Here is a 54927-nt window from a genome sequence, read left to right as displayed (position 1 = left end):
GCGGGGGCTGCCCTACCTCGTGACGGGGCGGGGGCTGCCCTACCTCGTGACGGGGCGGGGGCTGCCCTACCTCGTGACGGGGCGGACCGCGAAGTCCCCGCGGGCCACCGTCACCCGCAGCACCTCCTCGGCGTCGACCTCCTCCCGGTCGCGCACGATGGTGCCGTCGCCGTGGCGCACCACGGCATACCCCCGCTCCAGGGTGTGCTGCGGCGAGACCGCCCGCAGGTGGCGCAGCAGCTGGTCGCTGCGGTCCCGCTCGCGCTCGAGCCGGGAGGTCAGGGCCGTCCGGCCGCGGGCGTGCAGCTCGGTGACGTCGCGGCGGTGCTGCGCGACGATGGCGGCGCGGTCGGCCATGACCGGGCGGGCCATGAGGTCCTGCAGCCGCTCGCGCTCGCGGGCGAGCCGGCTGAGCAGGGCGCGCCGGCTGCGGGCGGTCACGGTGCGCAGCCCGGCGAGCTCGTCGGCCACGTCGGGGACCACCGCCGCGGCGGCGTGCGTGGGGGTCGACGCTCGCAGGTCGGCCACGAAGTCCAGCAGCGGGGTGTCGCTCTCGTGGCCGATCGCCGACACCACCGGGGTGCGGGCCGCGGCGACGGCGCGGACCAGCGCCTCGTTGGAGAAGGGGAGCAGGTCCTCGAAGGAGCCTCCGCCGCGGGCGATGACGACGACCTCGACGTGGGGGTCGGCATCGAGCTCGCGCAGCGCGGCCGTGACCGCGGTGACCGTCTCGGCGCCCTGCACCGGCACCTGGCGCACCTCCACGACGGCCGCCGGCCAGCGGCGCGCCACGCCGGCCAGGACGTCCCGCTCGGCGGCGGTCGCGCGGCCGGTGATGAGACCGATGCGGCGGGGGAGGAAGGGCAGCGGCCGCTTCCGGGAGGCGTCGAAGACGCCCTCGCTGCGCAGCAGCTGACGCAGGTGCTCGAGCCGGGCGAGGAGCTCGCCCACCCCGACGTGGCGCATCTGCCGCGCCTCCATCTGCAGGCTCCCTCGCTTGGTCCAGAACGTGGGCTTGGCGTGCACGACGACCCGCGCCCCCGTCTCGGCCGGTGCCGGCATGGCGTCGAGCGCCCCGGTCGGGATGGCGACCGACAGCGACATGTCGACGTCGGTGTCGCGCAGGGTCAGGAAGGCGGTGGCCATGCCCGGGCGACGGTTGAGCTGCACGATCTGCCCCTCGACCCAGAGCGGGGACATCTTGTCGACGTAGTCGCTGATCTTCATCGACAGGGTCCGCACCGGCCACGGGGAGGAGGCGGTCGTCTCCCTGGCGGTCTGCGGCAGCTCGGGTGGGGGCACCGCCTCAGGGTATGCCGCGCGCCACGCTGACCGTGGAGGTGCGGCCGAGCGCGCGCCGGCCGGTCACCCAGCGGGCGTCCGGGTGGGAGGGGCAGACTCCCGCCATGGACGCGAGCGAGCCCGGGTCACCGTCACGACCCGCCCTGGTGCTGGTCCACGGCACCCGCATGAGCGCGGCGCAGTGGGAGCCCTACCGGGCCCTGCTCCCCGACGTGGAGCTCGTCACGGTCGACCTGCCCGGCCACGGGGACCGGGTCGGGGAGGAGTTCACCGCGGAGTCCGCGCTCGCGACGATCGACGGGGCCGTGCGGCGGGCGCGGGACGCGGCCGGCGGTGCGCCACCGGTCCTGTGCGGCCACAGCCTGGGCGGGTACCTGTCGATGATGTGGGCCGACCAGCACCCCGGGCAGGTCGGCGGGCTGGTCCTCCTGGGTGCGACGGCCGACCCGCGCAGCCGGCTGGCCGGGGTCTACCGCGGCTTCGCGCGGGTCCTGCCGCTGGTGGGTCCGGACCGGATGGCGCGGGCCGTCAACGCGGTCATGCGCGTGCTCGGGGCCCGGGGCGAGCACGCCCGGCTGCTCCCCGACGGCGCCGCCTACGCGGCCCTGCCCGCCGCCTGGGAGCTGGTGATGTCCACGGCCGGGCCGCAGCTGCTGGCGTCGGTCGACGTGCCGGTGACGCTGCTCAACGGCCAGTTCGACCAGATGCGCCTGCACGTCGACCGGTATGCCGCGGCGTGCCGCCAGGTGCGCGTCGTCACCGTCCCGCGAGCCTCGCACCTGCTCCCGGCCACCCACCCCGACCAGGTGGCGGAGGCGCTCCGCCGGGCGTGGGTGCAGGCCTCGTCGGGCTGACCCGGGGTTCGGGGAGCGTCCAGGGGGAGCACCTAGACTGAGTAGGTGACTTCTGCAACGCCCTCGACCCGACCGACCGAGGCGATCGACGTGCCGGCCGACGCCTCCGCCGCCACCAAGCGGGTGCTGCTGGCGGCGCCCCGTGGCTACTGCGCCGGGGTGGACCGTGCCGTCGTGACGGTGGAGAAGGCCCTGGAGCTCTACGGTCCGCCGGTCTACGTCCGCAAGGAGATCGTGCACAACAAGCACGTGGTGCGGACCCTGGAGAGGCGCGGGGCGATCTTCGTGGAGGAGACCGACGAGGTGCCCGAGGGCGCGCGAGTCATCTTCTCGGCGCACGGCGTCAGCCCCGCCGTGCACCAGGAGGCCGCCCGGCTCTCGTTGCGCACCATCGACGCGACCTGCCCGCTGGTCACCAAGGTGCACCGTGAGGCGGTCCGCTTCGCCGGTGACGACTACGACATCCTCCTCGTGGGCCACGAGGGGCACGAGGAGGTCGAGGGCACCGCCGGCGAGGCGCCCGAGCACATCACCGTCGTCGAGAGCCCCGACCACGTCGACGCGGTGGAGGTCCGGGACCCGGACAAGGTGGTGTGGCTCTCGCAGACCACGCTCAGCGTGGACGAGACCATGGAGACGGTCCGCCGGCTGCGGGAGAAGTTCCCCAACCTCCAGGACCCGCCCAGCGACGACATCTGCTACGCCACCCAGAACCGTCAGGTGGCCGTCAAGCAGATGGCGACCGACTGCGACCTCATGATCGTCGTCGGCTCGCAGAACTCCTCCAACTCCAAGCGGCTCGTCGAGGTCGCGCTGGAGTACGGCTCCCGGGACGGCCACCTCGTCGACTACGCCGACGAGATCGACGAGGCCTGGCTGGAGGGGGTCCGCACCGTGGGGGTCACCAGCGGGGCCAGCGTCCCCGAGGTGCTGGTCCGTGACGTCCTGGACTGGCTGGCCGACCGCGGCTTCGAGGACGTCCAGGCGGTGACCGCGGCCGAGGAGTCCGTCCTCTTCGCGCTGCCGACGGACATCCGTCGCGACCTCAAGGCCGCCGGCCAGGAGGTCAAGAAGGTGCAGCACGACCCCAGCTCGATCCCCAGCGGCCGCGAGGACTCGCTGCGCTGAACCGGGCGGTCACGTCACGGTTGGGTCACGATCCGGCCGTGGCCTCCTGGGTGGCGGCGCGGTCCCAACGCGCGCGTGCGTAGCAGCCGGAGGGTGGCTGGGCAAGCCGGTGCCGCCTCGCCCGTCGGGCAGGCAGGGGGTGCTTATGGTGGTCGGGTGCCCAGGTCCCGTCGGGGGAGACGGAGGGCCTGGCGTCCCGAGGGAGCGCGCAGACCGGCGGCTCCCGCTGAACCGATGAGGAGCTCGTCGTCATGACCGCATCCCGCACCACCCTCCTGGGCGCACTCGCCGCCGCCACCCTCGCCCTGTCCGCGTGTGGTGACGGTGGTGGGTCCGAGGCCGGGGGAGAGCCCCAGCTGGTCGAGGACGGCACCCTGGTCGTCGCCATGAGCGGTGAGTTCCAGCCGTTCAGCTACTTCGAGGGCAACGAGCTCACCGGGTTCGACTACGACATCGGCGCGGCGGTCGCCGAGGAGCTGGGCCTGGAGATGCAGTCCGAGACGGCCGCCTTCGCCTCCCTCATCGGGGGCGTCCAGGCCGACCGGTACGACGTCCTCATCGCCTCCATGACGCCCACGGAGGAGCGGGCGGAGGCGGTCGACTTCACCGGCGGCTACTACAGCTCGGGGGCCCAGGCCTTCGTCCCGACGGGCACCGAGTGCACCGAGATCTCGGAGATGGACGCCCCCACGGTCGGGGTCGCCACCGGCACCACCTACCAGGAGTACCTCGAGGAGGAGGGCGGCGACTGGGTCGGGGAGGTCCGCACCTTCGACTCCGACGTGGTGGCGCTGCGCGACCTCGGCACCGGTCGGCTGGACGCGGTGATGACCGACCGGCTGGTCGGGCTGCACCAGATCGAGGAGGCCGGGCTGGACGTCGTCGAGTGCGGCGACCCCCTCTACACCGAGGAGCCGGCCTTCGCCGTCAAGAAGGGCAACACCGCCCTGGTGGAGGACCTCGACGAGGCGCTCCAGACGATCATCGACGACGGCACCTACGCGGAGATCAGCGAGCGCTACTTCGGCCAGGACATCTCGGGCGACGTCGCCGGCTCGTCCGACGACTGAGGCAGGACCGTGGACTTCGTCTCCCTCTTCGTGGAGTACGCGCCGCTGTTCCTGGAGGCCACCTGGGTCACCCTCAGCCTGACCGCGGTGTCCCTGCTCCTGGCCATGGTGGCGGGAGCGGGCGTCGCCTGGCTGGCGATGAGCGCGGTGCGCCCGCTGCGGTGGCTCGCGACCGCCTACATCGGGCTGGTCCGCGGGACCCCGCTCATCACCCAGATCTTCATCATCTACTTCGGTCTCGCCTACGTGGTCACCCTCCCGGCCTTCTGGGCCGGCGCGCTGGCCCTGGCGTTCCACAACTCGGCCTACATCGCGGAGATCATCCGCTCTGGTTTCCAGGCGGTGCCGAAGGGGCTCACCGAGGCGGCCCGGTCGCTGGGGATGTCGCGGCTGAAGACCCTCAAGCGGGTGCAGGCGCCGCTGGCGCTGCGGACGACCCTGCCGGTGCTGGGGAACCAGTACATCATCGCGGTGAAGGACTCCTCCTTGGTCGCCTTCATCGGGATGACCGAGCTCTTCCGCACCTCGCAGAACATGGCGGCGTCCACCTACCAGCCGCTCACCTCCTACGTGGTGGTGGCCATCTACTACCTCGCCATCGTGCTGGTGCTCACCCTCCTGGTGAACACGCTGGAGGCGCGCCTGTCCAAGCACCGTCGGCCCGAGGTGCAGGCCAAGGCCAAGGTCAAGAGCGAAGGAGCATTCTCATGACGAGCGAGGACCGGACGGCGACGGGCGGGGAGCCCGTCGTGCGCCTGCGCGGCATCGTCAAGGCATTCGGGTCCACCACGGTGCTGGACGGGATCGACCTCGACGTGGCCCGGGGCGAGGTGGTCTGTCTCATCGGTCCCTCCGGTGCCGGGAAGTCGACCCTGCTGCGCTGCATCAACGGGCTCGAGCGGATCACCGGCGGCAGCATCGAGGTCGGTGGCGAGCGGCTGAGCTACGACGAGAAGCACCTGAACGGAATCCGGTCGCGGATCGGGATGGTCTTCCAGTCGTTCAACCTCTTCCCGCACATGACCGTGCGGGAGAACATCTGCGTCGCGCAGCGGGAGGTCCTCGGCCGCGGCGCGGCGGAGGCGCGAGACCGGGCGCACGCTCTCCTCGAGCGGGTCGGCCTGGACCACAAGGCGGAGGCCTACCCGGACAACCTGTCCGGCGGGCAGCAGCAGCGGGTGGCGATCGCCCGGGCGCTCGCCATGGACCCGGCGTTGATGCTCTTCGACGAGCCCACCTCGGCCCTGGACCCCGAGCTGGTGGGGGAGGTCCTCGCGGTGATGAAGGACCTGGCCTCCGAGGGGATGACCATGGTCGTGGTGACCCACGAGATGCGCTTCGCCCGCGACGCGGCCGACCGGGTGGTCCTCCTGGCCGACGGTGGCATCGCCGAGCAGGGGCCGCCCGAGAACGTCCTCCTGCGGCCCAGCAGCGCCCGGGGCCAGGCGTTCCTGCAGGAGATCGGTCAGGCGTAGCGGCTGCGCGGGGGCTCGCCCGCCACGCCGTGACCGGCGTCCGACGCGGAGGGCGGCAGCTCCTCCCGGCTCGGGGTGGCCTCCTCCAGCTCGCCGGCGAGCCACTCCGTGCCCGTCGGCCGGGGAGCGACCTCGACGACGGGCAACGGGTCGTGGGCCGCGTCCACCAGGCCGAGCTCGCTCATCCGTCGCGAGGTGACCATGACCCGGGCCTCCAGGGTGCCGACGAGCTGGTTGTAGGTCTCGACCGAGCGGCGCAGCGCGGAGCCCATCGCGCGGGTGTGCCGGCCCACGGTGCCCAGGCGCTGGTGCAGCTCGGTGCCCAGGGCGAGCAGCTCGCGGGCGTTGCCGGCGAGGGCGTCCTGCTGCCAGGCCAGGGCGGTGGCGCGCAGCACGGCCAGCAGCGTGGCGGGGGAGGCCAGCACCACCTTGCGCGACTGGGCGTGGTCGTAGAGGTCGGGCGCCGCCCGTAGCGCCGCCGCGAGCACGGCGTCGCTGGGCACGAAGCAGATGACCAGCTCGGGCGAGGTCGTGAACGCCGACCAGTAGTCCTTGGCCGCGAGCGCCTCGACGTGCCCGCGCAGCGCCGCGGCGTGGTCGCGCAGGAGGTCGTCGACCCGGTCGGGAGGGCACTCCGGCGCCTGGGCCCGCAGGAAGGCCGACAGCGGCGCCTTGCTGTCCACCACGAGGACCTTGTCCCCGGGCAGCCGGACGACCGCGTCGGGCCGCACCCGGGCGTCGTGCCGGCTCACGGCCCCCACCTGCTCGTCGAAGTCGCACCGGGCCAGCATGCCCGCGTGCTCCATGATTCGGCGCAGCTGCACCTCGCCCCAGGTGCCGCGGGTCCCGGACGCGGACAGCGCGCCGGAGAGGGCAGCCGTCTGCTCCTGCAGCGCCCGGGTCTGCGACACGACCTGGTCGAGGTGCTCGCCCACCTGCCCGAACTGCTCGAGACGGTCCCGCTCGAGGGTGCGCACCTGGCGCTCGACCCGCTCCAGGGCGCTGCGCAACGGCGCCAGCTCGGCGGCGGTGCGCCGGTCGGCCTCGCCCTCCTGCTCGGCGTCGACCAGCGCCTGCTCGAGCTCGGCGGCGCGGGAGCGCTCGCGGTCCCGGTCGGCGTGGGCCAGGGCGACCTCGGTGTCCGCGCGGGCCAGGCGCGCCCCGGTGCGCGAGGACCCGACGAGCCACCCGAGGGCGAGCCCGACGAGGAGGACCAGGACGAGGGGGAGGAGTCCCTGCACGGTGGTGCTCATGCGCACACCGTGGCACGCGGCGCCGACAGACCCGCCGACCGACCCGCGGCGGGCCGGTCGGCCCTGGTCCGGGGGGCCGGGCGGGCGGTGGCCCGGGCCGCCTCGTTGACAACGGGAGGCGGGCCGCACACCTTGAGCGAAACATGAATCACCTTTCATGTTGGCCCGCACGAAGGAGTGTCCGAGGTGTCCGCACGTCCCCTGATCGCCCTCATGTCCGCGACCGCCGTCCTCGCCGTGGCCGGGTGCGCGCCCTCGAGCCCCGAGGGGGGTGACGGAGGCGAGGCGGCCGGCGGGGAGGAGTCGTCGGGAGGCACCGCCTCGGTCGGCATCATCTACTCCGAGACCGGGCCGCTGGCCGCCTACGGCGAGCAGTACCGGCAGGGCCTGGAGGCCGGCATCGACCACGCCACCGACGGCACCGGCGAGGTCGACGGCACGACCATCGAGCTGGAGTACCGCGACGACGCGGGCAACCCCGACACCGCCGTGGCCGCCGCCAAGGACCTCATCGGCCAGGACTACCGCATCCTCGGGGGGACCGTGGTCTCGGGCATCGCGACGGCGATGGCCGAGCAGGCCGCCCAGAACGAGGTCCTCTACATCTCCGGTCCTGCGGCGACGGACGCCATCACGGGGGTCAACGAGTTCACCTTCCGCTCGGGGCGCCAGAGCTTCCAGGACGTCGCGACCGCGGGTGCCATGCTCGACGACGAGTCCGGCAGGGTGGTCGTCCTGGCCCAGGACAACGCCTTCGGCCAGGGCAACCTGGCCGCCGTGGAGGCCGTGCTGGGTGCCGAGGGTGCGGACGTGACCAGCGTGCTCGTCCCCGAGGACGCGACCGAGTTCACCGGCTTCGCCCGTCAGGTCGTCGACGAGGACCCCGACCTCATCTTCGTGGCGTGGGCGGGGGCCACCGCGGGCACCATGTGGCAGTCCCTCTCCCAGCAGGACGTCTTCGACGCGGCCCCGGTCGTCACCGGCCTGGCCGACTCGGCCACCTTCGCCGCCTACGGCGACGCGGGGGAGCAGATCTCCTTCCTGTCGCACTACTTCCCCTCGGCGACCGACAACGAGGTCAACCAGGCCCTCGTGGACCACGTGACCGAGGCCGGCGGCACCCCCGACCTGTTCACCGTGGACGGCTTCGTGGCCGGCCAGATGATCGTGCACGCCGTCGCCGAGGGCGGGGACGACGTCCAGGCCATGGTCGACGCGCTCGAGGGCTGGGAGTTCGAGGGCCCCAAGGGCACCACGACCGTCCGCGAGGGAGACCACGCGCTGGTCCAGGACATGTTCACGGCCCGCCTCGTGCAGGACGGGGACGCGTGGGTGCCCGAGGTCATCGACACGGTCCCCGCCGACGAGGTGGCGCCGCCGGAGGCCTCGGGCGAGTGAGCGCCCCCACCCGACCGGGTCCGGCGCCGGGGGCGGCGGACGGCGACGCGGCCCCCGCCCTGGAGGTCCGGGACCTCTCGCTGCGCATCGGTGGCGCGCAGATCCTGGAGGACATCACCTTCTCCGTCCCCACCGGGCAGATCGTGGGCGTCATCGGCCCCAACGGCGCCGGCAAGACGACGCTGTTCAACCTCGTCTCCGGCGTGCACCAGCCGACGTCCGGCCAGGTGCTGCTCGCCGGCCGGGACGTGACCCGCGTCAGCATCACCCGGCGTGCGGTGGCCGGCCTGGGCCGCACCTTTCAGACCTCCTCGATCTTCCCCGGCCTCACCGTGCACGAGAACGCCCGCCTGGCGGCGCAGGTGACCCGGGGTCGCGCGCTCTCGCTCGTCAGCCGGCCCCGCGCCGGGGACGCCGCCTCGCGGCGGGCCGACGAGCTCCTCGAGGAGGTGGGGCTGGCGCACCGGGCCGGGCACCGCGCCGCGGACCTGCCGCACGGCGACAAGCGCAAGCTCGAGATCGCCATGCTGCTGGCGACGGACCCGCAGGTGGTCCTGCTCGACGAGCCCATGGCGGGCGTGGCCTCCGGCGACGTGCCCGGCCTCACCGAGGTGATCCGCGGGCTGCACCGCGACCACGGCTGCACGGTGCTCATGGTCGAGCACCACATGGAGGTGCTGCTGGGCCTGGTCGAACGGGTCGCCGTCCTCCACTTCGGCCACCTCCTGGCCCTGGACACGCCGGAGGCGGTCATGGCCGACCCGACCGTCCAGAGCGCCTACCTCGGGGAGTCGGTATGACGAGCACGTCGCCCCGCGAGGACACCCGGGCGGGCACCCCGTCCACGGCCCACCCGGTCCTGCGGGTGCGCGACCTGAGCGCGCACGTGGCCGGCCAGCAGGTCGTCGAGCACGTCGACCTCGACGTCGCACCGGTCGACGTCACGGCGCTGCTGGGCCGCAACGGCGTGGGCAAGACCTCCACCATCAAGGCCGTCCTCGGCCTCGTCGGACGCTCCGGCACCGTCGAGCTGGACGGCACCGACCTCGTGACCCTGCCCACCCACCTCGTCGTCCGGCGCGGGGTCGGCTACGTCCCCGAGGACCGGGAGGTCTTCGCCGGGCTCACCGTCACCGACAACCTGCGGCTGGCCGAGCGGCGCGGCAGCGAGCACCGCTACGACCTCGTCTACGACCTCTTCCCCGAGCTGGAGCAGCGGGGCGCCCAGGCGGCCGGGACGCTGTCGGGCGGGCAGCAGCAGATGGTCTCCCTGGCCCGCGCCCTCCTCAACGAGAACCGGGTCCTGCTCGTCGACGAGCCGACCAAGGGGCTGGCGCCCCGGCTCGTCCAGGAGGTCAGCCGCGTGCTCGCCCGGGCCGCGCAGGTGGCCCCCATCCTGCTCGTGGAGCAGAACCTGCAGGTCGTCCGCGACCTGGCGGAGCACGCCGTGGTGCTGACCGACGGGCGCAGCGTCCACCACGGTCCCGCCGCCGACCTGCTGGCCGACGAGGAGCTCACCCAGCGCCTCCTCGGGGTCCACGCCGACACCGGTCCCGACAGCGCCCCGCGACGGGCCGACGACGAGGAGGGGCCCGCGTGAGCACCGTCGTCCTGCTGCTCTTCACGGGGGTGGGGCTGGGGGCCATCTACTTCCTGGTCGCCTCCGGGCTCTCCCTCATCTACGGCCTCATGCACGTCCTCAACTTCGCCCACGGCGTCTTCCTCTCGCTGGGCGCCTTCCTCGGCTTCGAGGTGGCCTCCCGGCTGGGAGCGACGACGTGGACCGGCTTCGCCGCGTCGCTGCTCGTCGGGGCCCTGGCCGGCGCCCTCTTCGCGGCGCTGACCGAGCGGCTGCTCGTGCAGCGCCTCTACGAGCGGCACATCGAGCAGGTGCTGGTCACCGTCGGGCTCGGCCTGGCCGCGGTCGCCCTCTTCGACGGCATCTGGGGTACCGACCCGAGGTTCATCACCGGGCCGTCCTGGATGGGCCGCACGACAGCCGTCCTCGGCGCCAACGTGCCCAACGACCGCTTCGTGGCGATCCTCGTCGCCGGGCTGGTGCTGCTCGGGATGGTGCTGTTCCTGCAGCGCACCCGCTACGGCATGATCATCCAAGCCGGGGTGGAGAACCGCGCGATGGTGACCGCCCTCGGCATCGACGTCCGCACCGCCTTCACCCTCGTCTTCACCATCGGCGGCATCGCCGCAGGCCTCGGGGGTGTCCTGGCCAGCCACTACTTCGGCTACGTCTCCCCGCTGCTCGGCCAGACCCTGCTCATCTTCGCCTTCATCGTCACCGTCATCGGCGGGCTCGGGAGCCTCACCGGCGCGGCGATCGCCTCCGTGCTGGTGGCGCTCCTGCAGCAGTTCGCCAACTACTACCTCTGGGGCACCGGCGACCTCGCCGTCGTCGTGCTGCTGGCCGTGGTGCTCCTGACCCGGCCCTCCGGACTGATGGGGAGGCGCGCATGAGCCCGTCGACACCCGCGAGCGGGACGGCATACCGGGGCGGCGCCCGCGCCTGGGCCGGCCGGCTGACGCCCCCCGCCCTCGTGCTGCTGCTCGCCTGCCTGCCGCTGCTCGACCTGCGCCTGCCAGGGGTGCTGCCCGGACCGACCTACACCCCGGGCACCCTGCACCTGCTGGCGCTCGCCATGGTCATGGCCGCCCTGGCGCTGTCCTACCACCTGCTGCTCGGGGTCGCCGGGCTGCTCTCCTTCGGCCACGCGCTCTACTTCGGGCTGGGGGCCTACCTGCTGGGCATCGTCATGTCCGAGCTGGAGCTGGGCCTCGTGCCGTCGGTCCTCGTGGTCCTGGTGGCCGGTGTCGTCATCTCCCTCCTCCTCGGCGCCGTCAGCCTGCGGATGACCGGCATCCCCTTCGCGATGGTCACCCTGGCCTTCGCCCAGGCCGGGTCGGTGCTGGTCCGCCGCGACCCCGGCCGGGTCACCGGCGGCGAGGAGGGGCTGCGGCTCCCGACCGAGCAGGTGCCGGACGCGCTGGTGGGCGTCGCCGACACGCGCAACCTCTACTGGCTCGCGCTGGCCGCCCTCGTGCTGGCCTTCCTGCTCGTCTCCTGGGTGCAGGGCAGCCGGGCCGGGCACGTGGCGGCGGCCGTGCGCGAGAACGAGCTGCGCGTCCGGGTGCTCGGGATGCGGCCGTTCCTCGTCAAGCTGGCCATCTTCGTGGCCGCGTCGGTCATCGCCGTCGGCATGGGCATGGTCCACCTGCTGCTCAACTCCGGCGCGGTCCCCCACATCGTCAGCGCCGAGCTCACCATCTCGCTGCTCCTCATGGTCGTCATCGGCGGCGTCGGCTCCCGGTGGGGCGCGGTCGCGGGGGCGGTCCTCTACGTCCTGCTCAACCAGCGCCTCACCGTGCTGGCCCAGGCGCCGTGGGTGCACGACCTCCCGGCGCCGCTGCGGATCCCGCTCTCGGAGCCGATGTTCGTCCTCGGCACCCTCTTCGTCCTCGTCGTCCTGTTCCTGCCCGGCGGCCTCGCCGGGACGGTCGCGCGGGTCCGCCGGTGGCGCGGTGCGGCCGGGTCTGGCGGGTCGACCGAGGGTGCTGACAGGCTGGAGGACGTGGACGACGAGCAGCAGGTGGCGACGGCCGGCGGTTCCCGCGCATGAGCGCGACGACGCCGGGGGGCGCACCGGCCGACGGGCAGCACACCCTGGGCCGCTGGCCGGCGGACCGGGCCCGCATCGCGCCGGCCCACCCGGCGATCGTCGACCGCGGGGTCGCGCTGAGCTACGGCGAGCTCGAGCACCGGGTGCAGCAGCTGGCCGCCCTCCTGCGCGGATCCGGGATCGGACGGGGGACGCGGGTGGCCACCCTCGTCGGCAACAGCGCGGACCACGTGGTCCTGCTCTTCGCCTGCGCCCGGGTCGGGGCCGCGCTCGCACCGCTGTCCTGGCGCCTGGCCCCGGTCGAGCTGGCCCGCCAGGTGCGCCTGCTCGACCCGGTCCTGCTCGTCGCCGAGGAGGAGACCGGGTCCCTGACCCGCGAGCTGGGTGCGTTGCTCTTGCAGCCGGTGCCCACGGCATACCTCACCGACCTGGCGCGCCCGGGGGTGCTGGACGCGCTCACCCGGCGTTCCCCGGCACCCGTGGAGCCGGTGCAGGACGAGGACGCGCTGCTCGTCGTCTTCACCTCGGGCAGCTCCAGCGAGCCCAAGGCCGCGGTCCTGTCCCACCGCACCTGCTGGTGGACCAACCTGTCCCTGTCACGGACGCTGGAGCTCACCGAGCGCGACGTCGTGCTGTCGGTGCTGCCGCAGTTCCACGCCGGGGGGTGGAACATCCAGCCGCTGCTCGCCTGGTGGACCGGCGCCACCGTCGTGCTGGAGCGCACCTTCGACCCCGGCCGCGTGCTGAGCCTCGTCCCCGAGCACCGGGTCAGCACGATGATGGGGGTGCCGACCCACTACCTCCTGCTCGCCGAGCACCCGGCCTTCGCCGACGCCGACCTCTCCAGCCTGCGCAGCGCCGTCGTGGGCGGTGCGCCGATGCCGCCACCCCTGCTGCGCACCTTCCACGCGCGCGGGGTCGCGCTCACGCAGGGCTACGGGCTGACCGAGGCCGGGCCCAACGTCCTGTGCCTGCCCCCGCACGAGGCCGCCCGGCGCGCCGGGTGGGCCGGCGTGGCCTACCCGCACGTCGAGGTCGCGCTCGCCGACCCGGCCACCGGGGAGCGGGTCGTGGGGGCGGGCACCGGCGAGTTGCTGGTGGCCGGGTCGGGGCTGTTCTCCGGCTACCTGCACGACGAGGAGGCCACCGCGGCGGTCCTGCACGACGGGTGGCTGTGGACCGGGGACGTCGCCACCCGGGACGAGGACGGCTACCTGCGGATCGTGGACCGGCTGCGCAACATCTACATCAGCGGCGGGGAGAACGTCGCCCCCGCGGAGGTGGAGGCCGCGCTGCGCCGGCACCCGGCGGTCGCTGCTGCGGCGGTCGTCGGCGTCCCGCACGAGCGCTGGGGCGAGGTCGGTGTCGCCGCGGTCGTCCTGCGACCCGGGGTCGCCACCGACGAGCACGACCTCGTCGAGCACTGCCGCGGCCTGCTGGCCTCGTTCAAGGTGCCCGACCGGGTCGTCGCGGTCCCCGGGCTGCCGACCGTTGGGATCGGCAAGACCGACCAGGGGGCGGTGCGCGCGCTCGTGGCGCACGCCCTGCGGCAGGAGGCGGACCGGTGAGCCTCGGGGAGACCACCCCGCGACCCGCCCCCCGCACCCCCCGGGGTGCCCGCACCCGGGCCAGGCTCCTGCAGGCCGCGGAGGACGTCTTCGCGACGGTCGGCTACCCGGACGCCTCGATCGTGCGCATCACCGAGCTGGCCGGAGTGGCGCTGGGCACGTTCTACGTCCACTTCACCGGCAAGAAGGAGATCTTCGACGAGGTCGTGCGCGACCTGTCCCGGCGGGTCCGCCAGGCGATGAGCGAGGCGTCCTCGGCGGCGCCGGACCGGCTGCAGGCCGAGCGCGCGGGCTTCCGCGCCTTCTTCGCCTTCACCGCGGAGCACCCGGCGCTCTACCGCATCATCCGGCAGGCCGAGTTCGTCTCGCCCGAGGTGATGCGCACGCACTACGACGACATCTGCTCGGGGTATGCCGCGGGCCTGGAGTCGGCGATGGGGCGCGGCGAGATCCGTGGTCTCGACCCGGAGGTGGCGGCCTGGGCGCTCATGGGCGCCGGCGAGCTCATCGGCATGCGCTGGGTGCTGTGGGAGCAGGACGGGCGGATCCCGGAGCCCGTCTTCGAGCAGCTCATGGCCTTGATCGAGGGCGCGCTGGCGCCAACCCCGACGACGGACGGAGAGCGGACATGACCCGGACAGCGATCGTGACCGGTGGGGCGAGCGGCATCGGTGCCGCGGTCGCCCGCCGGCTGGCGGCGGACGGCCTGGACGTCGTCGTCGCCGACCGGGACGAGCGGGGGGCGGCGGCGCTCGCCGAGGAGATCGGCGCCCGCCCCTGGACGGTGGACCTGTCGGACACCGCGACGCTGGAGTCGAGAGCCGTCGACTGCGACGTGCTCGTCAACAACGCCGGGGTGCAGCGGGTGGCACCGGTCCACGAGCTCGCACCCGAGGACTTCCGGCTGATCCACCGCCTCATGCTCGAGGCGCCCTTCCTGCTGGCGCGGGCCGCGCTGCCGGGGATGTATGCCCGGGGCTGGGGCCGGGTCGTCAACGTCTCCTCGGCGCACGGGCTGCGGGCCTCGGCGTTCAAGTCGGCCTACGTCTCGGCCAAGCACGGGCTCGAGGGGCTCTCCAAGGTCATCGCGCTGGAGGGGGCCGGGCACGGGGTGACGAGCAACTGCGTCAACCCGGGCTATGTCCGCACGCCGCTGGTGGAGGCGCAGATCGCCGACCAGGCGGCCACCCACGGGATCGGCGAGGACGAGGTGGTCGAGAAGATCATGCTGACCCGCTCCGCGGTCAAGCGCCTCGTCGAGCCGGAGGAGGTCGCCTCCCTGGTGGCCTACCTCGTCTCCGACGACGCGGCCATGGTCACGGGCACGTCATCCACCATGGACGGGGGGTGGACGGCCCAGTGAGCACCACGACCCAGCAGCTGCCGGAGAGCGTCTCCGCCGTCCTCGGCCCCCGCTACCGCGCGGTCGCGGTGCCGGTCGACGGGGGAGACCTGCACGTCGGCGTGTGGGAGCCCGAGGACGCTGCCGCCACGGGCGCGGCGACGCCCACCGCGGTGCTGACCCACGGCATCACCGCCTCCCACGTCTCCTGGGCGGCCCTCGCCCGGGCCCTGCCCGGGGTGCGCCTCGTCGCCCCCGACCTGCGGGGGCGGGGACGCTCCCGCGACCTCCCGGCGCCCTACGGCATGCCGCGGCACGCCGACGACGTGGCGGCCGCCCTCGACCACCTGGGTGTGCGCGACGCGGTCGCGGTCGGGCACTCGATGGGGGCCTTCGTCGCGCTCGTGCTGGCCGACCGGCACCCGCACCTGGTGCGCAGCCTGCACCTGGTCGACGGGGGTATGCCGTTGCTCCCGCCGCCGGGGGTCGCGCCGCAGGACGTGGCGGCCGCGGTGCTGGGGCCGGCCGCGGACCGGCTGCGGATGACCTTCCCCAGCCGCACGGCATACCGGGAGTTCTGGTCCGACCACCCGGCCCTGGGGCCGTACCGGGACGAGGTCGTCACGGCCTACGTCGACTACGACCTGGTGGGGGAGGAGCCGGAGCTCTCGCCCGCGACCCGGCCGGCGGCGCTGGAGGAGGACATCCGCGACCTCGTCGACGGCGCGTCCGTCCAGGCGTCGCTGCAGGGCGTCCCGGCGCGGCCGGTGACGTGGTACGTCGCGCCCCGCGGGCTCATGGACGAGGTGCCGCCGCTCTACCCGGACGCGGCCCGGGAGCGGTGGACGCGCGAGCTTCCCACGCTGCGGCTGGTGGCCGTCGACGACGTCAACCACTACACCGTCGTGCTCGGCGCGCACGGTGTGCGGCAGCTGCTGCCGCACCTGGAGGCGGACCTGCGGTGAGGCCGCAGGCCGACGTCACGGGTCTCCGGCCGGCGCTCGCGGTGGTGGCATGGGCCAGACTGGCCGGGTGGACGACCTCGAGGTGACCCCGGGCCCGGGTGCCCCGCAGGGTCTGCGGGTGCCCGCCGACGAGCTGGTCGAGCAGTTCTCCCGCTCTTCCGGGCCCGGAGGGCAGGGCGTCAACACCGCGGACACGAGGGTGCAGCTCAGCCTGGACCTGGCCACAACCACGGCGCTGGACGACGACCTGCGCGCGCGGGTCCTGGCCCGGCTGGCGAGCCGGCTGTCCGGCACCGTGCTCACCGTCACCGCGAGCGAGCACCGGACCCAGCTGCGCAACCGGGCCGCCGCCCGTCGGCGTCTCGCCGAGCTGCTGCGGGAGGCGGTGACCCCGCCGACCGTGCGGCGCCCGACCAGGCCCACCCGTGGCTCCCGGCGTCGACGCGCCGAGGCGAAGACGAGGCGCTCGCAGGTCAAGCAGCTGCGCCGTCGCCCCGGCGCGGAGTGAGCCCAGGTGGGCGACCGGCCGTCGGCCCGGGTCCGCCGGGCACGGTCCTGGCGGCCCGCCACGCCGACTAGACTCCTGTCCCCGTGGCACTCACCATCGGAATCGTCGGCCTGCCCAACGTGGGCAAGTCCACGCTCTTCAACGCGCTGACCAAGAACTCCGTGCTCGCGGCGAACTACCCGTTCGCCACGATCGAGCCCAACATCGGGGTGGTGCCGCTCAAGGACCCGCGCCTGGAGCGGCTGGCGCAGATCCACGGCAGCGCCAAGATCCTGCCCGCCACGGTGAGCTTCGTCGACATCGCCGGGATCGTGCGCGGCGCCAGCGAGGGGGAGGGGCTGGGCAACAAGTTCCTCGCCAACATCCGGGAGGCCGACGCGATCTGCCAGGTCGTCCGTGCCTTCCGTGACGACGACGTCGTGCACGTCGACGGCCGGATCAGCCCCGGCGACGACATCGAGACCATCAACACCGAGCTCGTCCTGGCGGACCTGCAGACGCTGGAGAACGCCATACCCCGCCTGGAGAAGGAGGTGAAGGGCAAGCGGACCGGCAAGGAGGTCCTCGACACCGCGCTCGCCGCCCAGCAGGTGCTCGAGCGCGGCGACACGCTGTATGCCGCGGGCGAGGCCGCCGGTGTCGACAGGTCGATCGCTCGCGGCCTCGGTCTGCTCACCACCAAGCCCTTCCTCTACGTCTTCAACCTCGACGAGGACGGCCTCACCGACGAGGCCCTCCACGCCGAGCTGGCGGCCACCGTCGCGCCGGCCGAGGCGATCTACCTGTCCGCCAAGCTGGAGGCCGACCTCGCCGAGCTCGAGGAGGACGAGGCGCGCGAGCTGCTGGAGTCGGTCGGCGTCACCGAGCCGGGGCTGGACCAGCTGGCCCGGGTCGGCTTCGACACCCTGGGCCTGCAGACCTACCTCACCGCCGGGCCCAAGGAGTCGAGGGCCTGGACGATCCGCCAGGGGTCGACCGCGCCGCAGGCCGCCGGGGTCATCCACACCGACTTCGAGCGCGGCTTCATCAAGGCCGAGGTCGTCAGCTTCGACGCGCTCGACGAGCTCGGCTCCATGGCGAAGGCCAAGGAGGCCGGCAAGGTGCGCATCGAGGGCAAGGACTACGTCATGGCCGACGGCGACGTGGTGGAGTTCCGCTTCAACGTCTGAGCCGCGCCTGCTGGAGCTCGGCCACCGTCACAGCGGGCCGAGGACGGTGCTCACCTCGGCGTCCAGCCGGAGCGTCTCGAGGACGGGCAGGAGCTGACGCTCCTCGTAGCGCAAGTGCGACTCCATGACGGCTGCGACGCCCTCGAGGTGGCGGTCGAGCTCGGAGGCGCCGGCGCGCTGGTCCACCGCCGTCTGCAGGGCACCCAGCAGGTGGGCGATCATCGAGTGGTCCTGCTCGAGGGAGCGCAGCGTGTCGCGCAGGTGCGGGTGGGCAGCGGCGACCGCGGGGAACAGCTCCCTGTCCTCACCGACGTGGTGCGCCGTGAGCGCCGTGCAGAAGCCGTGGGAGAACAGCAGCAGGTCCCGGGTGGCCGGCTCGCCCGGCACACCGGCAGCATGCCTGGCACGGTCTGCCACCGGCACGCGACGTCGCCGGCAGCCTACCCCTCAGACCGGGTGGGCAGAGGTGAGGATCTCGGGGCCGGCCTCGGTGATCGCGACCGTGTGCTCGCTGTGCGCGGTCCGGCAGCCGGTCGCGCTGCGCAGCGTCCACCCGTCGGGGTCGGTGACCAGGCGGTCGGTGTCCTCCATCACCCAGGGCTCCAGCGCGAGGAGCATGCCCGGCCGGAGACGGTAGCCACGACCGGGGCGCCCGTCGTTGGCGACGTGGGGGTCCTGGTGCATCGTCGTGCCGATGCCGTGCCCGCCGAACTCGAGGTTCACGGCATACCCCGCCTCGGCGAGGACCGTGCCGATGGCGTGCGAGACGTCGCCGGTCCGCGCGCCCACCGTGGCGGCCGCGACGGCCGCGGCGAGGGCGCGCTCGGTCGTCTCGATCATCCGCTCGTCCTGCGGGCGGGCAGACCCGCCCACCACGAAGCTCACCGCGGCGTCCGCGGCCACCCCGTCCAGGAGGAGTGCGAGGTCGAGGCTGACGAGGTCGCCGTCGACCAGGGTCTCGTCGTGCGGCAGGCCGTGCAGGACGGCGTCGTTGACCGAGGTGCAGAGGTAGTGACCGAAGGGGCCGCTCCCGAAGGACGGTGCGTAGTCGACGTAGCAGGACTCGGCGCCAGCGCCGCGGATCATCTCCTCGGCCCACCGGTCGATCTCCAGCAGGTTGGTGCCCGCGCGGGCTCGCTCGCGGACCGTCGCGAGGATCTCGCCGACGAGCCGGCCGGCCCCGCGCGCCCGGTCCAGCTGCTCAGGGGTGAGGATCTCCACCATACCGATAACTATACCGGTATGATCGTCCTACCATGGTCAGACTCCCGCTCACCGCCCAGGACCGCGAGCGAGGTCGGCGTCTGGGGCTCCTGCTGCGGCAGGCCCGCGGCGACCGGTCCGTGCTCGACGTCGCGCTGGCGGCCGGGATGTCCCCTGAGACGCTGCGCAAGATCGAGACAGGACGCATCGCCACGCCGTCCTTCCCCGTGGTGGCGGCCCTGGCGGTGGTGCTGGGGGTGTCCCTGGACCACCTGTGGGGCGAGGTCGAGGCGGCAGGGTCGGGCATCGACCCGGCCGGTGAGCGGCTCAGCCGCTGACCTGCTGCCGGCGCTCGCGGCGCACGGCGACGAACGAGCGGATGCCGAGGACGAGATAGGCGACCAGCAGCACGAAGGTGATGGTGCCGGCGACCACCGCCAGCGGGCGCTCGGCGTCCCCGGAGGCCAGGTCGGCCAGGCCCAGGACGTTGCGGATGGTCCCGAGGGCGCCGAGCAGGGCCACGACCAGGGCGGCGTGGATCCAGACCTTCGGGTTGCTGCGGCCCAGCAGGCCGCAGACCGCCAGCACCACGCCGAGGACGGCCGGGATGAGGGCGGTCCAGCTCGACATCCCCGCGGCGAGCCAGCCGACCACCCCCACGGCGACGAGCACGACCCCGAGGAGGATGGTGGTGCGCGGCATGGACGAGTTCTGCATGGTGCTCCTTCTCGGGTCGGTCGGGGCTCCAGGATATCGGGGTCTGCCGCCCCTACCCTCGGCCGGTTCGTCTACCCTCGGCCGGTTCGTCAACCGTCGTCCTCCTCGACGAGGCTGATGGATGACCTGGCGGTTGATGGTGGACCGGGCGGCTGATGGTCCAGGGCGACTGCCGGGCGCGCGCGTGGAGGAGCACGGCACGAGCCGGTGGGCGGGCATCCGCGTCGAGGGGCGGCTGTCGGTGGTGCCGCCTAGCATGGGTCGGTGACCTGGACGAGCACGACGTGACGGCTGACCGCACCTCCCGGACCGACACCACCCACGACCCCGATCCCGCCCGCTGGCGCATCCTGGCCGTCACCCTGGCGGTCGGCTTCATGTCGCTGCTGGACGTGACGATCGTCAACGTGGCCATCCCCTCGATGCGCGAGGGTCTGGACACCTCGGCGGCCTCCATCCAGTGGGTGGTGTCCGGGTATGCCCTCACCTTCGGCCTCATGCTCGTCACCGGCGGCCGGCTCGGGGACGCCTGGGGCCGGCGCCGGATCATGCTCGTGGGGCTGGCCGGGTTCGTGCTGGCCAGCGCGGCGTGCGGGCTGGCGCCGACGGCCGGCGTGCTCGTCGCGGCCCGGCTGGTGCAGGGGCTGTCGGCGGGGCTGTTGGCCCCGCAGAACACCGGCCTCATCCAGGACCTGTTCACCGGGGCCGAGCGGGGGCGCGCCTTCGGGCTGTTCGGCCTGGTGGTGTCGGTGGCCTCCGGCATCGGGCCGGTCCTCGGCGGGATCATCATCACCCTGGCGGGGGAGGAGGGCGGATGGCGCTGGGTGTTCCTCGTCAACGTCCCCATCGGTCTGGTCCTGCTCGTCGCCATCGCCCGGATCGTGCCGGACCTGCGCGGGAAGGAGTCGGACCCGCGGCTCGACCTCGTGGGCGCCCTGCTGCTGGGGGCCGCCGTCATGTGCCTGCTGCTCCCGGTCGTCGCCCTGGAGTCGGGGGACCTCTGGGCCCTGGTGCTCCTCGTCGGGGTCCCCGTCTTCGCCTGGGCGTTCCTGTCCTACGAGAAGCGGCTGGCCCGCACCGGGGGGATGCCGCTGCTCGACGTCGACCTGCTCCGCCGCACCCCGGGCTACGCCAACGGCATCGTCGTGGGCTCGCTCTACTTCACCGGCTTCACCGGCGTGTTCCTCGTCCTGTCCATCTTCCTGCAGGACGGCCTCGGCTACTCCACGCTCGTGACCGGTCTGCTGCTGACCCCCTTCGCCGTCGGCTCGGCGGTCTCCTCGCCGTGGGCCGGGCGGGCGGTGACCCGGGTCGGGCGGGTGCTGGTCGTGCGCGCCCTCCTGGTGATGATGAGCGGTCTGGTCGTGCTGGGGGTCCTCGTCGGCCCGGCGCAGGACAGCCCGTGGCTGTGGCTGGCGCTGGCGGCGCCGCTGCTCCTCGCCGGTCTGGGTGGTGGCGCCGTCGTCTCGCCCAACTTCACCCTCACCCTCGCGCAGGTCCCCCAGCGGATGGGCGGGGCCGCCGGGGGAGCCCTGCAGACCGGGCAGCGGGTGGGCTCGGCGATCGGTGCGGCCGTGCTGGTGACGGCCTACCAGGTCGGGGCCGGAAGCGGTGACGACGCGGCCACCGGGCTGCGGGCGGCACTGGGGACCGCGCTGGTGCTGCTCCTCGCGGCGCTCGCGGCGGCCGTCTGGGACGGTCGTCGTCGCGCGGAGGCCGCGGCGGCCGACGAGGAGGAGAGCGGCGTCCCGGGGTAGGGGTGACGTCCAGGGGGTGGTCAGTCGGGTGACGGCCGGCCGGTCGGCGGGGCGGTGAACGCGGCGAGGAAGTCGACGAGCAGGCGCGCGCTCTGCGGGCGGGGCAGGGCCTCGACGAGGGCCAGCACCGCCGGCAGGTCGAGCTCGCCGCTCTCCCGCGCGGCCCGGGCGAGCGCCACCGGGTCGGGCAGGTCGGTGACGGGGCCGCCCGCCTCGACGGGCGCGGCCGCCTGCCCGCGGACGTCGTCGGCACCGGCGCGCAGCGCCGCCCCCAGCTCGTCCAGCACGCTCGCGCTCGCCGGGGTGAGCGTGAGGTGGGTCGTGCGCGGCAGGACGGTCCCGTCGGCCTGGGTCAGGGCGGGCTGCCCCTGCAGCACGAAGCCCCGCGCCGCCACGGCCTGCGCCCACGCGTGCGGGTCGACCTGCTCCGGCCGGGGCACGTCGGGGTCGGTGCCGACGGCCAGCAGCGGCCCGGTCGGCTCGCCGACCACCCGCAGACCCGCTGTGCCGTCGACGACCTCGCGGACCTCGGCGGTCGCGCGGGCCACCCCGGCCGTGAGCTCGGCATACCCCTGCGTCCCGAGCCGGGTGACCACCGCCCAGGCCGCGGCGAGGGACATGGCCGAGCGCGAGCCGAGCACGGTCGGGTTGACGACCGGGTAGCCGGGCCAGTCGGTCAGCGCGTAGTAGCGGGCCCGGTCCAGCGCCGGGTCGGCGAGGAGGAGCACCGAGGCCCCCTTCGGGGCGTAGCCGAACTTGTGCAGGTCGGCCGAGATGCTGGTGACCCCCGGGACCGCGAGGTCCCACGGCGGCGTCCCCTCCCACCACGGCAGCACGAACCCGCCGACGCAGGCGTCGACGTGGCAGGGGATGCCCCGCTCGGCCGCCGCCGCCGCGATCCCGGCCACCGGGTCGAGCACGCCGTGCGGGTAGGCCGGCGCGCTCGCGACGGTGAGCGCGGTGGCGTCGTCGAGGTGCGCGGCGAGGCGGTCCGCCTCGAGGGTGCCGGTGCGCGGGTCGACCGGGACGGTCACCATCTGCAGCCCGAGGTAGTGGGCGGCCTTGTGGAAGGCGGCGTGCGCGGTCGACGGCACCACCACCCGCGGCGTGCGCGGGTCCCCGGGATGGTGCTCGCGCCAGCGCTCCCGGGCGGCGAGCACGGCGAGCATGATGCTCTCGGTGCCGCCGGAGGTGACCGCGCCGCTGGTGCCGGGGGCGCCGCGCAGCACGTCCCGGGCGAAGGACAGCAGGTCGGCCTGCATCAGCGCGACGGAGGGGAACGTGGTCGGGTCGAGACCGTTGACCGCCTGGACCCGGGCCGCGGCCCGGCCGGCGAGCGCGTCCAGCTCGGCGAGCCCGCTGTCGTAGACGTAGCTGAGCACGCGGCCGCCGTGGGTGGGGGCGTCGTGCGCGCGGTAGGTGTCGAGGAGGGAGAGGACCTGCTCGTCGTGCTCGCTCATGCGGTTCCTTCCGGGGCGGGGACGGGCGCGCTGCTGGGTGCGCCGGGGTCGACGTAGCGGCGCAGCACGAGCAGGCTGAGGGAGACGAGGGCGGCCGGGACGACCGAGAAGGCGAGCACGATCGCGGCCTGCGCCGCGGCCGGCTGCGCCAGCTGCTCGGCGGCGGTGCTGGAGCGGAAGCCGGTCCCGGCGAGCAGGAGCAGGACCACGACCGGGCCGAGGGCCAGCCCGGCCGTCTCGCCCGCGGTCCACAGACCGCTCATGGCGCCGCCCCGGCCCCGACCGGCCGCGGTGACGACGTCCGGCAGCATCGCCAGCGGGAAGAGCTGCATCCCGGCGTAGGCGACCCCCGCGACCCCCACCAGGACGTAGATCCACGCGCCCGGGAGCCACAGCATCCCGACCAGGCCGAGGCAGGCCGTCGCGAAGAGGCCCGACGCGACGGTGAGGGCGGCCCGCTTGCCGCGGGAGGCGGCATACCGCGTCCACAGCGGCATGACGAGCAGGGCGGGGGCCACGAGGGCGGCGAAGAGCAGCGTCAGCGCGCTCTGGTCGCCGAGGGTGTAGGTCGCGACGTACTGCGCCGCGGCCAGCATCACCCCGGTCGCGACGGCCTGCAACACGAAGACCGAGAGCAGGACGCGGTATGCCGTGACCTCGCGCCAGGCGAGGAGGCCGGCGTGGTAGCCGCCGCCGGTCCCGGGCGCCGCGACCGGCGGACGGCGGAGGTGGCCGCGGGTGGTGACGACGGTGGTCACCATGCCGGCGAGGAGCAGCAGCGCGATGCCCAGCGCCATGGTGAGGTAGCCGGACCGGCCACCGCCCGCGGCGTCCCGCAGCGCGGGGCCACCGGCACCGACGAGCAGGATCGCCAGCGCCAGCACGGCGATCCGCCACGCCATGACGCGGGTGCGCTCGCGGTAGACCTCGGTCAGGTCGGCGGGCAGGGCGATGTAGGGCACCTGGAAGCAGGAGAACGAGGTCGTCGCGAGGACGAAGAAGACCAGGACCCACAGCCCGGCGGAGGCCGCACCGAGCGGGTCGGGGACGGCGAACATGCCGACGAAGCCCACCGGCAGGGTCAGGGCGCCGGCCAGCATGAGCCGGGTGCGACCGGCACCGGTGGTCGCGTCCCGGTCGCTGCGCGCCCCCACGGCCGGGTCGATGAGCACGTCCCACACCTTGGGGAGGATGACGACCACCGTCGCCAGCAGCGCCGGCACCGCGAGGGTGTCGGTGAGGTAGTAGGCCAGCACCAGCCCCGGGAGGGTGCTGAAACCGCCGGTGCCCACGCTGCCGACGGCATACCCCAGCACCGCAGAGCGGGGCAGGGGGCGGCTCATGGTGAGCAGGGTAGCCAGCCCCCGGGTCCCGGTGCCCGGCGCGCCCGGACCGGAGCCGGACCGGGTCCGGGGTCAGCCCTCCAGGAAGTCCAGCCGCACCGACCGGTCGGCGTTGTCCACGTTGAGGTCGACGAGGCAGATGGACTGCCAGGTGCCGAGGGCGAGCCGCCCGCCGTCGACCGGGACGGTGGCGTAGGGAGGGACGACCGCGGGCATGACGTGCGAGCGTCCGTGGCCGCGCGTGCCGTGCGCGTGCCGCCAGCGGTCGTCGGCCGGCAGCAGGTCGCCCAGGGCGGCGAGCAGGTCGTCGTCGGAGCCGGCGCCGGTCTCGATGATCGCCAGCCCGGCCGTCGCGTGGGGCACGAAGACGTGCAGCAGCCCGTCGCCCAGCCCCGAGACGAAGCTCGCGCACTCCCGGGTGAGGTCCAGGACGACCTCGTCGCCCCCCGTCCGCAGGTTCAGCGTCGTGGTCCGCATGGGCCCCAGCATGGCCGATCGCGCGCGCCCTGTCAGGGTGGGGGCACGTCCACCCCCAGCAGGCCGGCCAGGCGCGCGGCGTCGTACGGCGCGCGGACCTTGACGTCGTTGTCGAGGTAGACGTAGACGTCGGCCTCCTCGCGCCACCGCTCGACGCGACCGGCCCAGGTCTGCAGCGCCTCGTCGGAGTAGCCGCTGACGTAGAGCTCGCTGTCGCCGTGCAGCCGGACGTAGACGACCGGGCTGGTCACCGCGTCGAAGAAGGGCCACAGCCCGGCGCTGTCGGCGACGACCACGCCGACCCGCTGCTCGCGCAGCAGCTCCAGGAACTCCAGGTTGCCCGCGAACGAGTCGTGGTGGCGGACCTCGAGGACGTGCTCCAGGGGCCGGTCGGCGTCGATCTGCAGCCAGGTGCGGTCCGCGACCCGGTCGTCGTGGCCGCGCGCCACGTCCAGGGCGGCCGCCGTCGTCCGCGGCAGCCGGGAGAGGAAGTCGCGCAGCTGCTCCCGGTCGTAGCGGTGGCGGGCCGGCAGCTGCCACAGGACCGGGCCCAGCCTCGGGCCGAGGGCGAGCACACCCGAGGCCCAGAAGTTCGCCAGTCCCTGGTCGACGTCGCCCAGGCTCTTCAGGTGGGTGATGAAGCGGCTGCCCTTGACCCCGAAGACGAAGCCCTCCGGGGTCTGCTCGGCCCACTGCCGGTAGCTCTCCGGCCGCTGCAGGGAGTAGAACGAGCCGTTGAGCTCGATGGTCGAGAACCGCTGCGCGGCGTACTCCAGCTCGCGCCGCTGCACCAGCCCGGGCGGGTAGAACTCCCCGCGCCACGGGCGGTACCGCCAGCCCGAGATCCCGACGCGCACGGTGCCCATCCGCCGACGGTATGCCCTCCGCCGGGCGGGCGCAGGCCGCACCGGTAGCGTGCCGCCATGGCGCGGATGGACGGGACCTGGCTCATCACCGGACTGAACGGCACGGTGGCGCCGAAGGTGGCGGCCCGGGTGGTCGGGCTCGGCGGGGAGGTCGTGGGCTGGGACCGCGCGGCGGTGCCGCCCGACGACGTGGCGGCGGGGCGGGCCTTCCTCACGGCGCTCCGGCCGGCCGGCATCTTCCACCTCGGGATGGGGGCGGAGGCGTGGGCGGGGCGGCTGGCGGCATACGCCCGGGAGCACGAGCTGCCCTTCGTCGTCACCAGCTCGGTGTCGGTCTTCGGCGACGCCCCGGGGGACCCGGACGGCCCGTTCCGTCCCTCGGACGCCCCGACCGCGACCGACGACTACGGCAGCTACAAGGCGCGGTGCGAGGTGGCGGTGCGCGAGGCCCACCCGCGGGCCGTCGTCGCCCGCATCGGCTGGCAGGCGGACCCCGACGGGGTCGGCAACAACATGGTGGCCCAGCTCGCCGCCCAGGCGGAGGCCTCGGGAGGCGTTGTCCGCGCCAGTCGCCGGTGGCGCCCGGCGACCTCCTGGATGGCGGACACCGCAGCCGCGCTCACCGACCTGGCGACCTCGGGGCGGGCGGGGACCGTGCACCTGGACGGCAACGCCGCCGACGCGTGGACCTTCCCGCAGGTGGTGCGGCACGTCGCGCGGGTCACCGGGCACGCGTGGACGGTGCAGGAGCACGAGGAGCTGGACCACGACACGCGCCTGGTCGGCGACGAGGACCTCATCCGGCCCTTCTCCGCGCGCACGTGAGCCGCGGCGCGGCCCGACGGCCCGGATCCGGCCCGGAGGGTCAGACCATCATCCCGCGCAGGGCGAAGTAGAACAGCGCGGACAGCACCGCCGAGGCCGGCACGGTGATGATCCAGGCCGAGACGATCCGGAAGAGGTGCTCGCGCCGCACCTGCTGGCGCTTGAGCGCCTTCTTGAGCTTGCGCCGCTGGGCGGCGGTGATGACGGCCTCGTGCCCCATGTCGCTGAGCTGGTGGAGCATGTCGCGTTTGGTCTCGGCGTCGGCGTTGACGAAGGTGTAGAGCATCCGCTCGACCTCGGCGATGTGCTCGTCGCCCTGGTGGCTGTGCAGGACGTCCTCGACGGCCTTGGCCATCCGCTGGTCGAGGTACTCGCGCAGGAAGCCGACCCCGAAGATGCCGCCGAGGGCGACGTGGGTGGAGCTGACCGGGAGCCCGAGCTGGCTGGCCACGATGACGGTCAGGGCGGCGCTGAGGGCCACGCAGAAGGCCCGCGAGCGGTCCAGCTGGGTGATCTCGGAGCCGACCGTGCGGATGAGGCGCGGGCCGAAGAGCGCCAGCCCGAGCGAGATGCCGATGGCGCCGATGACGAGCACCCACAGCGGGATGCCGGCCTCGCCGTCCGCGCCGACCCCGCCGCTGGTGAGCGCCTCGACCACGCCCGCGAGGGGGCCGACCGCGTTGGCGACGTCGTTGGCGCCGTGCGCGAAGGACAGCAGCGCCGCGGCGGCCACCAGGGGGATGGTGAACAGGGTGTTGACGCCCTCCCGCGACTGCTGCAGGGAGGAGGACCGGCGGGCGATGCCGGGGCGGGTGAGCAGGAAGGTGACGACACCGGCGACCACGCCGAGCCCGAAGGCGACCGGGGTGCTGATCGCCACGACGTTCTGCACGCCCTTGAGGGCGATGTAGGTGGTGAAGGCCCCGGCCATGAGCCCCAGGAGGTAGGGCAGGTAGCGGATGGCGGACTGGACCGGGTCCACCTGCCACAGCACCTTGCGCTCCAGCACGTAGAGCAGGGCGGCCGCCAGCAGCCCGCCGACCAGGGGCGAGATGACCCAGCTGGCGGCGATGGCGCCCATGACCGGCCAGTTGACGATCGCGAACCCGGAGGAGGCGATGCCGGCGCCCATGACCCCGCCGACGATGGAGTGGGTCGTGGACACCGGGGCGCCGAGCCAGGTCGCGATGTTGAGCCAGATCGCCGCGCCGAGCAGGGCCCCGATCATCACCCACACGAAGACCATGGGATCGCCGATGTCGGCGGGGTCGATGATGCCGTTCTTGACCGTGCTCACCACGTCGCCGCCGGCGATGATCGCGCCGGCCGCCTCGAAGACGGCGGCGATGACGATCGCCGTCCCCAGGGTCATGGCCCGGGAGCCGACCGCCGGCCCGACGTTGTTGGCGACGTCGTTGGCGCCGATGTTCATCGCCATGTAGCCGCCGATGAGGGCGGCGGCGACGAGCAGCCAGGCGTGGTCCAGGTGACCGAACTGGGCGCGGGTGAAGACGATCACCCCCGCCAGGAACACCGCAGCCAGGGCGAGCCGGCGGAGCTGGGCCGGACCGCGGGTGGTGATGTGCTCGATCTGGCGATACTCCGTCAGCTTCACCGGGGCCATACCTTTCACCCGCGGGTGCGGGGACGGAGGCCCGCAGGCCACTCACGAGACACCTGACGGTAACCGGCTCGCTGCCCAGGAGCAATCTGCGCCCGGTCAGCCCCCGTGCGCACGGGCGTCGGTCGGTGCCGCCGGGCCGGGGCCGGCGAGCTCGCGGTAGAGGCCGGCGAGGCGCTCGGCCGCGGAGGCGCTGCCGGAGCGGGCGGCGATCCGGGCCGCGCCCCGGTGTTCGGCCGCAGACCTGGCCGGGTCGGTGCGCAGCGAGGTGAGGGCGGCGCCGAAGCCGTCCTCGTCGCAGCGCAGCACGTCGGCACCGAAGGTGTCGTCGTACTCCCGCAGGTCACGGACGACGAGCGGCAGGCCCGCGGCCGCGGCCTCGAGGACGCACACCGGGTGGTTCTCCTGCTCGGCGGGCAGGCAGAAGACGTCGGCCGCCCGCAGGTATGCCGTCACCTCCTCCCGGGGGAGGGCCCCGGTGAAGTGCAGGTTCCCCGGGGCGTCCTGCATCAACCGCTGCATCGCGGCGGGCTGCGCCCCGAGTCGCCCGAACGGGATGCCCCCCACCCACACGGACCGGACGTCGGGGTGCTCTCGCGCCAGCCGGACGAAGACGTCGACCCGCTTGCGCGGCTGCACCTGTCCGACGCCGAGCACCATGAAGGCGCCGGGGTCCACGCCCAGGCGTCGGCGCTCCAGGGCCCGGGCGGTCCGGTCGGTGACGAAGGCCGTGGTGTCGACGGTGTTGGGCAGGGTCTCGACGCGCTCGGCCGGCACGCCCAGCTCGTGCTCGAGGGTCCGTGCGACGGCCTCGGAGACGGCCAGGACCCGGTCCGCGCGGCCATAGAACCACCGCAGGTACCACCGGGCCAGGGGCCGCCACGCCCGTGCCCACCGCAGCGAGCCCACGAGCGAGTCCGGGACGACGTGGGCCGACACCACCGTGGGCGCCCGCGGGTCGAGCAGCTTGGGCCACACCGCCCAGCCCACGGTGTGCAGGTGGTAGACGTCGCAGTCCACCCGGCGGCCGTAGACGCCCCGGACCACCTCCACGTCGTCGCGCCGCTCCAGGGCCCGCGCCATCTCGACGTAGGCCGAGTGCACGCCGTGGCCCTGCACGCTGATGTCGCTCTCGCTTGCCATGTTGACCACGAGCGGCGCCGTCGGGCCCGTCGGTACCTCGGTCATCCGGTCAGCCCCGGGACCCACCGGTCCAGCACGGTGAGCACCCCGACGGTGTAGAGCACGAGCGCCCACGGCTTGAGCAGCAGGACGAGCAGGACGAAGGTGCGCCACCGCATCCGGGACAGCCCGGCCAGGCAGCACAGCAGGTCGTCCGGTGCGAGGGGCAGCGCGATCCCGAGGGCGAACCACCGGGTGAAGCGGCGGTCCTGCAGTCGGCCCAGCCACCGGCGCACGGTCCCGGCCCGGAAGCGTGCGGCGAGCAGGTCCTGGCCGAGGTACCGGGACAGGGCGAACACCGCCGCCGAGCCCAGGCAGGTCGCGCAGTACGCCGCGGCCAGGCCGACGACCGGCCCGAAGAGCACGGGCCCGGCGATGACCGTCACCGAGCCTGGGACGACCGGGAAGACCGCCTCGGCGGCTCCGACCAGCGTGTAGACGACGGGGGCGAGGACCCCGAGGCCCGAGAGCAGCTCGCGCAGCTCGGCGACCGAGGTGAGGGCGCCCGACCCCACGCCCCAGAGCACGGCGGAGGCCAGCGCCAGCCAGCCCAGGGCCACGGCCCCCCGGGCCCGGCGCAGCCAGACCCGCGCCCGGGCCGCCCCGGCCGTCGCGTCCCCCCGGCGGGGCGGGCCGTCCACCGCGCGGGCAGCAGGCCCCGGGCAACGCGCCACCCGGTCCGCAGGGTCTCGCGCCACGGCCAGCCCGGTGCTCACGCGGCCACCGTCGTGCTGTCCCGGCCCGCGGCCCGGTCGTAGGCGGAGCAGACCGCGGCCACGAAGCCGTCCCGGCCGAGGCCGGTCGCGGTCCGGACAGCCTCGCGGCCCCACCGGCGGCGCAGGTCCGGGTCCCGCAGCAGGCGGGTCATCGCCCGGGTGAACTCCTCGGGGGTGGTGTAGCGCTCCCCGTTGCGGCCCGCCACCACGACGCCGTCCACCGCGGCGTCGTCGCGGCACACCACCGGCACCCCGGTGGCCAGGGCCTCGAGGACGGTCAGCCCCTGGGTCTCGGTGCGGGAGGCCGAGACGAAGACGTCGGCGAGCCGGTAGAGCTCGGGGACCCGGGACGGCTCGACGGCCCCGACGAAGCGCACGCGGTCGCCGAGGCCGAGCCGCCCCACCTGCCGGTGCAGCGCTCCCGCCTCCGGGCCGTCGCCGGCGACCACCAGCTGCCACGGGTCGGGCACGCGGGCCAGCAGGTCGACGACCTCGGCGAGGTTCTTCTCGGCGGCCAGGCGCCCCAGGCTGAGCACGACCGGCACGCCCGGCTCCAGGCCGAGCGCCGAGCGGAGCTCCGGCGAGCCCGCGCCCGGGGCGAACCGCGCCAGGTCGACGCCGGTGGGCACGACCTCGACCGGCGGGCGGACGGCATACCCCTGCAGCAGCCGACGGATCTTCTCGGTGGGGGCGATGACGAGGTCGGTCCGGTCGAGGGTGTGCCGCGCGAAGGCGGCGCACAGCGACCGACCGAGCCGCTCGTGCGGGCAGAAGTAGTGGGTGTAGTCGGCGTAGAGCGTGTGGTAGGTGTGCACGTGGGGGACCGCCACCCGGTGCGCGAGGCGCCGGGCCCACCAGAACGCGACGAACTCGGTGTGCGAGTGCAGCACCTCCGGGCGCCACCGGACCAGGTCGGCCAGCAGGGGGCCGTCGACCGGCCGGCCCAGGCGGGCGTGCGGGTAGACGTGGCTCGCGTCCAGGGAGGGCAACCGGTAGACCTGGCCGTCGAAGGTGGTGCGCCGGGTCGGTCCGACCGTCAGGACGCGGACCTCGTGACCGGCCTCGAGCAACCCCTGGCGCAGCTCGTCGACCGAGCTCACGACACCGTTCACGGTGGGCCGGTAGGAGTCGGTGAGCAGCAGGACCCGGCGCCGCCCGGGCGGCGGGTGCGGGTGGGCGGAGGGGTGGACGCGCATACCGTCATCGTGGCCGCCCGGGCCGACCGGCGGCCAGGGTGCGGACCACCTGGGCGGCCGGGGGCTACCCCCACTCCCCGGGAGCCTGCGGAACCGCCCCGGGGGCTACGGTGCCCTCATGGACGCCTTCCAGGACCTGCTCGTCGACGGCTTCTCCCGCGTGGAGGAGGGCGTGGGTGCCGTGCTCGAGGGACTGGGGGCCGAGCAGCTGCGCTGGCGGCCCGACGCCGAGGCGAACCCGGTCGGGTGGCTCCTGTGGCACCTGCTGCGGCAGCAGGACGCCCAGCTCGCCCGGCTCGCCGGCCGGGAGGAGGAGTGGGCCCAGGGCTGGCGGGAGCGCTTCGACCTGCCCTACCCGCCGGACGCCATGGGCTACGGGCAGGACGCCGCCGAGGTCGGACGGTTCGAGCTCTGCGACACCGGGCTCCTCCTCGGGTATGCCGGTGCCGTCCACGCCTCGACCCGGCGCCTCGTCGAGGGGTGGGACGCCGCGGACCTGGACCGGGTGGTCGACGACACCTGGGACCCCCCGGTGACGGTGGGGGTGCGGGTCTGCTCCGTGCTCGAGGACGCGCTGAAGCACCTGGGCCAGGCGGAGTACGTCGCCGGTCTGGCCCGGCGCCGGGGCTGACGACCGGCGGGTCGCCGCAGGCCGCCGCACCGGTCGGGGCTCAGACGGCGGCGCTGCGCACGCCCGGGGGGTCGAGCTCGTCGTCGACGTAGACCGGGCGTGAGGCGCGGACCCCCGCCACGGCCAGCGGCACGCCGCTGAGCGCCAGCAGGACGAGGACCAGCTGCCAGTCCCCGGTCCAGGAGTGGAGCAGCCCCACGAGGAAGGGCCCGGCCGCGGCGCAGAGGTAGCCCACCGGCTGCACGAACCCGGACAACCCGGCGGTGACCTCGGGGCGACGGCTCCGGGCGGTGAGCAGGGCGATGACCGTCGGGAAGGCCCACCCGGACAGGCCCAGCAGCGCCACCCACAGCCACGGCAGGGCCGCCGGGGCGACCAGGAGGCCGGCGTAGCCCAGGACCGCGAGCACCCCGAAGGCCACCATCCACGGGGCCAGGGTGCGGGAGCGGTGGATGACCGTCGGCATGAGCAGCCCGCCGAGGATGCCGGTCGCGGTCAACGACCCGGTGAGCAGGCCGGCCGAGGTCGCGGACAGCCCCGCGTCGCGGTAGATCTGCGGGAGCCAGCCGAACTGGACGTAGGCGTTCATCGACTGCATGCCGAACAGCACGGTGAGGGCCACCGCCGTCGGGGACCGGACCAGCCGACCCGTGGCGACGCCCCGGCCCGTGGGGGCCAGGGACCCACGCTCGCGGCGCGCCACGAGGAGCCAGGCCACCAGGGCGGTGAGGGCGACCCCGGCCCACACGCCCAGGGCGCCGCGCCACCCCGGTCCCGCGGCCGCGACGGGCGCCGAGAGGGCGGCTCCCGACGCCCCGCCGACGGTGAGACCGGTGCTGTAGATCGTCATGAGGCGCACGCCCGCGCCCGGCTGACGCTTGATCCAGGCGGGGACGAGCACGTTGCCGACGGCCATGCCGCCGAGCGCCACCGCCGACAGGACGACGAAGGGGACGGTCGAGCCGGTCAGGACCCGCAGGCCCAGTCCCGCCACGACGAGCCCCAACCCCAGGCAGATGGTGCCGGTGAGCCCCCACCGGCGCGACAACGGCACGGCGGCCATGCCGAGCAGGCCGAAGCAGAGGCCGGGCAGCGCGGTGAGCACCCCGGCGACGGCCGGGCTGACACCGATCCCGGCCTCGAGCTCGGCGAGGACCGGTCCGATCGAGGTGGCTCCGGGGCGCAGGTTGACCGAGACCAGGGCCACCGCGAGCAGCGTGAGCAGCCCGACGGGGGCGGCGCGCCGCGCGGCGGGTGAGCCGGCGACGCCGCGCCCCTCCTCAGTCACGCAGGGCGTCGATCACGGCGTTGAAGGTCTCCGAGGGACGCATCGCGGCGAACGCCTTGGCGTCGTCCGGGTGGTAGTAGCCGCCCAGGTCGACCGGGCTGCCCTGCACCGCGACGAGCTCGTCGGTGATCTGCTGCTCCTTCTCGGTCAGCTCCGCCGCGACCGGGGCGAACCGCTCGGCGAGCGCGGGGTCCTCGGTCTGCTCGGCCAGCGCCTGCGCCCAGTAGAGCGCGAGGTAGAAGTGGCTGCCCCGGTTGTCGATCTGCCCGAGCGCCCGGGCCGGGGAGCGGCCCTCGGTGAGCACCCGTCCGGTGGCGGCGTCGAGCGCGTCGCCGAGGACCCGCGCCGTCTCGTTGCCGTCGCGGTCGGCCAGGTGGCGCAGCGACTCGGCCAGCGCCAGGAACTCGCCGAGGCTGTCCCAGCGCAGGTAGTTCTCCTCCGCCAGCTGCTGGACGTGCTTGGGGGCCGACCCACCGGCGCCGGTCTCGAAGAGGCCACCGCCGTTCATCAGCGGCACCACCGAGAGCATCTTCGCGCTGGTGCCGACCTCGAGGATGGGGAAGAGGTCGGTGTTGTAGTCGCGCAGCACGTTGCCGGTCACCGAGATGGTGTTCTCGCCCTCGCGGATGCGCTCCACCGACAGCCGGGTGGCCTCGACCGGGGAGAGGACCCGCAGGTCCAGCCCGTCGGTGTCCTCCTCGGCGAGGTAGGCCTCCACCTTGGCGATGAGGTTGCGGTCGTGCGCCCGCTCCTCGTCCAGCCAGAAGACCGCGGGGTCGCCGGTCGCCCGGGCGCGGGCCACGGCGAGCCGGACCCAGTCGCGGATCGGCTCGTCCTTGGTCTGGCAGGCGCGCCAGATGTCGCCGGCCGCGACCTCGTGGCGCAGGAGCACGTCGCCCCCGGCGGTGACGACCTCGACGGCGCCGTCCGCGGCGACCTCGAAGGTCTTGTCGTGCGAGCCGTACTCCTCGGCCTTCTTGGCCATGAGCCCGACGTTCGGCACCGAGCCCATGGTCGTGGGGTCGAAGGCGCCGTTGGCCTTGCAGTCCTCGATGACCGCCTGGTAGACGCCGGCGTAGGAGGAGTCCGGGATGACGGCGAGCGTGTCGGCGGTCTCGTCCGAGGGCCCCCACAGCTGGCCGCCGTTGCGGATCATCGCCGGCATGGACGCGTCGATGATGACGTCGCTCGGCACGTGCAGGTTGGTGATGCCCTTGCGGGAGTTGACCATCGACAGCCGCGGGAGCTGCGCCAGGCGCTCCTCCACGGCGGTCCGGACCTCGGGAGCCTGCTCACCGAGGGCGTCGAGCCCGGAGAGGATCCCGCCCAGCCCGTCGTTGGGCGACAGGCCCGCGGCGGCGAGCTGCTGGCCATACCGCTCGAAGACGTCGGCGAAGAAGACCTTGACGGCGTGCCCGAAGACGATGGGGTCCGAGACCTTCATCATGGTCGCCTTGAGGTGAAGCGACCACAGCACGTCGTCCTGGGCCGCCTCGTCGACCGTCGCCGCGAGGAAGTCCTCGAGGGCGCGCGCCGACATGAAGGTGGCGTCGACGACCTCCCCGGCCAGCACCGGGACCGACTCCTTGAGCACGGTGGTGGTGCCGTCGGCGGCGACGTGGCGGATGGTCAGGGTGTCGTCGGTCTCGACGACGACCGAGTCCTCGTTGTGCCGGAAGTCGCCGGCGTCCATCGTGGCGACCCGGGTGCGGGAGTCGGCGTCCCACTCACCCATCGAGTGGGGGTAGGCGCGCGCGTAGCTCTTGACCGCCTCGGGGGCGCGCCGGTCGGAGTTGCCCTCGCGCAGGACCGGGTTGACCGCCGACCCCTTGACCTTGTCGTAGCGGGCGCGGGCGTCGCGCTCCTCGTCGCTGTCCGGGCTCTCCGGGTAGTCCGGGAGGTCGTAGCCCTGCTCCTGCAGCTCGGCGATCGCCGCCTTGAGCTGCGGCACGGAGGCGGAGATGTTGGGCAGCTTGATGATGTTGGCGTCCGGCGTGGTCGCCAGCTCGCCGAGCTCGGCGAGCGCGTCACCCACCCGCTGGTCGTCGTCGAGGCGGTCGGCGAACTGCGCCAGGATGCGCCCGGCGAGGGAGATGTCCCGGGTCTCCACGTCGATCCCCGCGGCGCCGGCGAAGGCCTCGATGATCGGCTTGAGCGAGTAGGTCGCCAGCAGCGGTGCCTCGTCGGTGCGGGTGTAGATGATCGTGGACATGCCTCTCCCTGGTCGGTGGCGTCGGGGCGTGCGGACCAGAGTCTACGGGTGCTGGTCGGTGGCGTCGGGGCGTGCGGACCAGAGTCTACGGGTGCTGGTCCGCGCCACCAGGGCGGCTCGTCGTCGTCCCGGGGGACGGTGGGGCGGATCTCGGAGGGTGGCGGATCGTCATACCCCGTGCTGGCGCGCCACCGCCAGGACGCGCCGGTCTTGTCCACGGGCGGACCGGGGGACCCGGGCGGTAGGCTGAGGGCACTCTTCCCGGAGGCCATGGAGGTGGTGTCGGTGACGACTCGGCTGGAGCACCCGATCGTGGTCGGTGCGGCGGGGACGGGGGAGGGGGACGTCGCCCTCGAGTGGGCGGCCCGCACCGCCGCGAGGACCGGGGCAGGCCTCGTGGTCGTCCACGCCAGCGAGCCGGAGGCCCTCGCGGCGCGGATGGCCGGCGGCGAGGCCGTGGCCGTGACCGCGGTGCTGGAGGCCGAGGAGGAGACGGTCGCGGACCTGCGTGCGCACGTCACGGCCCTGGGCGAGCGCCTCGGGGTCGAGGCACGGCTCGACACCTCGCGCGGCTCGCCGGTGGCGGCGCTCCTGGCGCACCAGGACTCCGCCGCGCTGCTCGTGGTGGGGACCGGCCGCAAGAGCGCGGTGGAGGAGTTCCTGCTCGGCAGCACCTCGCTCGGGGTCGCGGCCCACGCGCACCGCCCGGTGGCCGTGGTGAACCCCGGCGTCGACGTCGACGCGCTGACCCACGGCCAGATCGGCCTGGGGATCGACGGCAGCCGGGACAGCGCCCGGGCGGCCCGTGCCGCGCTGGCGCTCGCCGACCTGACAGGAGCGGCCGTCACCGCCCTCAGCACGTGGTTCCTCGAGGTCGTCGACGGGTATGTCGTGACCGAGCCGGACAGCCCGGAGTGGGCGGCCGTCGAGCGGCGCCACGCCGAGGCCCTGGTGCGGGCGCTGCAGCCGGCGGTCGAGGCCTACCCGCAGGTGCCGGTGGACTGGGAGGTGCGGCGGGGCCCGGTGGTGCCGACCCTGCTGGACGCGGCGCGGGCGTGGGACGCCCTCGTCGTCGGGAGCCGGGGCCGCGGAGCGGTCCGCGGACGCCTGCTCGGCTCGGTGAGCCAGCGCCTCATGCGGGCCGCGCCCTGCCCGGTCGTCGTCTCGCGCGCCTCCTGAGCCGGGCGGTCGGGAGGGCCGGCGTCAGAGGCCCCCGGTCGTGGCCTCGGCGGCACGCTCGGCGATGGTGGCCCCGGCGCCCTCGTAGAGGTTGACGACGACGTCCGCGCCACGGGCCTCCAGGTCGCCCACCTCGTCGTCGTACTGCGCGACCACCGCGATGACCCCGTCGTAATCGCTGGCCGTGAGCTACTCCAGCGCGATCCGGTTGGCGCCGTGGAAGGGCATGGCGAGCACGACGATGTCCACCTGGCGGGTGGACTCCAGCCGGCTCCAGAAGTCGCCGTCCGCGGCGTCGGCCTCCACCACGGTCAGGCCCTGCTCGCGCAGCCGGGCGACGCGGTTCGGGAGGTTCTCCACCCCGAGCACCGCGAGCCCGTAGACCTCGGAGAGCTCGGCGTAGGCGCTCCGGCCGATCCGGCCCATCCCCATGACCACCGCCCGCGCGTCGCCGAAGGAGATCGGCAGCTCGTGCGGGTGCACGTCGGTCGGGGGGTGCATGGGCATGACCTGGCGCGCCCAGCGCAGGATCGCGTCCGACTTCTCGTTGACGAGGGCGGCGGCCACGAAGCTGGCCGCGACGGCGACCGACATCACCACCAGCCACTCCTCGTCGAGCATGGCGCTGGCCACCGCCACCGAGGTGACGATGAGACCGAACTCGGAGTAGTTGCCCAGCAGGACGCCGGCCTTGACCGAGGTGCGTCGGCGCAGCTTGTGCCGGTCGAGGAGGAAGACGTAGAGCGCGATCTGGGCGGGCAGGAGCAGCAGGAGGAGCAGGCCGAGCACGGCGGAGGAGGGGGTGGGGGTGCCGATGAAGCCGATGGAGATGAAGAACCCGATGAGCAGCAGGTCCTTGAGGAGGAAGAGCGTGTGCGACAGGTCGCTGGTGGCCGGCCAGCAGCATGCCGATGACCAGGGCCCCCAGGTCGCCCTTGAGCCCCCACGGCGTCGAAGGCGGCGTAGCCGGGGCCCAGGGCCATGGCCAGACCGAAGAGCGCCTGCATCTCGCCGTGCGGGATGTGGCTCCACAGCCATCGCCCGAGCCACGCCGTCGGGACCAGCGCCAGCACGACCGGGATCGCCCAGATGCTGGGGATCCGACCGCCGGAGACCGTCATGAAGACGACCGCGGCGAGGTCCTGCAGGACCAGGATGCCGATGGCCACGCGGCCGTAGAAGGACTGCAGCTCGGAGTGCTCCTCGAGCACCTTGACGACGAAGACCGTGGAGGAGAAGGAGAGGGCGAAGCCGACGAGGGCGAGGGTCTGCAGGTCCAGGCCCTGCAGGAGCGGGTACCCGAGCAGCGCCACCACCCACAGGAAGCCGGTGCCGACGGCGACCGAGAGGGCCATGTGTCCCACGGTGGTGGCCCACATCCCGGGAGAGCAGGCTGCGGACGTTGAGCTTGAGGCCGATGCCGAACAGCAGCAGGGTCACGCCGAGGTCGGCCAGGAAGTCGAGGTAGGGCAGCTCCTCGACCCCCAGCCAGTTGAGCCCGAAACCGGCCAGCAGGAAGCCGAGCAGGGCCGGGAGGCGCAGCGTGGTGGCGAGCAGGCCCGCGGCGAAGGTCGCGGCGATGAAGATCGCGGCGTCGTTCATGGCTGGCTCCTCGCGTGGGCCGCGGCGGTGGGCCACCGTCTCCCACGGCCCTGCCGGGGCCCGCCCGGCGCCGGCCGGGGCAGGCCCCGGCGCCCGGCCCTCAGGCCGGTTGCGCCTGCGGCGTGGTGGCGAGCAGCGCGAAGCGGTGGATGAGCGCGGCCCACGCGGGGTGCAGCTCGGCCTGCCGCTCCCGGAGCTCGCGCACCGCGCCGGTCTCGGCCTCGGGCCGCCGGCCGGTCACCCAGCCCTGGACGAGGGCGTCGTCCACCTCGGGGTGGAACTGCACCCCCCAGGCGAGGGGGCCGTAGCGGGCCGCCTGGACGGTGCCCTCGGCGTCGTGGGCGAGCGGCGTCGCGCCCGGCGGCAGCCCGGTGACCGCGTCCGAGTTGTAGTGCAGCACCTCGGTGCCGGCGGGCAGCGCGCTGGTGAACGGGTCGGCGAGGCCCTCGGGCGTGGGTCGCCACGGCCGCAACCCCGTCGTCCGGCCGCCGGGCTGACGGCCCACCGCGCCGCCCAGGGCCAGCGCGGCCAGCTGGTGCCCGAGGCAGACGCCGAGGAAGGGGCGGCCCGCCGACACGGTGCCGGCGATGAGGGCCCGGGTCGGCAGCAACCAGCGGTACGCCTCGTCGTCCCAGGCGTCCATCGACCCCCCGAGCACCACCAGGGCGGCGTGGTCGCCGAGGTCGGCCGGGACGGCATACCCCTCGTGGGCGGGCAGGACGTCGCACTCCAGCCCGGCCTGCTCCAACCACGGGGCCAGCAGGCCCGCGGGGGCCTTCTCTTCGTGCTGCACGACCAGCGCCCGTGGCGTCATGGGCACAGGCTAGACCCCCTGCGGGGCCGGTGCGTCACCCGCTGGAGCCGGGCAGGTCCCGGGAGGCGGCCTCGGTGCCGTCCGCCTCCTCGTCGGTCCCGGACCAGTACGGTTCGTCGTCCTCGACCGGGTCCACGGTATGCGGCTGCAGCTCACCGCTGGCGATCTGCTCGGCCCAGTGGCAGGCCACCCGGTGGCTCGGAGGCACGCCGTCGATCTCCACCACCCGCAGCTGGGGGCGCTCCTCGTCGCAGCGCGTCTCCTGCCGCCAGGGGCAGCGGGTGTGGAAGCGGCAGCCCGTGGGCGGGTTGGCCGGCGAGGGGAGGTCGCCGGTCAGCAGGATCTGCTCGCGGGTGTCCTCGACCGTGGGGTCGGGGACGGGGACCGCGGACAGCAGGGCCCGGGTGTAGGGGTGCAGCGGCGTGTCGTAGAGGTCCTCGGCGTCCGCCTCCTCGACCAGCGACCCGAGGTACATGACCCCGATGCGGTCGCTGATGTGGCGGACGACGGCGAGGTCGTGGGCGATGACGAGGTAGGTGAGGCCGAACTCCTCCTGCAGGTCGCCGAGCAGGTTGATGACCTGGGCCTGGACGGAGACGTCGAGGGCGCTCACCGGCTCGTCGGCGATGATGAGCTGCGGGTCCACCGACAGCGCGCGGGCGATACCGACGCGCTGTCGCTGCCCGCCGGAGAACTCGTGGGGGTACTTCGACAGCGCCGCCGTCGGCAGGCCCACGGCGGTGAGCAGCTCGGAGAGCCGCTTCCGCGCGGCCTTGGCGTCCGTGGCCATGCCGTGCGCCCGCATACCCTCCAGCAGCAGCTGCTCCACCGTCTGCCGCGGGTCCAGGCTGCCCAGCGGGTCCTGGAAGACCATCTGCATGTGCCGGCGGTGGGTGCGCAGCTTCTCGCCCTTGAGGCTGGACAGGTCGATGCCGTCCACGTGGACCTCGCCGGCGGTGATCGGCTCGAGCTGCAGCAGCGCCCGGCCGAAGGTGGACTTGCCGCACCCGGACTCCCCGACGAGACCGTAGGTCTCGCCGCGCCGGATCTGCACGTCCATGCCGTCCACCGCGTAGACGTGACCGACGGTCCGGTCGAAGACGATGCCCTTCTTGATCGGGAAGTGCACCTTGAGGCCGCGCACGTCGACGAGGAGGTCCGGCTCGGTCTCGGTGGGCTGCGGGGCGGCCGTCCCGGCGGGGGTGCTCACGGCTGGTGCTCCTCGTGCTGCTCGGGCGCGCGGTCGTCGTCCAACGGGTTCTCCTCCAGGGGATGGTGGCAGCGCAGCAACCGGCCCTCGCCGGGCCCGTCCTCGTCGGTGACCAGCTCCGGCGTGGTGGACCGGCACGCCGCCACCTCCGAGGAGCAGCGGGGCGCGAAGGCGCACCCGCCCTCCCACGGGATGTTGTCGGCGACCGAGCCCGGCACCGGGTCGAGCCGGCGCCCCCGCTCCTCGGTGAGCCGGGGGATGGACGCGAGCAGCCCTCCGGTGTAGGGGTGACGCGGCCGGGCGAACAGGTCGTGCCGCTCGGCCCGCTCCACGACCTTGCCGCCGTAGAGGACGTTGACCTGGTCGCACAGGCCGGCCACGACGCCCAGGTCGTGGGTGATCATGATGAGGGCGGTGCCCGACTCGGTGACGAGCTCGCGCAGCAGCGCGAGGATCTGCGCCTGGATGGTGACGTCGAGGGCGGTCGTGGGCTCGTCGGCGATGAGCAGCCGGGGCTCGCAGGCGAGCGCCATGGCGATGAGGGCGCGCTGGCGCATCCCGCCGGAGAGCTGGTGCGGGTACTCCCGCAGCCGCCGGGTCGGGTCCGGGATCCCGACCTTCTCCAGCAGCACGGTCGCCTGCTTCTGCGCGGCGGTGCGACCCATCCCGCGGTGCCGCTGCAGCACCTCGGCCACCTGGACGCCGAGCGGGACCACCGGGTTGAGCGAGGACAGCGGGTCCTGGAAGATCATCGCCAGGTCCCGCCCCCGTCGGTCGCGGAGCTGGTCCTGGCGCAGCCGCAGCAGGTCCTCGCCGTCGAAGAGCACCTCGCCGCTGACGGTGTTGCCCCGGGCGGGGAGCAGCCCCATGATCGCCAGCGAGGTCACCGACTTGCCGCAGCCGGACTCGCCGACGAGGCCGACGGTCTGTCCGGGGTGCACCTCGAAGCTCACCCGGTCGACCGCGGTGAAGGCCTTGGCGCCCTTGCCGAAGGTCACGGTCAGGTCGTTCACCGCGAGCAGCGGGCTCCCTCCGCCGGCGGGGCCGGAGGGGTGGGTCAGGGAAGTCTGGGTCATCGGCCGGGCTCCTCAGCGACGGGACTTGGGGTCGAGGGCCTCGCGCAGGGACTCGCCCATGAGGGTGAAGCCCAGTGCCACGGTGACGATGCAGATCGCCGGGTAGAAGGCCAGGTGCGGGTAGCTGTTGAAGTACGGCTGGGCGGCGCCCAGCATCTGGCCCCACTCGGGCCGGGTGTCGTCGGGGTTGCCCAGGCCGAGGAAGGACAGGGCGGCGGCGTCGATGATCGCGACGGCCAGGACCAGGGTGGCCTGGACGATGACCGGGCCGATGGCGTTGGGCAGCATGTGCCGGAAGACGATGGGGATGGGTCGCACCCCGAGGGCCCGCGCGGCGAGCACGTGGTCGCTGTGCCGCTGGCTGAGCATCGAACCCCGCAGCAGCCGCGCGAAGATCGGCACCTGGATGACGGCGATGGCGGCGATGACGCTCCACTGCGACGGCTCGAGGATGGCGGCGAGCGAGAAGGCCAGCAGGAGCGAGGGGATGGAGAGCATGACGTCGACCACCCGCATGACGGCCGCGTCGACCCATCCGCCGATGCCCCCGGCGAGGATGCCGAGGGTCAGTCCGCCGAGGAGACCGCCCAGCGTCGCCAGGACACCGACGATGAGGGTCTGCCGGGATCCCACGATGAGGCGGGAGAGCAGGTCGCGGCCCCGGTCGTCGGCGCCGAGGGGGAAGCCGGGCCGGGGCTCGGGCACCGGGTTGGACTGCCGGCTCACCTCACCGATGAGCAGCCTCGCGGCGGGGTCGTGGGGGGCGATCCAGGGGGCGATGATCGCGAGCAGGACGAAGGCCGTCACGATCGCGGCACCGATGAGGAAGACCGGGTCCTTGCGCAGCCGCAGCCACGCCGAGCGCCAGAGGCTGACGCCCTCCTCGTCGCTGAGCGCCCCGGCCTCGGCGAGGGAGTCGATCCGCGCCTTCTTGGTGTCACCGTAGGAAGTCATGTCCGCGTCCTCACTTGGTCCGCACGCGCGGGTCGATCAGGGCATAGGCGATGTCGACCAGCAGGTTGACGACGATGTAGATGATCGCGGCCATCATGATGAGGACCTGCAGCACGGGGTAGTCGCGGGTCTCGAACCCGAGGGCCAGGGCCTGTCCGATCCCGGGGAAGGCGAAGACCTTCTCGGTGAGCACGGCCCCGGCCAGCAGGGCACCGACCTGCAGCCCGATGATGGTGATGACGGGGATGAGGGCGTTGCGCATGATGTGCCGCACCCGGATGACCGGGGCGCGCAGACCCTTGGCCCGGGCCGTGCGGACGTAGTCCTCGTCCATGACGTCGAGCACGGAGGCCCGGGTGATGCGGAAGATCACCGCGAAGGGGATCGAGGACAGCGCGATCGCCGGCAGCAGCAGGTGCCGGAACGCGTCCCAGGACGCGTCCCACTCCCGGGTGAGGATGCCGTCCAGCACGGCGAACCCGGTCACCCTCGTGGCGTCGATGCCGGCGGTCTGGTAGCCGGACGGGGGCAGCAGGCCCCACCGCACGGCGAAGAGGTACTTGAGGACGAAGGCGAGGAAGAACACGGGGACCGCCACCCCGACGAGCGAGCTGATGACCAGGCCCGTGTCCAGGACACCGCCCCGTCGGCGGGCGGCGATGTAGCCCAGGGGGATCGCGAGGGTGAGGGCGATGGCCAGGGCGAAGATGCTGAGCTCGACGGTCGCCGGCAACCGGGTCAGGAAGATGTCGATCGCCGGCTGCCCGCGGAACACGCCGGTGGAGATGCCGAAGTCACCCTCCAGCGCCCGCTGGACGAAGCGGACGTACTGCACCGGCAACGGCTGGTCCAGGCCCAGCTGGCGGCGCAGGTCGGCGGCGGCCTCGGGGGAGCCCCGCTCACCGAGCAGCGCGCTGACCGGGCCGCCGGGCAGGGCGCGGAGCCAGGCGAAGAGCAGCAGGCTCAGCATGAACAGCGCGAGCCCCATCTGCAGGACACGGCGGATGACGAACTTCAGCACGGCGGACTCCTCGGCCCAGCAGGGGTGCGGAACAGGGACCATGACGACGGACCGACCGGGGAGGTCGGCCCGTCGTCATCGTCGGTGGCAGGACGGTCTCCCGTCCTGCCACCGCGGGATCACTCGCTGAGGGTGATGGTGGAGAAGTCCTCGGCCGTCAGGGGGCTGGGCACGAGCCCCTCGACGTTCGGACCGACCACGATGGCCGGCGGGGAGTGGCTCAGCGGCAGGCCGGGCAGCCACTCCTCGGACATGATCTGCGCGTTGAGCTCCTCGTAGAGCGCCGTGCGGGCGTCCTCGTCGGGCTCGGCGTCCCCGGCGCGCAGGCCCTCCTGGAGCTCGTCCTGGAAGGGGAGCGCACCGGTGCCGAACTGGTTGTCCTCACCGCAGAAGAAGGCGCACAGGAAGTTGTCCGCCGAGTTCAGGTCGCCGGTCCAGCCCAGGAAGAAGGCGGGTGCCTGGCTCTGCTGCGTGCCGTCGATGTAGCCACCGGCCCAGGGGCGGGCGACGGGGTTGATGGTCACCCCGACCGCCTCCCAGTCCGCGGCGACCGCGTCGTAGATGGCCTGCGGGTTCGGCATGTAGGGGCGGGTCACCTCGGTGGGGTACCACAGGTCGATGGTGAGGTCGGACGCACCGGCCTCCTCGAGCAGGTCCTGCGCCGCCTCGGGGTCGTAGGCGTAGGGCTCGATCGACTCGTTGTAGCCGGCCACCGTCGGCGGGATGAACTGCGTGGCCACCTCGGCGCCGTCGGGAAGCTGGCTGGCCACCAGCTCCTCCCGGTTGATGGCGTGGTAGAGCGCCCGTCGGATCAGCGGGTCCTCCAGCTGCGGGTCGGCCACCGGGTTGAGCGCGAGGTAGAGGATGTTGAAGGGGTCGCGGATGAGGACCTGGTTGCCGGCCTCCTCCAGCCCGGCCCAGTCCACCGGGTTCGGCAGGTCGTAGCCGTTGATGGTGCCGGACTCCAGCTCCTGGCGGCGCGCGGTCTCGTCGCTGATGATGCGGAAGATGATCTCCTGCACCCCGGCCTGCTCGCCCCAGAAGTCGTCGTTGCGGGTCAGGGTGACGTTGCTGGTGCCGTCGAAGGAGTCGAACACGAACGGTCCGGTCCCGGTCGGGTGGTCCGTGGCGTACTCGGGGAAGGTGAACCCCTCGCCCTGCACCTCGATGCCGTTCGCGTCGTACTCCTCGAGGGCGGCGGGGGAGGAGATGCCGTAGGAGCTCTGCGAGAGGACGCCGGGGAACTTGCCGGTGGCCCGGGTGAGCACGACCTCGGCGGTCATCTCGTCGGTGGCGGTGCAGCTCTCGTAGAGCGAGTCCTCGCCGAAGCCGAAGTCGTTGCCGTAGTAGTACGCGGCCGACGGGTTCTGGCCGGCCTCGTTCTGGTCGGCCCAGCGCTCGAAGTTGTAGCAGACCGCCTCGGCGTCGAAGGGCTCGCCGTCGTGGAAGGTCACGCCGTCCTGGAGCTGGAAGGTCCAGGTCAGACCGTCCTCCGAGGACTCCCACTCGGTCGCGAGCTCCGGCACGAACTCGGTGCCCCCGGGCTCGATGCCCACGAGGTTCTGGAAGATCTGCCGGGTGACGCGGAAGGTCTCCCCGTCGCTGGCGTAGAAGGGGTCGAAGGTGGTGGGGGCACCGGCGGCACCGAACACGAAGGTGGCGTCCGAGCCCTCTGCGCCACCGGCCTCCTCGGACCCGGAGGCGCCGTCGCCCTCACCGGAGCTGTCGTCGCGCTCGGACTCGGCGCACGAGCTCAGCACGAGGGCCAGAGCTGCGCTGGTCGCGGCGATCGCGACCCTGCGGTTCTTCATCGTTCCTCCTACAGCGTCATGACCGGACGCGGATAGCCCGGTATAGGGGGTGACCTCACCACACCGGGGGCCGGTTGCCAAGGGTGACGGGCCGTTCGTGACGGGACCGTGACCTGCCCCTGCGGCAAGCCCGGCGGGCTGGGAGGATGAGCCGATGCAGCTCGTCGCCGCCGTGGCCCTCTGCGACTCGTTGGCGCGACCGACGCGGGTGCTGGCCGGGTGCCGCAGCGCCCCCGCGGCGCTGGCGGGGGGTTGGGAGTTCCCCGGCGGCAAGGTCGAGCGGGGGGAGGAGCCCTCGGCGGCCGCGGTACGGGAGGCGCGCGAGGAGCTCGGCGTGCGGGTGCTCCTGGGGGGCAGGGTCGGGGACGACTGGCCGCTGGCGCACCCGTGGTCCATGCGCCTGTGGTGGGCGGTGCCCGAGCCCGGTCAGCCCCCTCCCCGTCCGCTGCAGGACCACGGCGAGCTGCGGTGGCTGGGCCCGGAGGAGCTGCTGGGCCTGCCCTGGCTCGAGCACGACGTGCCGGTCGTGCGCCACCTCGTGCCGCTGCTGCACCACGGACCTACCCCGCTGGTGTGAGGTCGGTCCGGGGTCCCCGGGGTGAGACACTGGAGGTATGCCCCTCGCTGACCGTGACCCCGCCCTGCCCGCAGGAGTGCGCGCCGACATCCGCAACGTCGCCATCGTGGCGCACGTCGACCACGGCAAGACGACCCTGGTCGACGCGATGCTCACGCAGGGCGGAGCCTTCGCCGACCAGCAGCAGCGCGGGGGTGAGGGTCCGGACCGGGTGATGGACTCCGGGGACCTCGAGCGGGAGAAGGGCATCACGATCCTGGCCAAGAACACGGCCATCCGCTACACCGGTGCCTCGGCCCCCGAGGGCGGCATGACGATCAACATCATCGACACGCCGGGCCACGCCGACTTCGGTGGTGAGGTCGAGCGCGGCCTGTCGATGGTGGACGGCGTCGTGCTCCTGGTCGACGCCTCCGAGGGGCCGCTGCCGCAGACGCGCTTCGTCCTGCGCAAGGCCCTCGCCGCGCACCTGCCCGTCGTGCTCTGCATCAACAAGGTGGACCGACCGGACAGCCGCATCAGCGAGGTCGTCGACGAGGTCTACGCCCTCTTCATGGACCTGCTGGACGAGCACGACCCGGCCCAGGTGGAGCTGGCGCTCGACTTCCCGGTCGTCTACGCCTCGGCCAAGGCCGGCCGCGCCAGCCTGGAGGCGCCGGTCGACGGCGGGCTGCCGGACAGCCCCGACCTGGAGCCGCTGTTCGCGACCATCCTCGAGACGGTGCCCGCCCCGACCTTCACCCCGGGCGCGCCGCTGCAGGCGCACGTGACCAACCTCGACTCCAGCCCGTTCCTCGGCCGGCTCGCGCTGTGCCGCGTGCACGAGGGCGAGATCCGCAAGGGGCAGCAGGTCGCCTGGTGCCGGCGCGACGGCTCGGTCACCTCGGTGAAGATCACCGAGCTCCTGCTCACCGAGGCCCTGGAGCGCAAGCCGGCCGAGCAGGCCGGCCCGGGGGACATCATGGCGATCGCCGGCATCCCCGACATCACCATCGGCGAGACCCTCGCCGACGCGGCCGACCCGGTGCCGCTGCCGCTCATCACCGTCGACGAGCCGGCCATCTCCATGACCATCGGCACCAACACCAGCCCGCTGGCCGGCCGGGTCAAGGGGGGCAAGGTCACCGCCCGCCTCGTCAAGGACCGGCTGGACAAGGAGCTCGTGGGCAACGTCTCCCTCCGGGTGCTGCCCACCGAGCGGCCGGACGCCTGGGAGGTCCAGGGGCGTGGCGAGCTGGCGCTGGCGATCCTCGTCGAGCAGATGCGCCGCGAGGGCTACGAGCTGACCGTCGGCAAGCCGCAGGTGGTCACCCGGGAGGTAGACGGGAAGCTCCACGAGCCGGTGGAGCGGCTCACCATCGACACCCCCGAGGAGCACCTCGGCACGATCACCCAGCTCATGGCCGCCCGCAAGGGCCGGATGGAGCAGATGACCAACCACGGCACCGGCTGGATCCGGATGGAGTACGTCGTGCCCTCCCGCGGGCTCATCGGCTTCCGCACCGAGTTCCTCACCGAGACCCGCGGCACCGGCATCGCCCACCACGTGTTCGACGGCTACGCCCCCTGGTTCGGCGAGATCCGCACCCGGCAGTCCGGCTCGCTGGTGTCCGACCGGGCCGGGGTGGCCACCACCTACGCCATGTTCAACCTCCAGGAGCGCGGCACGATGTTCCTGGAGCCGACGACCGAGGTCTACGAGGGCATGATCGTCGGCGAGAACTCCCGGGCCGACGACATGGACGTCAACATCACCAAGGAGCGCAAGCTCACCAACGTGCGCTCCGCGGGCGCCGACGTCCTCGAGCGACTCGTCCCCCCACGGGTGCTCTCGCTCGAGCAGTCGCTGGAGTTCTGCCGCGAGGACGAGTGCGTGGAGGTGACCCCCGAGGCGGTCCGCGTGCGCAAGGTGATCCTCGACGCCAACCAGCGGGCCAAGGCGGCCCGCTCCAAGGGCTGAGCCGTGCCGGTGCGCCCGGACCTGCGCGACGGACTGCCCCCCGGCAGGCCGCTGCGGCTGGTGGCGGTGCACGCCCACCCCGACGACGAGACGCTCGCCACCGGGTTGGCGCTGGCGCACCACGTCGAGGCCGGCGACGACGTCCACGTCGTCACCTGCACGCTGGGTGAGGAGGGTGAGGTCATCACCCCCTCGCTCGCCGCGCTGGAGGGGGACGGCCCGGCGCTCGCCGAGCACCGTCGGGGCGAGCTGGACCGCGCGATGGGCCGGCTGGGGGTCACGCACCACCTCCTCGGCGGCACCCGGCCCCGGTGGCGGGACAGCGGCATGGCCGGCTCGTCCGCCGCCGCGCACCCGCGGGCCTTCGCGGGCGCGGACGTCGGCGAGGCCGCCCGCGCCCTCGCCGACCTGCTGCAGCCGCTGCGGGCCGACGTCGTGCTGACCTACGACCCCTGGGGCGGTTACGGGCACCCCGACCACGTCCAGACCCACCGGGTCACCGCCCGGGCGGTGGAGCTGCTCGGGGAGGAGGTCACCGGTGCCGCACCTGCGCTCTACGTGGCGCTCGTCCCGGCCTCGTGGGCCCAGGAGGACCGGCGCTGGCTGCGCGCGCACGTCCCGGGCGGGGTGCGCAGCCCCGCGGGCGGCACGGCGCGGGTGCCCGACCCCGACGACCCCTTCCCTCCGGGCGTCGTGGCCGACGACCTCGTCACGCACGCGGTCGTGGACGAGGGTGCGCTGCCGCGCCAGCGGGCGGCGCTCGCCGAGCACCCCACCCAGGTGACCCTCCACGAGGGCTGGTACACCCTGTCCAACGACGTCGCCGCCCGGCTCCCCGGTCGCGAGGGGTATGCCGTGTGGCCGGCGTCCCGGGAGGCGCTCATCCGGGCGCAGGGGGAGCCCCCGGCATGAGCGCGCAGGAGCCGGCGCCGCCCACCCCCGGGTCCGTCGACGCCGCGACCTACCGCCTGGCGATGAGCCGGTTCGCCAGCGGGGTCGCGGTGGTGACGTCCCAGGTGCGCGGCCACGACGTCGCCCTGACCGTGGACTCGCTGACCAGCGTCTCCCTCGAGCCCGTGCTGCTCCTCGTCAGCCTGCACCCGGAGGCGCGCGTGCTCGAGGGGCTCGAGGCGGGGGCGGACTTCGCGGTCAGCGTGCTCACCGCCGCCCAGCGGGGCACGGCGGAGTGGCTCGGGGAGACCGGCCGGCCGCTGCACGACCAGCTGGGCCGCGTGCCGCACCACCGCGGCGCCGCCAGCGGCATGGCGGTCGTCGACGACGCCCTCGCGAGCTTCGAGTGCCGGACCGTCGACCTGCGGGAGGCCGGTGACCACGTCCTCGCGCTCGGCGAGGTCGTCGCCCTGGAGGCGAGGCCGACCGACCGTCCCGCCCTCGTGCACTACCGTGGTCGGCTGGGAGAGCTGCGGTGACCACGGCGTGCTGCGCCCCCGCCACGACCGGGACGGGACGACAGGGACGGAGCGCAGATGGCTGACGCCACCGATCGACCAGGGACCCTCCGCGAGGAGGGTGACGGCCGCGGCTGGTGGTCCGTGGTGGGCCGTCTGACCGCGGCCCTGCTCGTGCTCGCGGCGGTCTACGTCGGGGCCGCGCTCTACTTCCAGGACCGCCCGCCGGCCGGCGTCAGCGTGGCAGGGGTCGACATCGGGTCGCTCACCGACCAGGAGGCCAGGGCCGAGCTGACCCGCGAGTTCGGCGACCGCACCACCGAGCCGCTCGTGCTGACGCTGACCCCCGACGGGGCGGCACCGGAGGAGGCCGAGCGGGTCGAGGTGGTCCCGGCGGACGCCGGGCTGTCCCTGGACCTGGACCGGACCCTGCGGGGGGTGACCGGACTGTCGTTCCACCCGGCTCGGCTGTGGGACCACGTCGCCGGCGCCGACCGCGACCTGCCGCTCTACGGAGGTGTGGACGAGGAGGCGCTGCGGGCGGAGGTCACCCGCCTGGCCGCCGACTACGACACCGACCCGGTCGACGGGGAGGTCGGGCTCACGCCGGACGGGGTGGAGGTCACCGAGGCGCAGCCCGGACGCACGCTGGAGGTCGAGGAGACCGTCGAGGAGCTGCAGCAGGCCTGGGTCGGCCAGGTCTGGGACGAGGAGCAGGGCCCGGACCGCGAGGTGGCCGGCGTCGCCTCGACCCAGCGCCCCGAGCTCACCGCCGCGGAGATCGAGCGGTTCACCCAGGAGGTCCTGGACCCGGCGCTGGCGGCGCCCGTGGTGGTGGAGGCGACCCGGGGCGAGGGTGAGCAGGAGGAGGAGGCCCGCGCGGAGCTCGCGCGCCGGGACCTGCTGCAGCTGCTCACCGTCGAGCAGTCGGACGGCGCCCTCGCGCTGGGCATCGACGCCGAGGCCACGCTCGACCGGGTCCGGCAGGACCTCGGTCGGCTCGAGCGCGGCCCGCGCGACGCGACGGTCCGCCTGGCGGGGTCCTCGGTCGAGGTGGTCGGCGGCCAGGTCGGCTACGCGCTCGTCGAGGAGGGCCTCGTCGACGCCGTCGAGGCGGCGCTGACCGAGACCGGGGAGGGCCGGACCGTCGCGGCGGACGTCGACACCGTCCGGCCGCAGATCACCAACGCCGTCGCGCGCGAGTGGTCCTTCTCCCAGATGTCCTCCTTCGTCTCGGTCTTCCCCAGCGGTCCGGACTACGAGGCGCGCACGGCCAACCTGCGCACCGGGGTCGCGAACGTCAACGGCACGGTCGTCATGCCGGGGGAGCAGTTCAGCCTCGGTGCCGCCCTCGGGGAGGTCAGCGAGGAGGCCGGGTATGCCGAGGCGCCCGTCATCGTCGACGGGGAGCTGGTCATGGGTCTCGGCGGCGGCCTGTCGCAGATCTCCACCGTGGTGTTCAACGCCTCGTGGTTCGCGGGCGTCCAGCTCGACGCCCACACCACCCACTCGTTCTACATCCCGCGCTACCCGGCCGGGCGCGAGGCGACCCTCGCCCTGCCCTGGATCGACAACCTGTGGACCAACGACACCGACACCCCGGTGGTCGTGCGCGCCTGGATCACCGGGGACGAGATCCACATGGTCCTCCTCGGCGACAAGCAGTACACCGTCCGCACCGTGGACGGCGAGCGCCGCGACGTCACCCGGGGCGAGCGGCGCGAGGACGACAGCGAGGACTGCGTCGACCAGGCACCCTCCGAGGGCTTCACCATCCGCAACATCCGGATCCTGCTCCAGGGCGGCGACGAGGTCGCCCGCGACGACTTCACCACGACCTACGCCGCGGCCGACGAGATCGTGTGCACCAACCCACGCGCGGGGGGCCGGTGAGCCCGAGCGGCGCGCCGTGCGGGCCGAGGACCCCGTGAGGCGGTCCTGGCCTGGGACGCCGTAGTCTGTGCCCATGACGTACGTGATCGCCCAGCCCTGCGTGGACCTGAAGGACAAGGCCTGCATCGAGGAGTGCCCGGTCGACTGCATCTACGAGGGGGAACGCTCCCTCTACATCCACCCCGACGAGTGCGTGGACTGTGGTGCGTGCGAGCCGGTCTGCCCGGTCGAGGCGATCTACTACGAGGACGACGTCCCCGAGGAGTGGGCGGACTACTACAAGGCCAACGTCGAGTTCTTCGACGACCTCGGGAGCCCCGGAGGGGCGGCCAAGATGGGCGTCATCGCCAAGGACCACCCCGTCGTCGCGGTGCTGCCCCCGCAGTCCCACGACGAGTGACGCGCACCCCCCACCGGCCCACCCCGACCAGGAGGACCTCATGACCGACACCACCAGCACGACCCCGGCCACGCTGACGCACGCCGGCCACGAGCTGTCCCTGCCGGTCGTGCCGGCTGCCGAGGGCAACAACGGGCTCGACATCAGCTCGCTGCTCAAGACGACGGGTGACGTGACCCTCGACGTGGGCTTCGTCAACACCGCCTCCTGCCAGTCGGAGATCACCTACATCGACGGCGGCGAGGGCATCCTGCGCTACCGCGGCTACCCGATCGAGCAGCTGGCGGAGCACTCCACCTTCCTGGAGACCAGCTACCTGCTCATCTACGGCCAGCTGCCCTCCGCCTCCGAGCTGGAGGAGTTCGACCAGCGCCTGCGGCGGCACACCCTGCTCGTCGAGGACATGAAGAACTTCTTCGACGGCTTCCCCCGGGACGCCCACCCCATGTCCGTGCTCTCCTCCGGGGTCTCGGCGATGGGCACCTTCTACCAGGACAGCCTGGACCCGCACGACCCGGAGGCGGTGGAGATCTCCACGGTCCGGATCATGGCCAAGCTGCCGACCATCGCGGCCTACGCCTTCCGCAAGAGCCAGGGGCAGTCGATCCTCTACCCCAACAACGACTACAACCTCGTCGAGAACTTCCTCTGGATGACCTTCGGGCAGCCGACCGAGCGCTACGAGCTGGACCCGCTCGTGGCACGGGCCCTGGACCAGCTGTTCATCCTGCACGCCGACCACGAGCAGAACTGCTCCACCTCGACCGTCCGGCTGGTGGGCTCCTCGGAGGCCAACCTCTACAACGCCATCTCCGCCGGCATCCACGCCCTGTCCGGTCCGCTGCACGGCGGCGCCAACAGCGCCGTCCTCGCGATGCTGGACCAGATCAAGGCCGACGGCGGTGACGTCTCCGAGTTCGTCCGCAAGGTCAAGGACAAGGAGGACGGGGTCAAGCTCATGGGCTTCGGCCACCGGGTCTACAAGAACTACGACCCTCGCGCGGCCATCGTCAAGGAGACCGCGCACGAGATGCTGGCCAAGGCGGGCAGCAACCCGCTGCTGGAGCTCGCGATGGAGCTGGAGCAGAAGGCCCTCGAGGACGACTACTTCGTGGAGCGCAAGCTCTACCCGAACGTCGACTTCTACACCGGTCTCATCTACGAGTCCATGGGCTTCCCCACGGACATGTTCACCGTGCTCTTCGCGATCGGGCGCCTGCCCGGCTGGATCGCGCAGTACCGCGAGATGATCAACGACCCGGCCACGAAGATCGGCCGCCCGCGGCAGGTCTACGTGGGCGAGGGCGCGCGCGACTACTCCCCGGTGGACCAGCGCGGCTGACCGCCGCTCAGCCCACCTCGACGACGACGGTGGTCGGCGACCCGTTCGCCGCCCCGTCGTCGTCGGCGTCGGACCACGTGCCGGACGCGCGGTCCCACACCCGCCCCTGCACCTGGACCCGGACGATCTCTTCGGCCTGCGCGTGGCTGACCGCCCAGGTCGCCGCGGCCCACGCCCGGGCGGGGTCCCCGGCCTCGAGCAGCACCAGCCGCCCGTCCGGCCGGCCGGTCAGCCCGAGCTGGGCGGCGGCCTTGTCGGCGACCTCCTGGGCCGAGCCGGTGCCCGCCCGGCCCCCCAGCCGGCAGTCGAGGGCGGTGCCCGCCCCCTCCTGGCCGGTGAGCACCGAGGCGAGGACGCGTCCTTCCCACTCGTGGTCGGCGTACGCGTCCGGGAAGGCGCTGCGCTGGACCTCCTGCGCCACCTCCGTGACGACCCCCTCGTCCCACCCCCGCACCTCGACGAGCGCGTCGTAGAAGGCGTCGCTGGCGTAGACGGGGTCGGTGACCTGCTCCACGGTGCCCCAGCCCTGGCTGGGGCGCTGCTGGAACAGGCCCTGGCTGTCGGCGTCGCCGTACCGCAGGTTGCGCAGCTTGCTCTCCTGGATGGCCGTGGCCAGGGCGATGGTGGCGGCCCGTGGCGGCAGCCCCCGCCGGACGGCCACGGCGGCGATCGTCGCGGCGTTCGCCGCCTGCTCGGGGGTGAGCCGCACCTCGCGGTCGGCGGCGCTGAAGGTGCACCGCGCGGGGGCCAGCTCGGCCGCCGCCCACCGGGTCCCCAGCACCGCCCCGGTGGCCGTCAGGCCGACGACGAGCGCGGGCACGAGGAGGCGGCTGACGGTGGAGCGGGGCACCGGTCCAGTCTAGGAGTCCTCCTCGGTGCCCCGGCGGACCCTCGCGTAGGGTCGTGCGCGTGACCCGTCGCTACTACCACAAGGGGCCGGTGACCCTCCGGGGCACCCAGGTCCCGCGGACGACCACCGACCAGCGGCTCCTCGACGACGCCGGGCCCGCGGACTGGGTGCACTCCGACCCGTGGCGGGTCATGCGCATCCAGGCCGAGTTCGTCGAGGGGTTCGGCGCGCTGGCCGAGATCGGTCCGGCGGTGGCCGTGTTCGGCTCGGCCCGGACGGCGGCGGACCACCCCTACTACGCCTGGGGCGAGCGCGTCGGTCGTGCCCTCGTCCAGGCCGGCTACGCGGTCATCACCGGTGGTGGGCCCGGGGTCATGGAGGCGGCCAACAAGGGGGCCGCGCAGGCCGGGGGCACCTCGGTCGGGCTGGGCATCGAGCTGCCCTTCGAGACCGGCCTCAACGACCACGTCGACCTGGGGGTCAACTTCCGCTACTTCTTCGTCCGCAAGACGATGTTCGTGAAGTACTCCGAGGGCTTCGTCGTGCTGCCCGGTGGGGTCGGCACGCTGGACGAGCTCTTCGAGGCGGTCACCCTCATCCAGACCGGCAAGGTCACCAACTTCCCGATCGTGCTCCTCGGGGAGGACTACTGGTCCCCCCTGCTGGGGTGGTTGACCTCGACCCTGCTCGCCGAGGGCATGATCTCGCCGGGCGACCTCGACCTGCTGCGGGTCACCGACGACGTGGACGAGGCGGTCCGGTGGGTCCGCGAGCACCGGGAGCAGCGGGTGCCGCCGGAGCACCGCGACGTCTGAGCCGGTCGGGGCGGTGTCGGTCACCGGGGTCCTGGCGTGCCATGATCGGTGCCGTGATCATCCTCGGGGTCGTCTGTCTGGTGGTCGCCCTCGGAGCCGTGCTGGCTTGGGCGGTCACCCGCCGTGAGGTGCCCGGGGTGGGCCCGGCGGTCGACACCCAGTCCTCCCGCGGCCTGCCGGACGGGCCGGTGCCGCCGGAGGGCGTCGGGGCGGTCCGCTTTGACCAGGCGCTGCGGGGGTACCGCATGGAGCAGGTCGACCGGGTCATGGACCGGCTCGCCGGCGAGCTGAGGGAGCGGGACGCCGAGATCGCCCGGCTGCGCGAGGAGCCGGCCCCGGCGGCGGGGGAACGGCGGGACCGGACGTCGGAGGGGCAGAGGTGAGCGACGCGCGAGCACAGGACCTGACGGTGGGTCCCGACGGGGTCGCCCGGTGCGGGTGGCCCGGGCTGCAGCACGCGGACTACCGCGACTACCACGACCGGGAGTGGGGCAAGCCGGTCCACGGGGAGTCGGCGCTGCTGGAGCGCCTGTGCCTGGAGGGCTTCCAGAGCGGGCTGTCGTGGCTGGTCATCCTGCGCAAACGGCCTGCCTTCCGGCGCGCCTTCGCCGGCTTCGACGCGGAGGTGGTCGCCGACTTCACCGAGACCGACGTGCGGCGCCTGCTCGCGGACGAGTCGATCGTCCGCAACCGGCGCAAGATCGAGGCCACCATCGCCAACGCCCGGGCCACCCTCGGGCTGCGCGAGCACGGGGGGCTCGAGGAGCTGCTGTGGACGCACGCGCCCGAGCCGACGCCGAGGCCGCGTCGCTTCGCCGACGTCCCCACGCAGACGGCCGAGTCCGAGCTGCTCGCG

Annotated in this window: 55 protein-coding genes and 1 pseudogene (1 of these 56 only partly in view); 31 read left to right on the top strand and 25 right to left on the bottom strand. The window is 73.7% G+C overall.

The window, feature by feature from the left end; translation table 11 throughout:
* Positions 1 to 66: 66 nt before the first annotated feature.
* Positions 67 to 1302, bottom strand: a complete 1236-nt coding sequence (gene xseA / locus AVL62_RS01570) for an exodeoxyribonuclease VII large subunit (protein WP_083518583.1) — start codon at positions 1300 to 1302, stop codon at positions 67 to 69.
* An 11-nt stretch (positions 1303 to 1313) separates the two neighbouring features.
* On the opposite strand from xseA, the gene AVL62_RS01565 reads away from it, so the two are divergent.
* The 5 genes from AVL62_RS01565 (at position 1314) to AVL62_RS01545 (ending at position 5829) form a co-directional block, all read left to right on the top strand.
* Positions 1314 to 2156 (top strand): alpha/beta fold hydrolase, encoded by an 843-nt coding sequence (locus AVL62_RS01565; RefSeq protein ID WP_083518589.1) that lies wholly within the window; start codon positions 1314 to 1316, stop codon positions 2154 to 2156.
* Between the two features lie 84 nt (positions 2157 to 2240).
* The gene (locus tag AVL62_RS01560) at positions 2241 to 3284 is read left to right on the top strand and encodes a 4-hydroxy-3-methylbut-2-enyl diphosphate reductase (RefSeq protein WP_419177477.1); all 1044 of its coding nucleotides are present in this window, start codon (positions 2241 to 2243) and stop codon (positions 3282 to 3284) included.
* Between the two features lie 251 nt (positions 3285 to 3535).
* Positions 3536 to 4354, top strand: coding sequence for a transporter substrate-binding domain-containing protein (locus AVL62_RS01555; protein ID WP_058889918.1), 819 nt, complete (start codon positions 3536 to 3538; stop codon positions 4352 to 4354).
* Between the two features lie 9 nt (positions 4355 to 4363).
* Positions 4364 to 5065, top strand: a complete 702-nt coding sequence (locus AVL62_RS01550; RefSeq protein ID WP_058889917.1) for an amino acid ABC transporter permease — start codon at positions 4364 to 4366, stop codon at positions 5063 to 5065.
* On the top strand, positions 5062 to 5829 hold the full coding sequence (locus tag AVL62_RS01545) for an amino acid ABC transporter ATP-binding protein (protein ID WP_058889916.1): 768 nt from the start codon (positions 5062 to 5064) through the stop codon (positions 5827 to 5829). Before AVL62_RS01550 ends, AVL62_RS01545 begins: the two co-directional genes overlap by 4 nt.
* On the opposite strand, the gene AVL62_RS01540 is transcribed toward AVL62_RS01545, so the two are convergent.
* A complete protein-coding gene (locus AVL62_RS01540) occupies positions 5820 to 7082 on the bottom strand; it encodes a DNA recombination protein RmuC (RefSeq protein ID WP_083518582.1) in 1263 nt (420 codons plus the stop codon). The genes AVL62_RS01545 and AVL62_RS01540 overlap by 10 nt on opposite strands.
* Before the next feature lie 186 nt (positions 7083 to 7268).
* Here AVL62_RS01540 and AVL62_RS01535 point away from each other — a divergent pair, with 186 nt between their 5' ends.
* From AVL62_RS01535 to ychF, 11 genes are all read left to right on the top strand, one after another.
* Complete coding sequence (locus tag AVL62_RS01535; protein ID WP_419177475.1) at positions 7269 to 8480, top strand: substrate-binding domain-containing protein; 1212 nt, start codon at positions 7269 to 7271, stop codon at positions 8478 to 8480.
* A complete protein-coding gene (locus AVL62_RS01530; protein ID WP_058889915.1) occupies positions 8477 to 9280 on the top strand; it encodes an ABC transporter ATP-binding protein in 804 nt (267 codons plus the stop codon). The genes AVL62_RS01535 and AVL62_RS01530 overlap by 4 nt, the downstream gene beginning before the upstream one ends.
* Positions 9277 to 10080 carry an ABC transporter ATP-binding protein gene (locus AVL62_RS01525; protein ID WP_058889914.1) on the top strand — a complete coding sequence of 268 codons (804 nt, stop codon included), beginning with the start codon at positions 9277 to 9279 and terminating at the stop codon, positions 10078 to 10080. The genes AVL62_RS01530 and AVL62_RS01525 overlap by 4 nt, the downstream gene beginning before the upstream one ends.
* The gene (locus AVL62_RS01520; protein ID WP_058889913.1) at positions 10077 to 10952 is read left to right on the top strand and encodes a branched-chain amino acid ABC transporter permease; all 876 of its coding nucleotides are present in this window, start codon (positions 10077 to 10079) and stop codon (positions 10950 to 10952) included. The genes AVL62_RS01525 and AVL62_RS01520 overlap by 4 nt, the downstream gene beginning before the upstream one ends.
* Positions 10949 to 12112: a branched-chain amino acid ABC transporter permease gene (locus AVL62_RS01515; RefSeq protein WP_083518581.1), complete on the top strand. Its 1164-nt coding sequence runs from the start codon at positions 10949 to 10951 to the stop codon at positions 12110 to 12112. Before AVL62_RS01520 ends, AVL62_RS01515 begins: the two co-directional genes overlap by 4 nt.
* The gene (locus AVL62_RS01510) at positions 12109 to 13680 is read left to right on the top strand and encodes a class I adenylate-forming enzyme family protein (RefSeq protein WP_058889912.1); all 1572 of its coding nucleotides are present in this window, start codon (positions 12109 to 12111) and stop codon (positions 13678 to 13680) included. The genes AVL62_RS01515 and AVL62_RS01510 overlap by 4 nt, the downstream gene beginning before the upstream one ends.
* Positions 13677 to 14312 (top strand): TetR/AcrR family transcriptional regulator, encoded by a 636-nt coding sequence (locus AVL62_RS01505; protein WP_058889911.1) that lies wholly within the window; start codon positions 13677 to 13679, stop codon positions 14310 to 14312. Before AVL62_RS01510 ends, AVL62_RS01505 begins: the two co-directional genes overlap by 4 nt.
* Positions 14309 to 15043, top strand: coding sequence for a 3-hydroxybutyrate dehydrogenase (locus AVL62_RS01500; RefSeq protein WP_058889910.1), 735 nt, complete (start codon positions 14309 to 14311; stop codon positions 15041 to 15043). The genes AVL62_RS01505 and AVL62_RS01500 overlap by 4 nt, the downstream gene beginning before the upstream one ends.
* Complete coding sequence (locus AVL62_RS01495) at positions 15040 to 15987, top strand: alpha/beta hydrolase (protein ID WP_235585453.1); 948 nt, start codon at positions 15040 to 15042, stop codon at positions 15985 to 15987. The genes AVL62_RS01500 and AVL62_RS01495 overlap by 4 nt, the downstream gene beginning before the upstream one ends.
* 67 nt (positions 15988 to 16054) lie before the next feature.
* Complete coding sequence (gene arfB / locus AVL62_RS01490) at positions 16055 to 16495, top strand: alternative ribosome rescue aminoacyl-tRNA hydrolase ArfB (protein WP_058889956.1); 441 nt, start codon at positions 16055 to 16057, stop codon at positions 16493 to 16495.
* A gap of 83 nt (positions 16496 to 16578) precedes the next feature.
* On the top strand, positions 16579 to 17664 hold the full coding sequence (gene ychF / locus AVL62_RS01485) for a redox-regulated ATPase YchF (RefSeq protein ID WP_058889909.1): 1086 nt from the start codon (positions 16579 to 16581) through the stop codon (positions 17662 to 17664).
* A gap of 27 nt (positions 17665 to 17691) precedes the next feature.
* Here the strand turns inward: ychF and AVL62_RS01480 are convergent, their stop codons facing one another.
* Together AVL62_RS01480 and map are read right to left on the bottom strand one after the other, a co-directional pair.
* Positions 17692 to 18051 carry a hemerythrin domain-containing protein gene (locus AVL62_RS01480; protein WP_235585452.1) on the bottom strand — a complete coding sequence of 120 codons (360 nt, stop codon included), beginning with the start codon at positions 18049 to 18051 and terminating at the stop codon, positions 17692 to 17694.
* A 60-nt stretch (positions 18052 to 18111) separates the two neighbouring features.
* Entirely contained in the window at positions 18112 to 18888 is a 777-nt protein-coding gene (gene map / locus AVL62_RS01475) for a type I methionyl aminopeptidase (RefSeq protein WP_058889907.1), read from the bottom strand.
* A gap of 32 nt (positions 18889 to 18920) precedes the next feature.
* Between map and AVL62_RS01470 the strand changes: the two genes are divergently transcribed.
* Positions 18921 to 19205 (top strand): helix-turn-helix domain-containing protein, encoded by a 285-nt coding sequence (locus tag AVL62_RS01470; protein WP_058889906.1) that lies wholly within the window; start codon positions 18921 to 18923, stop codon positions 19203 to 19205.
* Here AVL62_RS01470 and AVL62_RS01465 read toward each other — a convergent pair.
* The gene (locus AVL62_RS01465) at positions 19195 to 19584 is read right to left on the bottom strand and encodes a hypothetical protein (RefSeq protein ID WP_083518580.1); all 390 of its coding nucleotides are present in this window, start codon (positions 19582 to 19584) and stop codon (positions 19195 to 19197) included. The genes AVL62_RS01470 and AVL62_RS01465 overlap by 11 nt on opposite strands.
* Positions 19585 to 19868: 284 nt before the next feature.
* On the opposite strand from AVL62_RS01465, the gene AVL62_RS01460 reads away from it, so the two are divergent.
* A complete protein-coding gene (locus tag AVL62_RS01460; RefSeq protein ID WP_058889905.1) occupies positions 19869 to 21341 on the top strand; it encodes an MFS transporter in 1473 nt (490 codons plus the stop codon).
* Between the two features lie 20 nt (positions 21342 to 21361).
* On the opposite strand, the gene AVL62_RS01455 is transcribed toward AVL62_RS01460, so the two are convergent.
* From AVL62_RS01455 to AVL62_RS01440, 4 genes are all read right to left on the bottom strand, one after another.
* Positions 21362 to 22801 (bottom strand): pyridoxal phosphate-dependent decarboxylase family protein, encoded by a 1440-nt coding sequence (locus tag AVL62_RS01455; protein ID WP_058889904.1) that lies wholly within the window; start codon positions 22799 to 22801, stop codon positions 21362 to 21364.
* Positions 22798 to 24144, bottom strand: a complete 1347-nt coding sequence (locus AVL62_RS01450; protein WP_058889903.1) for an MFS transporter — start codon at positions 24142 to 24144, stop codon at positions 22798 to 22800. Before AVL62_RS01450 ends, AVL62_RS01455 begins: the two co-directional genes overlap by 4 nt.
* Before the next feature lie 72 nt (positions 24145 to 24216).
* On the bottom strand, positions 24217 to 24621 hold the full coding sequence (locus AVL62_RS01445) for a secondary thiamine-phosphate synthase enzyme YjbQ (protein ID WP_058889954.1): 405 nt from the start codon (positions 24619 to 24621) through the stop codon (positions 24217 to 24219).
* Positions 24622 to 24653: 32 nt separating this feature from the next.
* Positions 24654 to 25487 carry a DUF72 domain-containing protein gene (locus AVL62_RS01440; protein WP_058889902.1) on the bottom strand — a complete coding sequence of 278 codons (834 nt, stop codon included), beginning with the start codon at positions 25485 to 25487 and terminating at the stop codon, positions 24654 to 24656.
* Positions 25488 to 25544: 57 nt separating this feature from the next.
* Between AVL62_RS01440 and AVL62_RS01435 the strand changes: the two genes are divergently transcribed.
* A complete protein-coding gene (locus AVL62_RS01435; protein WP_058889901.1) occupies positions 25545 to 26312 on the top strand; it encodes a sugar nucleotide-binding protein in 768 nt (255 codons plus the stop codon).
* A gap of 40 nt (positions 26313 to 26352) precedes the next feature.
* Here AVL62_RS01435 and AVL62_RS01430 read toward each other — a convergent pair whose 3' ends face one another.
* The 4 genes from AVL62_RS01430 to AVL62_RS01415 form a co-directional block, all read right to left on the bottom strand.
* Positions 26353 to 27936, bottom strand: coding sequence for an inorganic phosphate transporter (locus AVL62_RS01430; RefSeq protein ID WP_058889900.1), 1584 nt, complete (start codon positions 27934 to 27936; stop codon positions 26353 to 26355).
* 96 nt (positions 27937 to 28032) lie between these two features.
* On the bottom strand, positions 28033 to 29121 hold the full coding sequence (locus AVL62_RS01425) for a glycosyltransferase family 4 protein (protein ID WP_058889899.1): 1089 nt from the start codon (positions 29119 to 29121) through the stop codon (positions 28033 to 28035).
* On the bottom strand, positions 29118 to 29831 hold the full coding sequence (locus AVL62_RS01420; protein WP_235585451.1) for a TVP38/TMEM64 family protein: 714 nt from the start codon (positions 29829 to 29831) through the stop codon (positions 29118 to 29120). Before AVL62_RS01420 ends, AVL62_RS01425 begins: the two co-directional genes overlap by 4 nt.
* The gene (locus AVL62_RS01415; protein WP_058889897.1) at positions 29828 to 31027 is read right to left on the bottom strand and encodes a glycosyltransferase; all 1200 of its coding nucleotides are present in this window, start codon (positions 31025 to 31027) and stop codon (positions 29828 to 29830) included. The genes AVL62_RS01420 and AVL62_RS01415 overlap by 4 nt, the downstream gene beginning before the upstream one ends.
* A gap of 118 nt (positions 31028 to 31145) precedes the next feature.
* On the opposite strand from AVL62_RS01415, the gene AVL62_RS01410 reads away from it, so the two are divergent.
* Positions 31146 to 31658: a mycothiol transferase gene (locus tag AVL62_RS01410; protein ID WP_058889896.1), complete on the top strand. Its 513-nt coding sequence runs from the start codon at positions 31146 to 31148 to the stop codon at positions 31656 to 31658.
* Positions 31659 to 31698: 40 nt separating this feature from the next.
* Here AVL62_RS01410 and AVL62_RS01405 read toward each other — a convergent pair whose 3' ends face one another.
* Both AVL62_RS01405 and AVL62_RS01400 read right to left on the bottom strand, forming a co-directional pair.
* Positions 31699 to 32946: an MFS transporter gene (locus AVL62_RS01405; protein ID WP_058889895.1), complete on the bottom strand. Its 1248-nt coding sequence runs from the start codon at positions 32944 to 32946 to the stop codon at positions 31699 to 31701.
* Positions 32939 to 35158 (bottom strand): NADP-dependent isocitrate dehydrogenase, encoded by a 2220-nt coding sequence (locus AVL62_RS01400; protein WP_058889894.1) that lies wholly within the window; start codon positions 35156 to 35158, stop codon positions 32939 to 32941. Before AVL62_RS01400 ends, AVL62_RS01405 begins: the two co-directional genes overlap by 8 nt.
* Before the next feature lie 285 nt (positions 35159 to 35443).
* Between AVL62_RS01400 and AVL62_RS01395 the strand changes: the two genes are divergently transcribed.
* Positions 35444 to 36337: a universal stress protein gene (locus AVL62_RS01395; protein ID WP_161937815.1), complete on the top strand. Its 894-nt coding sequence runs from the start codon at positions 35444 to 35446 to the stop codon at positions 36335 to 36337.
* Positions 36338 to 36361: 24 nt separating this feature from the next.
* On the opposite strand, the gene AVL62_RS18020 is transcribed toward AVL62_RS01395, so the two are convergent.
* The 9 genes and pseudogenes from AVL62_RS18020 to AVL62_RS01360 form a co-directional block, all read right to left on the bottom strand.
* A complete protein-coding gene (locus tag AVL62_RS18020; RefSeq protein ID WP_268793621.1) occupies positions 36362 to 36493 on the bottom strand; it encodes a hypothetical protein in 132 nt (43 codons plus the stop codon).
* A gap of 33 nt (positions 36494 to 36526) precedes the next feature.
* Entirely contained in the window at positions 36527 to 37126 is a 600-nt protein-coding gene (locus AVL62_RS17680) for an NAD-binding protein (protein WP_235585450.1), read from the bottom strand.
* Between the two features lie 374 nt (positions 37127 to 37500).
* Positions 37501 to 37692 (bottom strand): annotated as a pseudogene (locus tag AVL62_RS17675) (cation:proton antiporter); the annotation flags it as partial.
* A 347-nt stretch (positions 37693 to 38039) separates the two neighbouring features.
* The gene (locus tag AVL62_RS01385) at positions 38040 to 38753 is read right to left on the bottom strand and encodes a type 1 glutamine amidotransferase (RefSeq protein ID WP_058889892.1); all 714 of its coding nucleotides are present in this window, start codon (positions 38751 to 38753) and stop codon (positions 38040 to 38042) included.
* Positions 38754 to 38787: 34 nt separating this feature from the next.
* Complete coding sequence (locus AVL62_RS01380) at positions 38788 to 39963, bottom strand: ABC transporter ATP-binding protein (RefSeq protein WP_058889891.1); 1176 nt, start codon at positions 39961 to 39963, stop codon at positions 38788 to 38790.
* The gene (locus tag AVL62_RS01375; protein ID WP_058889890.1) at positions 39960 to 41039 is read right to left on the bottom strand and encodes an ABC transporter ATP-binding protein; all 1080 of its coding nucleotides are present in this window, start codon (positions 41037 to 41039) and stop codon (positions 39960 to 39962) included. The genes AVL62_RS01380 and AVL62_RS01375 overlap by 4 nt, the downstream gene beginning before the upstream one ends.
* 12 nt (positions 41040 to 41051) lie before the next feature.
* Complete coding sequence (locus AVL62_RS01370; RefSeq protein WP_058889889.1) at positions 41052 to 41993, bottom strand: ABC transporter permease; 942 nt, start codon at positions 41991 to 41993, stop codon at positions 41052 to 41054.
* Positions 41994 to 42003: 10 nt separating this feature from the next.
* Complete coding sequence (locus AVL62_RS01365) at positions 42004 to 43014, bottom strand: ABC transporter permease (protein WP_058889953.1); 1011 nt, start codon at positions 43012 to 43014, stop codon at positions 42004 to 42006.
* Between the two features lie 119 nt (positions 43015 to 43133).
* Complete coding sequence (locus tag AVL62_RS01360) at positions 43134 to 44825, bottom strand: ABC transporter substrate-binding protein (RefSeq protein ID WP_058889888.1); 1692 nt, start codon at positions 44823 to 44825, stop codon at positions 43134 to 43136.
* Positions 44826 to 44979: 154 nt separating this feature from the next.
* Between AVL62_RS01360 and AVL62_RS01355 the strand changes: the two genes are divergently transcribed.
* From AVL62_RS01355 to AVL62_RS01325, 7 genes are all read left to right on the top strand, one after another.
* Positions 44980 to 45402 (top strand): NUDIX domain-containing protein, encoded by a 423-nt coding sequence (locus AVL62_RS01355; RefSeq protein WP_058889887.1) that lies wholly within the window; start codon positions 44980 to 44982, stop codon positions 45400 to 45402.
* 37 nt (positions 45403 to 45439) lie between these two features.
* Positions 45440 to 47362, top strand: coding sequence for a translational GTPase TypA (gene typA, locus AVL62_RS01350; protein WP_058889886.1), 1923 nt, complete (start codon positions 45440 to 45442; stop codon positions 47360 to 47362).
* Between the two features lie 3 nt (positions 47363 to 47365).
* Complete coding sequence (gene mshB, locus AVL62_RS01345; protein WP_083518578.1) at positions 47366 to 48274, top strand: N-acetyl-1-D-myo-inositol-2-amino-2-deoxy-alpha-D-glucopyranoside deacetylase; 909 nt, start codon at positions 47366 to 47368, stop codon at positions 48272 to 48274.
* A complete protein-coding gene (locus tag AVL62_RS01340; RefSeq protein ID WP_058889885.1) occupies positions 48271 to 48792 on the top strand; it encodes a flavin reductase family protein in 522 nt (173 codons plus the stop codon). The genes mshB and AVL62_RS01340 overlap by 4 nt, the downstream gene beginning before the upstream one ends.
* A 57-nt stretch (positions 48793 to 48849) precedes the next feature.
* Entirely contained in the window at positions 48850 to 50664 is a 1815-nt protein-coding gene (locus AVL62_RS01335; protein WP_058889884.1) for a VanW family protein, read from the top strand.
* A gap of 73 nt (positions 50665 to 50737) precedes the next feature.
* A complete protein-coding gene (gene fdxA, locus AVL62_RS01330) occupies positions 50738 to 51064 on the top strand; it encodes a ferredoxin (protein WP_058889883.1) in 327 nt (108 codons plus the stop codon).
* A gap of 40 nt (positions 51065 to 51104) precedes the next feature.
* Positions 51105 to 52406 (top strand): citrate synthase, encoded by a 1302-nt coding sequence (locus tag AVL62_RS01325; RefSeq protein WP_058889882.1) that lies wholly within the window; start codon positions 51105 to 51107, stop codon positions 52404 to 52406.
* Between the two features lie 7 nt (positions 52407 to 52413).
* Here AVL62_RS01325 and AVL62_RS01320 read toward each other — a convergent pair whose 3' ends face one another.
* Complete coding sequence (locus tag AVL62_RS01320) at positions 52414 to 53256, bottom strand: hypothetical protein (protein ID WP_058889881.1); 843 nt, start codon at positions 53254 to 53256, stop codon at positions 52414 to 52416.
* A gap of 59 nt (positions 53257 to 53315) precedes the next feature.
* Between AVL62_RS01320 and AVL62_RS01315 the strand changes: the two genes are divergently transcribed.
* The 3 genes in view from AVL62_RS01315 to AVL62_RS01305 are tightly spaced (at most 41 nt apart) and all read left to right on the top strand, a layout consistent with a single transcriptional unit that may run on beyond the window.
* A complete protein-coding gene (locus AVL62_RS01315; RefSeq protein ID WP_058889880.1) occupies positions 53316 to 54071 on the top strand; it encodes a TIGR00730 family Rossman fold protein in 756 nt (251 codons plus the stop codon).
* A 41-nt stretch (positions 54072 to 54112) separates the two neighbouring features.
* Positions 54113 to 54454 (top strand): DivIVA domain-containing protein, encoded by a 342-nt coding sequence (locus AVL62_RS01310; RefSeq protein WP_058889879.1) that lies wholly within the window; start codon positions 54113 to 54115, stop codon positions 54452 to 54454.
* Positions 54451 to 54927, top strand: partial view of a DNA-3-methyladenine glycosylase I gene (locus AVL62_RS01305; RefSeq protein WP_058889878.1) — the 5' portion only. 159 nt of this gene lie beyond the right edge of the window; 477 of the gene's 636 nt are visible here — the first part of the coding sequence; the start codon lies at positions 54451 to 54453; its stop codon lies beyond the right edge, outside the window. Before AVL62_RS01310 ends, AVL62_RS01305 begins: the two co-directional genes overlap by 4 nt.

It is taken from the genome of Serinicoccus chungangensis, assembly GCF_001483745.1.
GTDB lineage: Bacteria > Actinomycetota > Actinomycetes > Actinomycetales > Dermatophilaceae > Ornithinicoccus > Ornithinicoccus chungangensis_A.
The sequence above is the reverse complement of the archived record's forward strand: the minus strand, read 5'-3'. Positions and strand labels throughout refer to the sequence as shown.

What these genes read in the sequence shown, in the direction of transcription:
- AVL62_RS01565 (WP_083518589.1), top strand. Translation starts at nt 1,314, where the DNA reads ATGCCGCGCGCCACGCTGACCGTGGAGGTGCGGCCGAGCGCGCGCCGG.
- AVL62_RS01555 (WP_058889918.1), top strand. Translation starts at nt 3,536, where the DNA reads ATGACCGCATCCCGCACCACCCTCCTGGGCGCACTCGCCGCCGCCACC.
- AVL62_RS01545 (WP_058889916.1), top strand. Translation starts at nt 5,062, where the DNA reads ATGACGAGCGAGGACCGGACGGCGACGGGCGGGGAGCCCGTCGTGCGC.
- AVL62_RS01540 (WP_083518582.1), bottom strand. Translation starts at nt 7,082, where the DNA reads ATGAGCACCACCGTGCAGGGACTCCTCCCCCTCGTCCTGGTCCTCCTC.
- AVL62_RS01525 (WP_058889914.1), top strand. Translation starts at nt 9,277, where the DNA reads ATGACGAGCACGTCGCCCCGCGAGGACACCCGGGCGGGCACCCCGTCC.
- AVL62_RS01515 (WP_083518581.1), top strand. Translation starts at nt 10,949, where the DNA reads ATGAGCCCGTCGACACCCGCGAGCGGGACGGCATACCGGGGCGGCGCC.
- AVL62_RS01510 (WP_058889912.1), top strand. Translation starts at nt 12,109, where the DNA reads ATGAGCGCGACGACGCCGGGGGGCGCACCGGCCGACGGGCAGCACACC.
- AVL62_RS01500 (WP_058889910.1), top strand. Translation starts at nt 14,309, where the DNA reads ATGACCCGGACAGCGATCGTGACCGGTGGGGCGAGCGGCATCGGTGCC.
- map (WP_058889907.1), bottom strand. Translation starts at nt 18,888, where the DNA reads ATGGTGGAGATCCTCACCCCTGAGCAGCTGGACCGGGCGCGCGGGGCC.
- AVL62_RS01470 (WP_058889906.1), top strand. Translation starts at nt 18,921, where the DNA reads ATGGTCAGACTCCCGCTCACCGCCCAGGACCGCGAGCGAGGTCGGCGT.
- AVL62_RS01465 (WP_083518580.1), bottom strand. Translation starts at nt 19,584, where the DNA reads ATGCAGAACTCGTCCATGCCGCGCACCACCATCCTCCTCGGGGTCGTG.
- AVL62_RS01455 (WP_058889904.1), bottom strand. Translation starts at nt 22,801, where the DNA reads ATGAGCGAGCACGACGAGCAGGTCCTCTCCCTCCTCGACACCTACCGC.
- AVL62_RS01450 (WP_058889903.1), bottom strand. Translation starts at nt 24,144, where the DNA reads ATGAGCCGCCCCCTGCCCCGCTCTGCGGTGCTGGGGTATGCCGTCGGC.
- AVL62_RS01445 (WP_058889954.1), bottom strand. Translation starts at nt 24,621, where the DNA reads ATGCGGACCACGACGCTGAACCTGCGGACGGGGGGCGACGAGGTCGTC.
- AVL62_RS01440 (WP_058889902.1), bottom strand. Translation starts at nt 25,487, where the DNA reads ATGGGCACCGTGCGCGTCGGGATCTCGGGCTGGCGGTACCGCCCGTGG.
- AVL62_RS01435 (WP_058889901.1), top strand. Translation starts at nt 25,545, where the DNA reads ATGGCGCGGATGGACGGGACCTGGCTCATCACCGGACTGAACGGCACG.
- AVL62_RS01430 (WP_058889900.1), bottom strand. Translation starts at nt 27,936, where the DNA reads ATGGCCCCGGTGAAGCTGACGGAGTATCGCCAGATCGAGCACATCACC.
- AVL62_RS01425 (WP_058889899.1), bottom strand. Translation starts at nt 29,121, where the DNA reads ATGACCGAGGTACCGACGGGCCCGACGGCGCCGCTCGTGGTCAACATG.
- AVL62_RS01415 (WP_058889897.1), bottom strand. Translation starts at nt 31,027, where the DNA reads ATGCGCGTCCACCCCTCCGCCCACCCGCACCCGCCGCCCGGGCGGCGC.
- AVL62_RS01410 (WP_058889896.1), top strand. Translation starts at nt 31,146, where the DNA reads ATGGACGCCTTCCAGGACCTGCTCGTCGACGGCTTCTCCCGCGTGGAG.
- AVL62_RS01400 (WP_058889894.1), bottom strand. Translation starts at nt 35,158, where the DNA reads ATGTCCACGATCATCTACACCCGCACCGACGAGGCACCGCTGCTGGCG.
- AVL62_RS01385 (WP_058889892.1), bottom strand. Translation starts at nt 38,753, where the DNA reads ATGACGCCACGGGCGCTGGTCGTGCAGCACGAAGAGAAGGCCCCCGCG.
- AVL62_RS01375 (WP_058889890.1), bottom strand. Translation starts at nt 41,039, where the DNA reads ATGACCCAGACTTCCCTGACCCACCCCTCCGGCCCCGCCGGCGGAGGG.
- AVL62_RS01370 (WP_058889889.1), bottom strand. Translation starts at nt 41,993, where the DNA reads ATGACTTCCTACGGTGACACCAAGAAGGCGCGGATCGACTCCCTCGCC.
- AVL62_RS01360 (WP_058889888.1), bottom strand. Translation starts at nt 44,825, where the DNA reads ATGAAGAACCGCAGGGTCGCGATCGCCGCGACCAGCGCAGCTCTGGCC.
- AVL62_RS01355 (WP_058889887.1), top strand. Translation starts at nt 44,980, where the DNA reads ATGCAGCTCGTCGCCGCCGTGGCCCTCTGCGACTCGTTGGCGCGACCG.
- typA (WP_058889886.1), top strand. Translation starts at nt 45,440, where the DNA reads ATGCCCCTCGCTGACCGTGACCCCGCCCTGCCCGCAGGAGTGCGCGCC.
- AVL62_RS01340 (WP_058889885.1), top strand. Translation starts at nt 48,271, where the DNA reads ATGAGCGCGCAGGAGCCGGCGCCGCCCACCCCCGGGTCCGTCGACGCC.
- AVL62_RS01335 (WP_058889884.1), top strand. Translation starts at nt 48,850, where the DNA reads ATGGCTGACGCCACCGATCGACCAGGGACCCTCCGCGAGGAGGGTGAC.
- fdxA (WP_058889883.1), top strand. Translation starts at nt 50,738, where the DNA reads ATGACGTACGTGATCGCCCAGCCCTGCGTGGACCTGAAGGACAAGGCC.
- AVL62_RS01325 (WP_058889882.1), top strand. Translation starts at nt 51,105, where the DNA reads ATGACCGACACCACCAGCACGACCCCGGCCACGCTGACGCACGCCGGC.
- AVL62_RS01310 (WP_058889879.1), top strand. Translation starts at nt 54,113, where the DNA reads ATGATCGGTGCCGTGATCATCCTCGGGGTCGTCTGTCTGGTGGTCGCC.